Annotated in this window: 57 protein-coding genes (2 of these 57 running past the window's edge); 19 read left to right on the top strand and 38 right to left on the bottom strand. The window is 62.4% G+C overall.

What is annotated here, in order from left to right; translation table 11 throughout:
- The 3 genes in view from FDM28_RS04035 to FDM28_RS04025 are tightly spaced (at most 15 nt apart) and all read right to left on the bottom strand, a layout consistent with a single transcriptional unit that may run on beyond the window.
- Positions 1–585, bottom strand: partial view of a CHASE2 domain-containing protein gene (locus FDM28_RS04035; protein ID WP_138513258.1) — the 5' portion only. 1,122 nt of this gene lie to the left of the window's left edge; the window shows 585 of its 1,707 coding nt (coding positions 1–585); its start codon is at positions 583–585; its stop codon lies beyond the left edge, outside the window.
- A 15-nt stretch (positions 586–600) separates the two neighbouring features.
- Positions 601–1,107 (bottom strand): OmpA family protein, encoded by a 507-nt coding sequence (locus FDM28_RS04030; protein ID WP_206021908.1) that lies wholly within the window; start codon positions 1,105–1,107, stop codon positions 601–603.
- 11 nt (positions 1,108–1,118) lie between these two features.
- Positions 1,119–1,613, bottom strand: a complete 495-nt coding sequence (locus FDM28_RS04025; protein WP_138513256.1) for a hypothetical protein — start codon at positions 1,611–1,613, stop codon at positions 1,119–1,121.
- Between the two features lie 170 nt (positions 1,614–1,783).
- Between FDM28_RS04025 and FDM28_RS04020 the strand changes: the two genes are divergently transcribed.
- Entirely contained in the window at positions 1,784–4,720 is a 2,937-nt protein-coding gene (locus FDM28_RS04020) for a CHAT domain-containing protein (RefSeq protein WP_138513254.1), read from the top strand.
- 83 nt (positions 4,721–4,803) lie between these two features.
- Here the strand turns inward: FDM28_RS04020 and FDM28_RS04015 are convergent, their stop codons facing one another.
- Positions 4,804–5,721, bottom strand: a complete 918-nt coding sequence (locus FDM28_RS04015; protein WP_138513252.1) for a LysR family transcriptional regulator — start codon at positions 5,719–5,721, stop codon at positions 4,804–4,806.
- 79 nt (positions 5,722–5,800) lie between these two features.
- Here FDM28_RS04015 and FDM28_RS04010 point away from each other — a divergent pair, with 79 nt between their 5' ends.
- Positions 5,801–6,862 carry a Gfo/Idh/MocA family protein gene (locus tag FDM28_RS04010; protein ID WP_138513250.1) on the top strand — a complete coding sequence of 354 codons (1,062 nt, stop codon included), beginning with the start codon at positions 5,801–5,803 and terminating at the stop codon, positions 6,860–6,862.
- A gap of 114 nt (positions 6,863–6,976) precedes the next feature.
- Here FDM28_RS04010 and FDM28_RS04005 read toward each other — a convergent pair whose 3' ends face one another.
- From FDM28_RS04005 to FDM28_RS03980, 6 genes are all read right to left on the bottom strand, one after another.
- Complete coding sequence (locus tag FDM28_RS04005) at positions 6,977–7,981, bottom strand: transketolase family protein (RefSeq protein ID WP_138513248.1); 1,005 nt, start codon at positions 7,979–7,981, stop codon at positions 6,977–6,979.
- Complete coding sequence (locus FDM28_RS04000; protein WP_138513246.1) at positions 7,978–8,820, bottom strand: transketolase; 843 nt, start codon at positions 8,818–8,820, stop codon at positions 7,978–7,980. The genes FDM28_RS04005 and FDM28_RS04000 overlap by 4 nt, the downstream gene beginning before the upstream one ends.
- A 105-nt stretch (positions 8,821–8,925) precedes the next feature.
- On the bottom strand, positions 8,926–10,185 hold the full coding sequence (locus tag FDM28_RS03995) for a TRAP transporter large permease (RefSeq protein WP_138513244.1): 1,260 nt from the start codon (positions 10,183–10,185) through the stop codon (positions 8,926–8,928).
- Positions 10,182–10,688 carry a TRAP transporter small permease gene (locus FDM28_RS03990; RefSeq protein ID WP_138513242.1) on the bottom strand — a complete coding sequence of 169 codons (507 nt, stop codon included), beginning with the start codon at positions 10,686–10,688 and terminating at the stop codon, positions 10,182–10,184. Before FDM28_RS03990 ends, FDM28_RS03995 begins: the two co-directional genes overlap by 4 nt.
- Before the next feature lie 21 nt (positions 10,689–10,709).
- Positions 10,710–11,696: a TRAP transporter substrate-binding protein gene (locus tag FDM28_RS03985; RefSeq protein ID WP_138513240.1), complete on the bottom strand. Its 987-nt coding sequence runs from the start codon at positions 11,694–11,696 to the stop codon at positions 10,710–10,712.
- Positions 11,697–11,733: 37 nt separating this feature from the next.
- Positions 11,734–12,483 (bottom strand): SDR family NAD(P)-dependent oxidoreductase, encoded by a 750-nt coding sequence (locus FDM28_RS03980; protein ID WP_138513238.1) that lies wholly within the window; start codon positions 12,481–12,483, stop codon positions 11,734–11,736.
- 191 nt (positions 12,484–12,674) lie between these two features.
- Here FDM28_RS03980 and FDM28_RS03975 point away from each other — a divergent pair, with 191 nt between their 5' ends.
- The 4 genes from FDM28_RS03975 (at position 12,675) to FDM28_RS03960 (ending at position 15,734) form a co-directional block, all read left to right on the top strand.
- Entirely contained in the window at positions 12,675–13,559 is an 885-nt protein-coding gene (locus FDM28_RS03975; RefSeq protein WP_138513236.1) for a LysR substrate-binding domain-containing protein, read from the top strand.
- Between the two features lie 277 nt (positions 13,560–13,836).
- Positions 13,837–14,409: a hypothetical protein gene (locus tag FDM28_RS03970; protein WP_138513234.1), complete on the top strand. Its 573-nt coding sequence runs from the start codon at positions 13,837–13,839 to the stop codon at positions 14,407–14,409.
- Between the two features lie 19 nt (positions 14,410–14,428).
- A complete protein-coding gene (locus tag FDM28_RS03965) occupies positions 14,429–15,067 on the top strand; it encodes an SIMPL domain-containing protein (protein ID WP_170211581.1) in 639 nt (212 codons plus the stop codon).
- A 43-nt stretch (positions 15,068–15,110) separates the two neighbouring features.
- The gene (locus FDM28_RS03960) at positions 15,111–15,734 is read left to right on the top strand and encodes a hypothetical protein (protein WP_138513230.1); all 624 of its coding nucleotides are present in this window, start codon (positions 15,111–15,113) and stop codon (positions 15,732–15,734) included.
- 310 nt (positions 15,735–16,044) lie between these two features.
- Here the strand turns inward: FDM28_RS03960 and FDM28_RS03955 are convergent, their stop codons facing one another.
- The 8 genes from FDM28_RS03955 to FDM28_RS03920 form a co-directional block, all read right to left on the bottom strand.
- The gene (locus FDM28_RS03955) at positions 16,045–16,326 is read right to left on the bottom strand and encodes a hypothetical protein (protein ID WP_138513228.1); all 282 of its coding nucleotides are present in this window, start codon (positions 16,324–16,326) and stop codon (positions 16,045–16,047) included.
- A 200-nt stretch (positions 16,327–16,526) separates the two neighbouring features.
- Positions 16,527–17,153, bottom strand: a complete 627-nt coding sequence (locus FDM28_RS03950) for a TetR/AcrR family transcriptional regulator (protein WP_138513226.1) — start codon at positions 17,151–17,153, stop codon at positions 16,527–16,529.
- A 16-nt stretch (positions 17,154–17,169) separates the two neighbouring features.
- Positions 17,170–18,174, bottom strand: coding sequence for an ABC transporter substrate-binding protein (locus FDM28_RS03945; protein WP_138513224.1), 1,005 nt, complete (start codon positions 18,172–18,174; stop codon positions 17,170–17,172).
- A 59-nt stretch (positions 18,175–18,233) separates the two neighbouring features.
- Complete coding sequence (locus tag FDM28_RS03940) at positions 18,234–19,097, bottom strand: ABC transporter permease (protein ID WP_138513222.1); 864 nt, start codon at positions 19,095–19,097, stop codon at positions 18,234–18,236.
- Positions 19,094–19,987, bottom strand: a complete 894-nt coding sequence (locus tag FDM28_RS03935; RefSeq protein ID WP_138513220.1) for an ABC transporter permease — start codon at positions 19,985–19,987, stop codon at positions 19,094–19,096. Before FDM28_RS03935 ends, FDM28_RS03940 begins: the two co-directional genes overlap by 4 nt.
- Complete coding sequence (locus FDM28_RS03930; protein WP_138513218.1) at positions 19,974–20,789, bottom strand: ABC transporter ATP-binding protein; 816 nt, start codon at positions 20,787–20,789, stop codon at positions 19,974–19,976. The genes FDM28_RS03935 and FDM28_RS03930 overlap by 14 nt, the downstream gene beginning before the upstream one ends.
- Positions 20,790–20,939: 150 nt before the next feature.
- The gene (locus tag FDM28_RS03925; RefSeq protein WP_138513215.1) at positions 20,940–21,581 is read right to left on the bottom strand and encodes a response regulator transcription factor; all 642 of its coding nucleotides are present in this window, start codon (positions 21,579–21,581) and stop codon (positions 20,940–20,942) included.
- Positions 21,578–23,521, bottom strand: coding sequence for a two-component system sensor histidine kinase NtrB (locus FDM28_RS03920; RefSeq protein WP_138513213.1), 1,944 nt, complete (start codon positions 23,519–23,521; stop codon positions 21,578–21,580). Before FDM28_RS03920 ends, FDM28_RS03925 begins: the two co-directional genes overlap by 4 nt.
- A gap of 38 nt (positions 23,522–23,559) precedes the next feature.
- Between FDM28_RS03920 and FDM28_RS03915 the strand changes: the two genes are divergently transcribed.
- From FDM28_RS03915 to FDM28_RS03890, 6 genes are all read left to right on the top strand, one after another.
- Complete coding sequence (locus tag FDM28_RS03915) at positions 23,560–24,597, top strand: TRAP transporter substrate-binding protein (RefSeq protein WP_138513211.1); 1,038 nt, start codon at positions 23,560–23,562, stop codon at positions 24,595–24,597.
- A gap of 149 nt (positions 24,598–24,746) precedes the next feature.
- A complete protein-coding gene (locus FDM28_RS03910) occupies positions 24,747–25,235 on the top strand; it encodes a tripartite tricarboxylate transporter TctB family protein (RefSeq protein WP_138513209.1) in 489 nt (162 codons plus the stop codon).
- Positions 25,236–25,279: 44 nt separating this feature from the next.
- Positions 25,280–26,791: a tripartite tricarboxylate transporter permease gene (locus tag FDM28_RS03905; protein ID WP_138513207.1), complete on the top strand. Its 1,512-nt coding sequence runs from the start codon at positions 25,280–25,282 to the stop codon at positions 26,789–26,791.
- Between the two features lie 57 nt (positions 26,792–26,848).
- Positions 26,849–27,955: an ABC transporter substrate-binding protein gene (locus FDM28_RS03900; RefSeq protein ID WP_138513205.1), complete on the top strand. Its 1,107-nt coding sequence runs from the start codon at positions 26,849–26,851 to the stop codon at positions 27,953–27,955.
- A 124-nt stretch (positions 27,956–28,079) separates the two neighbouring features.
- Complete coding sequence (locus tag FDM28_RS03895) at positions 28,080–28,430, top strand: hypothetical protein (protein WP_138513203.1); 351 nt, start codon at positions 28,080–28,082, stop codon at positions 28,428–28,430.
- A 116-nt stretch (positions 28,431–28,546) separates the two neighbouring features.
- Positions 28,547–28,969 carry a hotdog fold thioesterase gene (locus tag FDM28_RS03890; protein WP_138513201.1) on the top strand — a complete coding sequence of 141 codons (423 nt, stop codon included), beginning with the start codon at positions 28,547–28,549 and terminating at the stop codon, positions 28,967–28,969.
- 18 nt (positions 28,970–28,987) lie between these two features.
- Here FDM28_RS03890 and FDM28_RS03885 read toward each other — a convergent pair whose 3' ends face one another.
- Positions 28,988–30,250: a GGDEF domain-containing protein gene (locus FDM28_RS03885; RefSeq protein WP_138513199.1), complete on the bottom strand. Its 1,263-nt coding sequence runs from the start codon at positions 30,248–30,250 to the stop codon at positions 28,988–28,990.
- 67 nt (positions 30,251–30,317) lie between these two features.
- On the opposite strand from FDM28_RS03885, the gene FDM28_RS03880 reads away from it, so the two are divergent.
- Together FDM28_RS03880 and FDM28_RS03875 are read left to right on the top strand one after the other, a co-directional pair.
- Positions 30,318–31,160 (top strand): hypothetical protein, encoded by an 843-nt coding sequence (locus tag FDM28_RS03880; protein WP_206021907.1) that lies wholly within the window; start codon positions 30,318–30,320, stop codon positions 31,158–31,160.
- A complete protein-coding gene (locus FDM28_RS03875; protein ID WP_138513195.1) occupies positions 31,157–31,921 on the top strand; it encodes a hypothetical protein in 765 nt (254 codons plus the stop codon). Before FDM28_RS03880 ends, FDM28_RS03875 begins: the two co-directional genes overlap by 4 nt.
- 30 nt (positions 31,922–31,951) lie before the next feature.
- Here the strand turns inward: FDM28_RS03875 and FDM28_RS03870 are convergent, their stop codons facing one another.
- Entirely contained in the window at positions 31,952–32,536 is a 585-nt protein-coding gene (locus tag FDM28_RS03870; RefSeq protein WP_138513193.1) for a cob(I)yrinic acid a,c-diamide adenosyltransferase, read from the bottom strand.
- Between the two features lie 64 nt (positions 32,537–32,600).
- Between FDM28_RS03870 and FDM28_RS03865 the strand changes: the two genes are divergently transcribed.
- From FDM28_RS03865 to FDM28_RS03855, 3 genes are all read left to right on the top strand, one after another.
- Positions 32,601–34,025, top strand: a complete 1,425-nt coding sequence (locus FDM28_RS03865) for an FAD-binding oxidoreductase (RefSeq protein ID WP_138513192.1) — start codon at positions 32,601–32,603, stop codon at positions 34,023–34,025.
- Between the two features lie 76 nt (positions 34,026–34,101).
- Positions 34,102–34,668: a LemA family protein gene (locus tag FDM28_RS03860; RefSeq protein WP_206021906.1), complete on the top strand. Its 567-nt coding sequence runs from the start codon at positions 34,102–34,104 to the stop codon at positions 34,666–34,668.
- Positions 34,669–34,674: 6 nt separating this feature from the next.
- On the top strand, positions 34,675–35,586 hold the full coding sequence (locus FDM28_RS03855; protein WP_138513190.1) for a hypothetical protein: 912 nt from the start codon (positions 34,675–34,677) through the stop codon (positions 35,584–35,586).
- Between the two features lie 39 nt (positions 35,587–35,625).
- On the opposite strand, the gene FDM28_RS03850 is transcribed toward FDM28_RS03855, so the two are convergent.
- The 10 genes from FDM28_RS03850 to FDM28_RS03805 all read right to left on the bottom strand — a co-directional run bounded on the left by FDM28_RS03850 (position 35,626) and on the right by FDM28_RS03805 (position 45,304).
- On the bottom strand, positions 35,626–36,114 hold the full coding sequence (locus tag FDM28_RS03850; protein ID WP_138513188.1) for an amino acid ABC transporter substrate-binding protein: 489 nt from the start codon (positions 36,112–36,114) through the stop codon (positions 35,626–35,628).
- Positions 36,115–36,659: 545 nt separating this feature from the next.
- Positions 36,660–37,406 carry an HD-GYP domain-containing protein gene (locus FDM28_RS03845; protein ID WP_170211579.1) on the bottom strand — a complete coding sequence of 249 codons (747 nt, stop codon included), beginning with the start codon at positions 37,404–37,406 and terminating at the stop codon, positions 36,660–36,662.
- On the bottom strand, positions 37,403–38,179 hold the full coding sequence (locus FDM28_RS03840) for a class I SAM-dependent methyltransferase (RefSeq protein WP_138513184.1): 777 nt from the start codon (positions 38,177–38,179) through the stop codon (positions 37,403–37,405). The genes FDM28_RS03845 and FDM28_RS03840 overlap by 4 nt, the downstream gene beginning before the upstream one ends.
- 88 nt (positions 38,180–38,267) lie before the next feature.
- On the bottom strand, positions 38,268–39,227 hold the full coding sequence (locus FDM28_RS03835) for a ParB/RepB/Spo0J family partition protein (protein WP_138513182.1): 960 nt from the start codon (positions 39,225–39,227) through the stop codon (positions 38,268–38,270).
- 42 nt (positions 39,228–39,269) lie between these two features.
- A complete protein-coding gene (locus tag FDM28_RS03830) occupies positions 39,270–39,815 on the bottom strand; it encodes an RBBP9/YdeN family alpha/beta hydrolase (protein WP_138513179.1) in 546 nt (181 codons plus the stop codon).
- A gap of 70 nt (positions 39,816–39,885) precedes the next feature.
- The gene (locus FDM28_RS03825) at positions 39,886–40,671 is read right to left on the bottom strand and encodes a ParA family protein (RefSeq protein ID WP_138513177.1); all 786 of its coding nucleotides are present in this window, start codon (positions 40,669–40,671) and stop codon (positions 39,886–39,888) included.
- A 45-nt stretch (positions 40,672–40,716) separates the two neighbouring features.
- Complete coding sequence (locus FDM28_RS03820) at positions 40,717–41,337, bottom strand: LysE family transporter (RefSeq protein ID WP_138513175.1); 621 nt, start codon at positions 41,335–41,337, stop codon at positions 40,717–40,719.
- Between the two features lie 423 nt (positions 41,338–41,760).
- Complete coding sequence (rsmG, locus tag FDM28_RS03815) at positions 41,761–42,435, bottom strand: 16S rRNA (guanine(527)-N(7))-methyltransferase RsmG (RefSeq protein ID WP_138513173.1); 675 nt, start codon at positions 42,433–42,435, stop codon at positions 41,761–41,763.
- Positions 42,432–44,477, bottom strand: coding sequence for a tRNA uridine-5-carboxymethylaminomethyl(34) synthesis enzyme MnmG (gene mnmG, locus FDM28_RS03810; protein ID WP_138513172.1), 2,046 nt, complete (start codon positions 44,475–44,477; stop codon positions 42,432–42,434). The genes rsmG and mnmG overlap by 4 nt, the downstream gene beginning before the upstream one ends.
- A gap of 131 nt (positions 44,478–44,608) precedes the next feature.
- Positions 44,609–45,304: a Crp/Fnr family transcriptional regulator gene (locus FDM28_RS03805; RefSeq protein WP_240791885.1), complete on the bottom strand. Its 696-nt coding sequence runs from the start codon at positions 45,302–45,304 to the stop codon at positions 44,609–44,611.
- Between the two features lie 127 nt (positions 45,305–45,431).
- Here FDM28_RS03805 and FDM28_RS03800 point away from each other — a divergent pair, with 127 nt between their 5' ends.
- Both FDM28_RS03800 and gstA read left to right on the top strand, forming a co-directional pair.
- Positions 45,432–47,054: a GMC family oxidoreductase gene (locus FDM28_RS03800; RefSeq protein ID WP_138513170.1), complete on the top strand. Its 1,623-nt coding sequence runs from the start codon at positions 45,432–45,434 to the stop codon at positions 47,052–47,054.
- A 33-nt stretch (positions 47,055–47,087) separates the two neighbouring features.
- On the top strand, positions 47,088–47,696 hold the full coding sequence (gene gstA, locus FDM28_RS03795) for a glutathione transferase GstA (protein WP_138513168.1): 609 nt from the start codon (positions 47,088–47,090) through the stop codon (positions 47,694–47,696).
- 92 nt (positions 47,697–47,788) lie between these two features.
- Here gstA and FDM28_RS03790 read toward each other — a convergent pair whose 3' ends face one another.
- From FDM28_RS03790 to FDM28_RS03755, 8 genes are all read right to left on the bottom strand, one after another.
- Entirely contained in the window at positions 47,789–48,415 is a 627-nt protein-coding gene (locus tag FDM28_RS03790; protein WP_138513166.1) for a hypothetical protein, read from the bottom strand.
- A 34-nt stretch (positions 48,416–48,449) separates the two neighbouring features.
- Positions 48,450–48,917 carry a hypothetical protein gene (locus tag FDM28_RS03785; protein WP_138513164.1) on the bottom strand — a complete coding sequence of 156 codons (468 nt, stop codon included), beginning with the start codon at positions 48,915–48,917 and terminating at the stop codon, positions 48,450–48,452.
- 70 nt (positions 48,918–48,987) lie between these two features.
- Positions 48,988–50,199: a YbfB/YjiJ family MFS transporter gene (locus FDM28_RS03780; RefSeq protein WP_240791884.1), complete on the bottom strand. Its 1,212-nt coding sequence runs from the start codon at positions 50,197–50,199 to the stop codon at positions 48,988–48,990.
- Positions 50,200–50,210: 11 nt separating this feature from the next.
- On the bottom strand, positions 50,211–51,785 hold the full coding sequence (locus tag FDM28_RS03775; protein WP_138513159.1) for a methyl-accepting chemotaxis protein: 1,575 nt from the start codon (positions 51,783–51,785) through the stop codon (positions 50,211–50,213).
- Positions 51,786–51,962: 177 nt separating this feature from the next.
- Positions 51,963–52,301, bottom strand: a complete 339-nt coding sequence (locus tag FDM28_RS03770) for a YnfA family protein (RefSeq protein WP_206021905.1) — start codon at positions 52,299–52,301, stop codon at positions 51,963–51,965.
- 87 nt (positions 52,302–52,388) lie between these two features.
- Entirely contained in the window at positions 52,389–54,746 is a 2,358-nt protein-coding gene (locus FDM28_RS03765; protein WP_138513157.1) for a heavy metal translocating P-type ATPase, read from the bottom strand.
- 33 nt (positions 54,747–54,779) lie between these two features.
- On the bottom strand, positions 54,780–55,709 hold the full coding sequence (locus tag FDM28_RS03760) for a restriction endonuclease (protein WP_138513154.1): 930 nt from the start codon (positions 55,707–55,709) through the stop codon (positions 54,780–54,782).
- A 49-nt stretch (positions 55,710–55,758) separates the two neighbouring features.
- Positions 55,759–56,357 carry the 3' portion of a Fic family protein gene (locus FDM28_RS03755; RefSeq protein WP_240791883.1) on the bottom strand. 688 nt of this gene lie beyond the right edge of the window, so 599 of the gene's 1,287 nt are visible here — the last part of the coding sequence; the start codon falls outside the window, past its right edge; the stop codon is at positions 55,759–55,761.

Genomic DNA, 56,357 nt, shown 5'->3' with positions numbered 1-56,357 from the left:
AATCGCGGGCAAGGCGGGGGGAATCAGCGCCACGGTGGCAGCGGGCCCGGCATCCGCCGGAACGTTGCGCAAAGCATTCAAGGGCTGCGGCAACCACAGGCCCGGCAGGGCGGCTTGGCCCAGCTCGCTGTGCGCGTCATTGACCTGGGGCAGGCGCACCACCGAGTAGTGGCTGTGCGTGCTGCGTGCGGCCGCTTGGTCAAACGCCGCGTCACCACCGGGGCTCAGGCGGTCTGCATCGGAAAACAGCACATCCCACACGACCGCGGCCGGTTGCTGCTGCTCAATATGCGCCAGCACCGTGGCCAGGGTGTCGCGCGGCCAGGGCCAGCGCCCGAACTCCGCGCCCATGCGTGCGAGCGAGGCCTCGTCAATATCCACCACCACCAGGCGGGGGTCGGGGGCGGGCGCCAGCACGCGGGCACGCACCATGGCGTCATAGGTGGACTGGGTCAGCCCGCCGGTGACCTGGAGCACCAACACATCCAGCAGCACCCACAGCGAAAACACCAGCACCAAACCCCACGTGACCCGCCGCGCCGGCAGAGCGCCGATACGGCGGCTGATGCGGTCCCACAAGCCCATGGCGTAGCGACAGGCTCAGTCCAGGTTCACGATGCGGACGCGGCGGTTTTCAGCCGCCAGGGGGTCTTCACGGTTGGCCAGCTCAGTGGCGCCTTTGCCGGCCGGCAACAAGCGCTCTTCCGCCACACCATGGGCCTTGAGCACCCGCACCACCGCTTGAGCGCGCTGGGCGCTGAGTTGCAGGTTGTAGTCATCGCGGCCCTTGGCATCGGTATGCCCTTCCACCGCAAACCGGCTGCGTACCAACTCGGGCGACTGCAGGGCCTGCGACAGCGTGACCAAAGCCTGCTGGCTCTGCGGGCTGACACGGGCAGAGTTGAAATCGAATTGAATCAACAAAGACAAGGAGGGGCGCACCGCCTCTGCCTCGGTGGCTTCCACATTCAAATTGCGCAGGCTGCGGGTGCGCACGGGCGCTTTGAGCTGCTGCACCATCTGGTCTGCGCTAGGCGTGGGCACCTGTGCCGGGGCAGTAGATACGAGGCCGCCAAGCACCAGGCTGAGAATCACAAAACGTCGCATACCGGCCTCGCTTATTTACGGTGGGGAACAAAAACCAGTTGGTCAATCACCGAGCCCGCTTGCTCGTCCGCCTTGAGCACGATGCTGACGTCGTAAGCCTGCGCGGGTTTGACCAAGCTGCTGGCCGATGCGGCATTGGCCAGGCGCGAGGCATTCCACACCGCGCTGATGGCGCTGAGTAGCAAAAACGGGTCCTTGGGCGTCACGCTGCCCGGCGGGGGCACCACCTTCACCTTGCCGCCACCCGCCTCCACGCTGGCCATCCAGCGCTGCAGGCGTTCGGGCATGGCACTAGGAGGCACCCGGTCGTAAAACATCACTTGCACCTTGGGCAGCTGCGATGCCAGGGCGCCGGAGAGCTCGCGGTCAAAGCTTTGCAAGTCCACAAATTGCAATTCCGGCTTGGCTACAGGCGCGGTGGCAGAGGCTGCAGGCGGAGGGGTTTGGCAGCCAGCCAACGTCAACGCCAGTAGAAGTGCCACAGCGTGGCGAATGCGATGTTTCATAGATGTGGATGGTTCAAATGCGCGGCCATCTTGCCCTGCGCGGATGGTGCCAGTTTATCGAGGCAAAAAACCAACAATTGCTAAACTTGCACGAAATTTGCCTGAAATGTTAAATCAGGTTAGCGCCACAGAGGGATATTCGTGTGAAGGCATTCTTGAAGATCGGAAGCTTGGTCCTCACCGTCCTGCTGAGCCACACGGGGGCATGGGCGCAATCCGACGATATTGCCGATGCCTTTAACAAAGCCACGCCCGAGGAAATGGCGAAACTCAGGGCCATTTTGGACAAGCCATTGCCCCCTAGTGCCAACGAAGGCACCGTGCGCAAGCTCCTCAATGAAAAGCAGGCCGCCGCCCGCCGCTTGTCCGACCAGGCGGCCGAAGAGGTAGTCATGCGCGAGGCGGTTAAAGCGCTGCCCAACAACAGCTCATACAAGCACAACCTGGCCATGCGCTTGTACGAGCGTGGTGGCGCCGAACAGGAAGCCAACGAACTGATGCGCCAGAGCATTGCCGGAGCCGATGAAGTCGCAGCGGCCTTTCGCACCGCCAACTTTGCCTGCAAGTGGCTCGACCAGAACAACCCGCAAGAAGCCGCCCGGCTGGTGGAAGATGCGAAAGCCAAAATCCAGCACGCCAACGCCACCCCGCGGGAGGCGGCGGCACAGATCGACCTGTCGCGCGCCAGCCGCCAGACCCAGGTGTGCACTTACCGGCTCGCACTGCGTGCAGGCAACACCCAGCAGGCTATCGATGCGGCCGTGCAGGCGGTGGCCGCAGCGCGCCAATCCGAGGCGGTGTTGCAGACCATGGCGTCGCCCTCGGCCACCATGTCTATCTTTGTGCGGCAAGAGATGGCGGGCACGCTGTCCACCCTGCTACAGGCCTACCGCAATGCCGGCCGGCTGAACGATGCCGAGCAAACGCTGAAGCAAGTCATCGCCTATTCCAAGGAGCAGCGCCTGCCACCGCGCATGCTGAGCACGATTTACAGCAACGCCGCCAGCCTGCGTTTTTCGCAGCGCGAGTTCACCCAGGCGGAGGCGCTGTACCGCAAAGCGGACGAGATGCTGGCCCGCATCGGCGACCCCGAAACCAGTCTGGACCGTGCCCACGCCGGCCGCTCGCTGATGACCTGCTTGCTAGCCCAATCGAAATGGAAAGAGGCGCTGACAGAGCGCCAACGCTTGGACAAACTGGCAGAGACCACGCCCAAGCTCAAGGGCCATGTGAACTACAACTTCGACAACGGCGTGCTGTACTTTGGCAACCGGCAGTACCCCAAAGCGGCTGGCTTGTTCGCCACGGCGGCCAACTTCAACCGCACCACCTTGGGCGAGAGCCATTTCAGCACGGCCGAATCCCAAGGCATGCAAGGCGCCGCGCTCTGGCGCGCCGGGGGTGCGACCAACCAAGCGGCTGCACTGCCTCTGCTCAAAGCCGCAGTGCAGGCTTACATGCTGCCCGCCAATGCAGACTACCTGGAAAACATCGGCATGCGCAAAGAGCGGCGCGAAGACATCTTTGCCGCCTACCTCGATGCGCTCGCCCTCACCCCCGGCGAAGACCCCAGCCAAGCCATGGGCGCGGCCGACTGGGTACGGGGCGGTGTAGTGCAAGACGCACTGAACGACGCAGCGGTACGGGCCGCCGTGCGCACCCCCGCCCTCGCCCAACTGGTGCGGCGCGAGCAAGACTTGAAGCTGGAAATTACAGGCCTGCGCAACGCCCTGAGCGACGATGCGGGGCAAGCCCTGTCCCAAGCCCGCGACAAAATTGCCGCCTTGGAGCGGGACCGGCTGCAACTGCAATCCGACATCAAAGCCGCCATGCCGGAGTACGACCGGCTGGTGCACCCCTCAGCCCCCTCCATCCAAGACATTGCGAGCAGGCTGGACAGCAAGCAAGCCGTGTTGCTGCTCCTGCCCACGCCTCAAGCCGTGTACGTGTGGGCGCTCAGCGCCGACCGGCCCGCAGCATTTGTGCGGGCCAATATGAGTGACAGCAGCGTCAAAGCGCTGGTCAAGCGCTTGCGCCTGCAGCTGGACTTTGCCGCGCCCGAAGGCGCCGGCACCCGCTTTGACAGCGACGCCGCCTACCAGCTCTACAGCACCTTGCTCGCACCCGTGGCCCCGGCCTGGAAGGGCAAGACGCAGCTCATCGTGGCAGCGGGCGGCGTTTTAGGACAAATCCCCTTCGGCCTGCTACACACCCAGGCCGGCGCAGGCTTTGACAGCAAAGCCCCGTGGCTGATCCGCGACGCCGCCATTGCCCACGTGCCCAGTCTGTCGGCCTGGCTGGCCATCAAATCGCTGGGCCAGGGCGCGGTGGCCAACCAGAACTTTGCGGCGTGGGGCGACCCCGCATTCCGCGCCCAAGCCGTGGCAAATGGCAATAAAAACGCCACCCGCAGCCAAACGTCCAAAACCGCGGCGGACCTGGCGCTGGACCTGGACGCACTGGCTGTGCCCTCGGCCTCCGGCCTGCGCTACGCCGACATTCCCGCCCTGCCCGAGACCCGCGACGAACTGCTGGCGATTGCCAAAACGCTGAAGTCCGACCCCAACAAGGATGTGTACCTGGGCACCCGTGCCACGCGTGACAGCGTGTTGGCGGCCAGCCGAGACGGCAGCTTGCAGAACAAGCGTGTCATCGCCTTTGCCACCCACGGACTCATGGCCGGCGACCTGCCCAACCTCACCCAACCGGCGCTGGCGCTGGCCGCCACCGACAACGCGGCGCAAAACCCGCTGGCCCCGTTGCTCACGCTGGAAGATGTGCTCTCGCTCAAGCTCAACGCCGATTGGGTGGTGCTGTCCGCCTGCAACACCGCCTCTGGCGACGGCCGGGGCGAAGAAGCCCTGAGTGGCCTCGCGCGCGGCTTCTTTTACGCGGGCAGTCGCAGCCTGTTGGTCACCCACTGGGCGGTGGAGAGTGAGTCTGCCAAGCTGCTGACCACCAACACCTTTGCCCACTACGCCGCCAACCCCCAAGCCCCCAAAGCAGAAAGCCTGCGCCAGGCCATGCTCAAGGTCATGGCCATCCCCAAATACGCCCACCCCGCGTTCTGGGCGCCGTATGCCTTGGTGGGCGACAGCGGGCGCTAAAGAGCGTTAAGCGCCACCCACCGCTTGCTATCAAAACAAGAGCTGCTAGCGCACACGCCACCTGCGCTAGCGGCTCTTTTCACTTATAAATCCAGCGCAAACTCCCCCGCCGTCAACTGCTCGCGCACATAGTTCAGGCAGACCTGCAGCTTGGTCGAGAGGTGCGAGCGCACCGGGGTGACCGCGTAGATGTCTGCGGGCTGTCGGTACTGCGGCAGCACCGGGGCCAAGGCGCCTTCGCGCAGGGACTGGGCCACATCCCAGCGCGAAAGCAGCGCAATGCCCAAGCCCTGGCGGGCCCAGTGGTGGATGGCGTCGCTCTGGTTGGAGCCCAGCGTGCCTGAGAGCTGCAGCGACTCCGGGCCCTGCAGCCCCTCCAGCCGCAGCACCGAAAACGGCTGGTCGCGGTCGCGAAACATCAGGCATTCATGGCCGGCCAGGCCTTGCAAGGTGTGCGGCACGCCCCGCGCGGCCAGGTAGGCCGGCGAAGCGCACAGCACGCGGGCGCTGCTGGCGATCTTGTGCGCTACCAGATGCGGCTCTTGCACTTCGCCCACGCGGATGTCGAGGTCAAAGTTCTCGGCAATCAGGTCGACCCGGCGGTCCACCATCTCCAGCCACACCTGCAAGCCGGGGTGCTGCTGGCGCAGCCGCGCCAGGATGGGCGCAATGTGCAGGCTGCCCAGCCGGTGGCTGGTGCTGACCTTGAGGCTGCCGGCCAGCGTGTTGCGCGACTGGGCCACCTCCTGGTCCAGCGCCTCGGCGGCTTCCAGCACCTTGCAGGCCCAGGTGTAGACCGTCTCGCCCTGCGCGGTAATGCTCACCTTGCGGGTGGTGCGCAAAAACAGTGGGCTGCCCAAGGCCTTCTCCAAATGCGCCACCCGCTTGGTGACGTAGGCCACCGAAATGCCCAAGTCCACCGCCGCTGCGCTAAAGCTGCCGCGCCGTGCCACCGCGCACAGCACGCGCAAATCAATCAGTTCCCACGCCGGTTTGGCCATGCATTGTTTTCCTTTTGGAAAAAGTGATTCCATTCAACTGCATATTGTTAATTAAAGTGCATGCTTCGATCATGCGTGGATGACTACTTCTTCTGCATCCCCCACCCGCATCGCCATTGCCGGCGCCGGCCTCATTGGTCAGGCCCATATCGCTACGCTGGCCCAGCGGCCCGAGCTGCGCCTGAGCGCTCTGGTAGACCCCTCGCCCGCCGCTGCGACAGTCGCCGAGCGCGCTGGCGTGCCCCTGTACCGCACACTGGACGAGTTGCTCGCCCACGACCGGCCCGACGGCCTGGTGCTGGCCACCCCCAACGCCCTGCACGTGCCCCAGGCCCTGCAGTGCGTGGCGGAGGGCCTGCCCATCCTGCTGGAAAAACCGATTGCCACCACGGTGGCCGAGGGCCGCACGCTGGTAGACGCGGTGGAGCGCACCGGTGCGCGCGTGCTGATCGGCCACCACCGGGCGCACAGCCCCATCATGGCCAAGGCGCGCGAGGTGGTGCAAAGCGGCCAGCTCGGCCGGCTGGTGGCGGTCATGGGCAGCGCCACCTTTTACAAGCCCGACCACTACTTTGCCGAAGCGCCCTGGCGCACCCAGCCGGGCGGCGGGCCGGTGCTGATCAACATGATCCACGAGGTGCACAACCTGCGCATGCTGTGCGGCGACATCAGCGCGGTGCAAGCCATCAGCTCCAACGCAGTGCGTGGTCATGCGGTGGAAGACACGGTAGTCATCAGCCTGCGCTTTGCCAGCGGCGCGCTGGGCACGTTTTTGCTGTCCGACACCGCGGCCTGCCCGCGCAGCTGGGAACAGACCTCGCAAGAAAACAAGGCCTACACCAGCTATGAAGACGAAGACTGCTACGTGCTCACCGGCACGCGCGGCAGCCTCTCGGTGCCCACTATGCGCCTCAAGACCTACCCGAGTGCAGCGGACAGCTCGTGGTGGAAACCGTTTGACTGCAGCGTGGTGCCCATGACGCGGCAAGACCCGCTGCTGCTGCAAATGGCCCACTTCGGCGCGGTGGTGCGCGGCGAAGTCGCACCCTTGGTGAGCGCCCGCGACGGCCTGCACAACCTGCAAGTGACCGAGGCGATTGTGGAGGCCGCACGCAGCAGGCGGCTGGTGGAGCTGGGCTGAAGCCCACAAAGCAAAGGGCGCCTCAAGCGCCCTTTTTTGCTATGAAATAAGGAGCTACTTGCGCATATTTCACGCGCGCAAGCAGCTCTTTTTATACCTAACCGCAATAGACCATCAGGCCAGCCAAGCCTTGATACGGCTGGACAACACGCTGGTGCTGATGCCGTAACGGTCGTGCAGCGTGGGCAAAGCACCGGCATCCAGGTAGGCGTCCGGCAAGCCTGCCAGGCGGAAGCGCGCGGGCTGCACGCCGTTTTGCAGCAGGCTGCTGGACACCGCTTCACCCAGGCCCCCGATGACCGAGTGGTTCTCCGCCACCACCACCAGACGTGGCTTGGCGCCCACTTCGGCGAGGATGGTGGCCTCGTCCAGCGGCTTGATGGTCGGGCAGTGCAACACGGCCACGCCAATGTTGTCAGCCTTCAGCTTCTGCGCCACTTCGAGCGCACGCATGGTCATGAAACCGCTGGAGATGATGAGCACCTCGTTGCCATCCACCAGGCGCTTGGCCTTGCCGAGTTCAAACTGGTAGTCGTACTCGTCCAGCACCAGAGGCACGTTGCCGCGCAGCAGGCGCATGTACACCGGGCCGTTGTGCGCGGCCATTTGCGGCACGGCCTGCTCGATGTCCAGCGCGTCGCAGGGGTCGAGGATGGTGAGGCCGGGGATGCCACGCATCATGGCCAGGTCTTCGGTGGCCTGGTGGCTGGGGCCATAGCCGGTGGTCAGGCCGGGCAGCGCGCAGCACATCTTGACGTTGAGGTTTTCCTCGGCGATGACCTGGTGGATGAAGTCATAGGCGCGGCGGGTGCCGAACACCGCGTAAGTGGTGGCAAACGGGATCAGGCCTTCCTTGGCCATGCCGCCCGCAGCACCCATGAGCAGCTGCTCGGCCATGCCCATCTGAAAGTAACGCTCGGGGTAGGCCTGGGCAAAGAGGTGCAGGTCGGTGTATTTGCCCAGGTCGGCCGTCATGCCCACGATCTCGGGGCGGTTCGCGGCCAGCTCCACCAGGGCCTTGCCAAAGGGCGCGGCCTTCACGCGCTGGCCTTCGCCTGCGATGGAGGCGATCATGGCCGAGGTGGTAAGGCGGGGTTTCTTTTCAACGACGGTGTTCATGCGGCAGCTCCTTCGGGTGCAGATTGGTCCAGGATGGCGAGGGCCTGCTGCCACTCGGGCGGGTCCACGCGGATGAAGTGGTTCTTGTCGCGCGTCTCCAGAAAAGGCACGCCCTTGCCCATCAGGGTGTTGAACAGGATCACGCGGGGCTTGGCTTCTTTCAGCGAGCGCGCCATGTCAAAGGCGGCGAGCACGGCGGCCATGTCATTGCCGTCCACGCGCTGCACATGCCAGCCAAAGGCCAGCCACTTGTCGGCCAGCGGCTCAAAGCCCAGCACCTTGCTGCTGGGGCCGTCGGCTTGCTGGTTGTTGATGTCGACCAGGCAGATCAGGTTGTCGAGCTGGTGGTGGGCGGCAGACATGGCCGCCTCCCAGGTGGAGCCTTCGTCCAGCTCGCCGTCGCTCATGGAGTTGTAGACAAAGGCGGGGTTGCGTTTGTGCTTGAGGCCCAGCGCCATGCCCACGCCAATCACCAGGCCCTGGCCCAGCGAGCCCCCCGAGATTTCCATGCCCGGGGTGTAGGCGGCCATGCCGCTCATGGGCAGGCGGCTGTCGTCGCTGCCGTAGGTTTCCAGCTCTTCCTCTGGCACCACACCCGCTTCAATCAGCGCCGCATAGTGGGCAATGGCGTAATGGCCGTGCGAGAGCAGAAAGCGGTCGCGGCCTTCCCAGGTGGGGTCTTCGGGCTTGAGCTTGAGCGCGTGGCCATAGGCCACGGCCAGCACGTCGGCCCAACCCAGGGCCTGGCCAATGTAGCCCTGGCCCTGGACTTCGCCCATGCGCAGGGCGTAGCGGCGGATGCGGTGCGCGCAAGCGCGCAATGAACTGAGATCAGACATGGGGGTTCTCCAATAAATGGGGCAAGCGCACGCCGCGGAACCGGCTCTGCCGGGCCGCTGGCAGCGCTCCCCTGGAAGGAGAGCGCCGCGGGCGCGCAAGGGTGGTCAATGAATCGTGAGCCAGGGCAGGTAAGCAAAGCCCAGCAGCAGACCAATGGCAACGATGTAGAAGGGGATCAGCTCCATCACCACATCACCGATACGCACTTTGGCAATGGTGCTGGTGATGAACAGCGTGGTGCCGATGGGCGGGTGGTAGAGCCCGATCGAGAGGTTCACGATCATCATGATGCCGAGCTGGATGGTGTCCATGCCCACAGCCGAGGCCAATGGCACAAACATGGGGGTCAGCAGCAGCACCGCAGCGGGCAGGTCAATAAACATGCCGGTGGCCAGCATGATCAGGTTCATCGCCAGAATGATCAGCCAGGGTTGCTGCAGGGTCTCGGTGGCAAAGCGGGTGAACGCGGCAGGCAGTTGCTCGTAGGTGACGATCCAGCCCACGATGCTGGACGCCATGATGATCAACAGCACCACCCCGGTGGAGATGCCGGCTTCCACCGCAGCATGCTTGAGCTTGGCTACGGTGAGATCGCGGTACACCAGACCCGAAACCACCAGGGCGTACAGCGTGGACATGACACTGACCTCGGTGGGCGTGGCGATGCCGAAGCGCAAGAAGATGATGATCAGCACCGGCATCAACAAGGCCGGCCCGGCTTGCAGAAACTGCTGCCCGAAAGCGCTCCACTCGAAGGGCGTGGTGTCGCGCGGAAAGTTGCGGCGGCGGCCCTGGATGTAGCAGACCAGCATGAAGCCACCACACATGAGCAGGCCCGGCAGGATGCCGGCCACGAACAGCGCACCGATGGAGGCGCCCGAGACCAAGGCGTACACGATCATCGGAATCGAGGGCGGAATCAGGATGTCGATGGTGGCCGCAGCCGCCAGCGTGCCCGCCGCAAACGGCGCCGGGTAGCCCAGCTTTTTGAGCCAGGGGATCAGCATGGAGCCGATGGCCGAGGCGTCGGCGACCGCCGAGCCCGACACGCCACCGAAGATAGTGGACGACAGCACCCCCACCTGAGCCGGCCCGCCGTGCACACGGCCAATCATCATGGAGAGCAGGTTGACCAGGCTCTGACCCAGCTTGCCGCTCACCATGAGGGCGCCGGTCAGCATGAAAAACGGAATCGCAATCAGCGGAAAGCTCTGCACCTGCGAAATCATCTGCTGCACCGCCAGATCCACCGGAATGCGACCGAGCATGAGCAGCGCCCCCACGGAGGACAACACCAAGGCGTGCGCGATCGGGATAGACGCCAGCGCGGCGATGATGAACAAGCCAATGATGAGCATGGTCATGACGAAGCTCCTTCCGACTCGGCGTCTGCGCCGGTGCTGTGCCACAAGGCAGGTATCTGGGTGAGAGTGACCACCGCCAGCAACACGAAGCCCGCCATCAGGCAGCCCACGGTGACGGAGCCCGGCACGTTGAGGATGGGGGTGTACTCGTCCGCGGATATTTCCATCAGCGGCAGCGTGGCCCAGGTCAGCCCCAGGTAAAGCACAGCCACCAGGGCCGCACCGCCTGCGAGCACCCAGCGGCGGGCGCTACCCAGGCGCTGGGTGAGCAACACCACGGCAATGTGCGAGCCGTGCTGGGCCGCCAACACCACGCCGGACATGATGATCCAGGGGAACATCAGCTCCGGCAGTTCGGACGCCCAGGCCAGGCTGGTGCCCGAGACATAGCGCAGAGCCACGTTGGCGCTCAGGATAAGAAACGTCAAGGTCAGCGTGACGTACAGCACGAAGCGACAAGCACCTCCAATGCTGCGGTTGACCCAATCAAGACAGGTGTTCATGGTGTTCCCCGATCAGCCTGCTCAGCGAGCCGCTGCAATCACCTTCTTGAGGTAAGGCCCGATGGGCGTGGCCAGCCACTTGTCGTCCACGGCAGATGTGGCCTTGGCAAACGCGGCCTTGTCCACGGTGGTCACCTGCACGCCCTTGGCTTTGAGCTCTGCCAACAGCTTGTCGTCCGCGTCTTGGGACATCTTACGTTGCAGTGCGGTGGCCTCGGTCGCGGCTTCCTGCACCGCCTTGCGGTCAGCGTCAGACAGGCGGTCCCAAGTGCGCTTGCTCATCAAAAAGGGCGTCATCTGGAACATGTGGCTGGTCAATGCCAGATGCTTCTGGACCTCATACAACTTGCTGGCGTGGATATTGACGAGGGGGTTTTCCTGCCCGTCCACCACGCCCTGTTGCAAGGCCACATACAACTCCGCAAACTTGATCTGCTGTGCATCTGCACCCAGCGCCTGCATGATGTCCACCAACACCGCGTCGGGCGGGGTGCGCATCTTCAGGCCCTTCATGTCCTCGACCTTGGTGATGGGGCGCTTGCTGTTGCTCATGTGGCGGATGCCGTTGTCCCAGTAGCCGAGCACCACCATGCCCTTGTCGGCCGTTTTCTGCGCCAGTTCCTGACCCAATGGCCCATCCAGCAACTTGAACGCTTGCGCGGGTGTGGAGAACAGGAAAGGCATGCCATACGCCGCGTACTCGGGCACTGCTGCAGACAGTGCGCCCTGGGAGTTGGCCGACATATCCAGCGCACCGGTACGCAACGCAGTCACCATGGCGGCGTCATCGCCCAGTTGGGCGGAGGGTGCCACCTGCACCTCGATGCGGCCTGCGCTCTTGGCCTTGAGTACCTCTGCGAATTTGACCGCCGCCTCATGCCGGGGGTTGCCGGGTGCAGCACCGTGGCCCAAGGTGAGTTTGAGTGCCTGGGCTTGCGCAGCCAAAGGCAGTGCGGCCGCCAGGGCGGCAACAGCGAAGAGAGTGCGCGTGAAGGTTTTGCGTTGCATGGTTGTGTCTCCTTGTATGTTTGTCAGTCAGAAAAAATCAGTGAATGAGCATGCCGCCGTTCACGTCCAGCGTGATACCAGTGCAGTACGCCGAGAGCGGGCTGGCCAGAAAAACGCATGCCCCTGCGATGTCGTCGGCACGGCCCAAGCGGGCCAGCGGCACCGTCTCTGCAATCTCGGCTTTCTTTTCTTCGGTGAGCTTGCCCTTAATGATGTCGGTACCAATGAGGCCAGGGGTGATGCAGTTCACGCGGATGCTCTCAGGGCCGAACTCACGTGCCATGGCACGGGCCAGACCCAGCACACCGGCCTTGGCAGCCGAGTAATGCGGCCCGCCCAGAATGCCGCCACCGCGCTGGGCCGACACCGACGAAATACAGATGATGGAACCACTTTGCTGCGCACGCATGGCGGGCAGCACCGCTTGCGACATGTAGAGCGTGCCGCGCAGGCTTACGTCGAGGATGCGGTCGTAATCCGCGCCGGTGATTTCCAGGGTTTTCACCGGTTGGGTAATGCCGGCGTTATTGACCAGCGCATCAATCCGGCCGAAGGCCTTGAGAACCTCTGCGGCAGCGGCATCGCACGAGGCCTTGTTGGTCACATCCGCCACCAGGCCGATATGACCCGCGCCCAGCTGGGCGGCAGCGGCAGCGGGGTCCGCGCGCTCCAGATCGAGAATGGCAACCCGTGCGCCGTGTGCGGCCATCAGGCGGGCCGTGGCAAAACCCAAGCCATTGACGCCGGCTCCGCCGGTAATGATGGCAACTTGATCTTTGAGCAACATAGCTTTATCTCCTTGGTAGTGAACAGCACCAGGAGCTCCCTTTTCCACCGCGTCCCGCCCTTCTCGGCAGGCAAGGTCAGCAGCAGGTCTCCTGTTCTGGATGCGGATTCTGGAAGCCACTCAGGTTGATGACAAGCGATTAAATGTCAGCGTAAGATGAACGTTTGTCATTTGACGTCAGGGTTGTCCCCATGTCTGCACTGCCCCCGATTGCCAATCTGCAAGCCTTTGAAGCCGTGGCCCGCCGCAAGAGTTTTGCGCTGGCCGCCGCCGAGCTGCACCTCACCGCATCCGCCATCAGCCACCAGATTTCGCGCCTGGAAGCGCATCTGGATATCCGCTTGTTTGAGCGCAGTGCGCACGGGGTGCGCCTCAGCCCGGCGGGTGAGCACTACCTTATGCACGTGGGTGCAGCGCTGTCGGCCATTACCGCAGCCACCGAGGACTTGCGCCAGGGCATTCGCAACAGCCTGTATGTGCACTCTGCCCCCAGCATTGCGAGCTTGTGGCTCATGCCGCGCCTGCACCGCTTTGCACAGGCCTACCCGGATATTGCGCTGAACCTCTCGGCTGCCCACACGCCCAGTGACTTTGCGCTGGGCCAGGCGGACATCGACATCCGCTATGGCATCCCGCAATGGGGAGACCTGGTGGTGGAGCCTTTGTTCGAGGAGTCCATCATTCCCTTGGCGAGCCCTGCTTTCATCAAGCAGCACAAGCTCAAACGCGTCGCCCAGTTGCTGGAGGTGCCTCTGATCCAAAGCAATGTGAGTGTGGTGCAGTGGTCAGACTGGTTTGCACGCTACACCGACCTGCGGGCGCCGGACCGTTTTCCCGTGCGCTTTGACCGCGCCCAGATGTCACTCGACGCGGCCACCCAAGGCCTGGGAGTGGCATTGGAGAGCGCCGTCAATGCAGGCGGGCATTTGGCCGAAGGCAAGTTGCTTGCGCTGTTCGGCATGGACAAGGCCATCCGTGTGAAGGCCCACTTTGCGGTGTACCCGCAGCGCCACGCCAAACGACCGGCGGTTGAAGCATTCTTGTCCTGGCTCCACGGCGAAGCCGCCATGACCTGAATGCGCAAGTTGCTATGAAATCAGGAGCTGCTTGCGCCTTGTATATAAGGGCTAGAAGCCGATTTGATCAAAAATCATGGCTAAAGAGTGACGCTTAGCACGACCATGAAATTTTGACAAGACCTTCCGTTGTGCCCCGCAGACGCCACCCGTTGACCTGACACGCTGTGTCTGCGAACCTCAGTCCCTAGATAGATCGCACCCGCCGTACTGAACCATCACAGGTTTCATTACGTGGTGCGATCTTCTTTTTGGGCAATTAACTTAGGGAGGACTCGTGATCAAAGACCTGCAACAACAAGCACGCTTGGATTTATTGGCGTCAAAAGCAGCAAGGCCAAGTGGCCACGCCGCCAGATTGCACAACGGCATAACGGTTGAAGTGCGCGTCAAGACACTTCGCAATGGCAAAGAGTTGTTTGGGTACAGCTACGACGGTGTACGACTGGAACACTCTGTACTCCTTCAATTGCTTTGTACTGAGACCGCGTGCCCGCAATGTCAGCAAACCCAAGCCAATTGGAAAGCATTTCGAGCTACACCCGTTGCAGCACAAAAAACTGCGTTGCCAAGCTACCAGTTCAAACATTTGGTTGAAGAAAAAGTGATTGAAGCGGCTGGCCGCAAATGCATCGCACGACCAGCAGTTTTCCAATGCAGGACGCGCTGCCCCGCCAAAGCACATCCAACCGCAGTCGTCCGAAAAACAGGGTGGGATTTGTTTGAAGATGGCCAATGTGTGGTTGGCGGCTTGATCATTGACCCCGAAACAAAAGACCAAGTCCCAGCACTCCCAAGCCTAGAAGCGGTAACGGCATGGTTGACATCAACAACTCCTGAAATTCATTGATACCAACATGGAAAAAAATATGCAACAAACAGCAGAAATTAACGTCACTGGTCGGGGTACTGTCAGTGCGTCGCCCGATGGAATTCAAATCGACTTGTCTGTCATTTCCGAAAATATCGATTATTCAGAGTGTTTATCTGTCCTGAATACGTGCGTCGCAAAAATTATTGATGGTGTTGAGCGCGCGGGCACAAATGAATCTGTATTCACTAAGTCTTACGCCATCACGGAAGTATGGACTGACCAATACGATCGTCAAAAACGCAAGTTTCAAGGATACAGTGCAACCCAAAAACTAATCGTTACCATTCCGTTGAACACAAAACTCTTGGGGTCGATTGTTCAAGAGTTAGCTAAAAGCGATAGCAATGCAGACATGGAAATATCGTTCGTTATTCGTGATATGGAGCCTTTAAAACGGGAGGCTCGAATTGCTGCAGCCGCAAAAGCGAAAGAATCTGCCACTGACTTCGCTGTAGCAACAGGACTACAACTTTCATCAGTAAAAACCATCACCTACTCAGCGGGGAAAAATGCATCGAACTCCACGCTACATATTGACTCATTATCACAATACTCAGTTAGCAGCTTTGATACGGTTACACCAGACGAAATCAGTCACGATGAGATTGTGAACATAGTGTGGCTAGCCACTTGAGACCAAATGGCACATACCTCGATATTAAACCCCGTTAATTAATATGGATAACTACAACTGCACGTGCAATGGTCTCAACACAAACTGTTTTCACTGCTATGGAACTGGACTAGTTGAAAATGCCACTCCGATGGTTGGTCGTCCTCAAAGAAATCTTGCAAATGCAGTTAACTCATCGAAAAAACAAAATTTAAAAAAACGTCCGCCAGCTCCAGCCAAAACTCGTGAATACACGAACTGTAAACAATGCGGTACGTTAGTTCGAGCAAGTCGGCTTCAGCAGCACCTTCAAAAGGCTCACCCAGTCAAGCACGCTCCAAATGAAGAAAATCCTACAAAACAGAACTCAAGTCGTCCTTTTTCAGATTCAATTATTCCGCCGTGCCCTATTTGCAGGAAACAAAAAACATCTTATGCAGAATTAAGAGTTCACTTAACAACAGAGCATGGCCGCAATTTAACCGACCCGAATAAATCAAAAAAACATTCGACAAAAACAAGCTCACGTCATTCCCAAAAGAAAACTCAAGATCTTCTTATAAAAACAAAAACTCCCGCACCAAATATCTACAGGAAACACGATCAAAGACAAGGTAAAGACGACGTCGATGCTCTAGATCATCCGTCACGGCTTCCTGGCAGCTATGGATCAGGCAAAAGACGCTGATGAGCAGTATGTTTTACAAAAAAATCTGAAGAAAAGTTTGCAAAAGCTCATCCACAGCGTGGCCTAATGTGCAAAACGCGTTTTCATTCCTTGATTTAGGGCAACTTGATCACCCGAGACGAGTGCGCCATCTTTAAGCGAACACTAACTTTGAGCTTCTTCAACTTCTCGGCAAATCGCTCGCTCTCGCGGTTTGTATCCAACATGCAGCTTTGTCAAGCAACATAGCGATATTCCCACTCATTACCGGCCCTTAACCTTTTAGCTCTTGGCTATGGCTTTGTAGTCCGCGTCGATATAGAACAAACTCTTACCTAAAACTCGATTCAAACGATCCTGGCAATATGGGTGACCACTTGCGCTTAGATTTAGGCATTTTTTTCTCTTTTATCGAAATAGCTTCTTTTAGACGAACTCTATCTTCCTCTATCGTTGTTAGTTGAAGTTGTTTTTTTAGTTTATGTAACTCGTCACGAATGATCTTCGCTGTCTTGTTTTCCCGTTCTTGTGTTTTTATAGAAATCCGTTTCAACTCATTTCTATACGCAGCGGCTTGAAACTCCGACGAGAAAGTAGAAATTCTTTCGGCCATTTTTTTACTCGATCTCATACATACGCCTCTAGACTATTTATTAACAAACAATCAACCAACCAACCATCTTGAAACGCTCTTACTTGTCGATAAACAACCTATCAATATCGTACCCATCTAAGTGCAAGCTCACTTTTCAATAAATTGGCCGTCAATGATAAAAATAAATCTCATCAACACGGCGGCCTTTTTAGTCATACCTACAAACCACATCCCCGCAAAATAAACGACACCAGATGCTGGGTGGCCCGTTCAAAATCGGGCTCGCCCAGCGCCTCCTGATTCATCACCGCGCAGATTTGCACATCAAAGTCGGCATAGGTTTGGGTGGCGGCCCAGATGGTGAAAAACAGGTGCATACCGTCTACCGGGGCGATGCGCTTGGCATCCACCCAGGCTTGCACCACGGCGGCTTTCTCCAGGGTGAGCTGGCGCAGATCGGTGGCCAGCAGCTCCCGCACCACGGGGGCACCATGCAGCAGCTCGTTGGCCCACACTTTGGAGCCGTCAGGCCGCTGTGCAGATAGCTCCATCTTGGCGCGGATGTACTGCTCCAGTGCGGTGCGCGGGTCGGCGTCCACGGTGATGCCGTGGGTAGGCACCAGCCAGTCGCTCAGAATTTGGGCCAGCACGGCACGGTACAGCACCTCTTTGCTGCCGAAGTAGTAGTGCAAGTTGGCCTTGGGCAGGCCGCTGGCCTCGGCAATGGCCGCCATGGTGGCGCCACCGAAACCGGCGCGGGCAAACACCTTCTCGGCGGCAGAAAGTATCAGGGCCTCATTCGCCTGGCGAATGAGGCCCTTGGGAGCATCGGCAACGTGTGTCATGCCGCCGATTGTCCAATTACTTTTGCGCGGCTTCCCAAATGGCATGGGAATACGCGGTCTTGCCCGGGTCTTTCTTGATCACCGGGTCGCTGCCACCGGCCAGCAACACCTTCACGGTGCGCTCGTAGGCGGCGGGCTCCAGGTAACCAATCTTCTTGGTGCCGGCGTTGGTGATCAGCTTGGCCACGTTTTCCATCTGGCGCTTTTGCACCTTCAGGCTGGCGCTGCCGGACGTGTCGGCAGCCACCACGGCTTTGGCGGCACCTTCGGGGTCTTTCACGGCTGCGTCCCAGCCCTTGAGCGTGGCTTTCAGGAACTTGCCCATGCGCTCCACGAAGGCTGCGTCTTTCAGGTTGGACTCCAGCACGTACAGACCGTCTTCGAGGGTGGCAACGCCTTCTTTTTCATAGAAGAAGGTGACCAGGTCTTTTTCCTTCACGCCCGCGTCCACCACTTGCCAGTACTCGTTGTAAATCATGGTGGAGATACACGCGGCCTGGTTTTGCAGCAGCGGGTCGACGTTGAAGCCTTGCTTCAAGATCTTGATGTCGGAGTCGGTCTTCAGGCCGAGCTTGCCCATCCAGTTGAGGAAGGGGTATTCGTTGCCGCCGTACCAAACGCCCAGGGTCTTGCCCTTGAAGTCTTTCGGGCTGGCCACGCCGCTGGCCTTCTTGCAAGTCAGCATCAGGCCGGACTGGTTGAATACCTGGGCCACGTTCACCAAAGGAACACCTGCTTCACGGGCCGCCAGAGCGGAGGGCATCCAGTCCACCACGATGTCGGCTTGCTTGCCGGCAATCACCTGGGTGGGCGCAATGTCGGGGCCACCGGGCTTGATGGTCACATCCAGGCCGGCGTCTTTGTAGAAGCCTTTGGCCGCAGCCATGTAGTAGCCGGCAAACTGGGCTTGCGGCACCCACTTGAGCTGCACGGTCACCTTGTCAGCCGCTTGGGCAGCAAGACCTGCAGCAGCCAACGCCAAGGCCAGCAGGCTCTTGGCGCAACGGGAAGAACGAATCATGGAAGGCTCCTTCTAGGGGGTTAATGAAAAACGCAACTCACACCAAACGCAGCGCGGGCTCACCCTTCGCGCACTGAGGGATGCCAGAACGCCGCGCGGCGCTCCAATGCAACTAGCAAGGCGTAGGCCACCGACCCGGTCACCGCCGCCACCACAATCGCGCCCCAGACCAGCGGCATGTTCATGCGCGCAGCTTCGGTGCTGATGCGAAAACCCAGGCCCGACGTGGGCGAACCAAAAAACTCGGCCACGATAGCGCCAATGAGCGCCAGCGTGGCGTTGACCTTGAGCGCACCAAAGATGAACGGCATCGCGGCAGGCAAGCGCAGCGCCAACAAGGTGCGCGGGTAGCTGGCGGCATAGCTGTACATCAACTCACGCTCCAGCTTGCCCGCCGCCTGCAGGCCCGCCAAGGTGGACACCAGCATGGGGAAGAAAGTCATCAGCACCACCACGGCCGCCTTGGACGGCCACTCGAAGCCGAACCACATGACCGCAATGGGTGCGACCCCCACCAAGGGGATGGCGCTGGTGAGCGAGGCCACGGGAAGGAGCCCGCGCTGCAAAAACGGCATGCGGTCAATGGCCACGGCCACACAAAAGCCCGCACCGCAACCCAGCGCCCAACCGATCAACACGGCCTTGCCCACGGTTTGCACAAAGTCGCCCCACAGCTTGGGTGCATGGTCCCCCAGCGACCCCACGATGAGACTGGGCGCCGGCAGCAGCACACGCGGCACATCGAGCGCACGCACCAGAATCTCCCAAAACAGCACCACCCACGCGCCAAACAAGGCCGCCGTGGCCATACCCACCCAGCGCGCACCATTGAGGGCGGCCATGCGGTACACGCTGTACCCGGCCACCACCGCCAAGGCCACCATGGCCGGCCAGAACCACAGAGGCGTCATTCCTTCGGTCATACGCCCCCCCGGCTACGCAACACTAGGCGCTCCACCCCGGCCACGATGCCGGTGAGTGCCAGACCCAACAGGGCCGACATGACCAGCGCCGACCAGATTTGCGTGGTCTGCCCGTAGTAGGAGCCCGTGAGCAGGCGCGCGCCTAGGCCCGCCTGCGCCCCGGTAGGCAACTCGGCAACCATGGCACCCACCAGGCCTGCAGCCACGCCCACCCGCAAGGCAGGGAACAAAAACGGTAGTGCTGCAGGCAAGCGCAGCAACCACAGCGTGTGCCAGCGGCTGGCGGCGTAGGTGTGCATCATTTCCATCTCGATTTTTTGCGGCGAACGCAGCCCCTGCACCATGGCCACGGTGACCGGAAAGAAACAGAGGTACATGGCAATAAAGGCTTTGGGGGCGGTCCCAGCAAAACCCAGGCTGCCTAGCACCACCAGCACGATGGGCGCAATCGCCAACACCGGCACGGTTTGCGAAGCCACGATCCAGGGCAAGAGCGCCTTGTCCAGCGTGCGGCTATGCACGATGAGCACCGACAGCACCAAACCCAGCAAGGTCCCGAGTGCAAAGCCCAGCAGGGTGGACTGGCCGGTCACGACCACGTGGTACATCAGATTGCGGGGCGAGTCCACCGGCCACTCGGTCAAACTCTCGTAGAAATCCATGGCCACTTGATGAGGCGCAGGCATGAGCGGACGCTCCATGGCCATGGTGGCCTCGAACAGCTCCATTTGCGTGTAGCCGGCTTCTTCATCGAGCACGCGCTCAATCGCGCCGGGCGCATTCAAGCGCCATGCGGCACCGTACCAAGCGAGCACCACCGCCAGTAGCACCACAGCCACTGGCAGCCAGTCGTGCACGATGCGTGGGGGTAGCGTTTTAGTGGTGGCCATCGGCTAGCGCCTCGCGCACTTCGTGGGCCAAGGCCATGAACTCCGGCGTGTCACGCAGGCCCAAATGGCGCGCATCCGGCAAGGGCGAGTCAATCACCTTGACGATGCGCCCCGGGCGCGGCGACATCACCACAATTTTGGTGGACAGATAGACCGCTTCAGCGATGCTGTGGGTCACAAACACCACGGTACGGCGCTCGCGCTGCCACAGCTGCTGCAGCTGCTCGTTGAGCCGGTCGCGGGTGATCTCGTCGAGCGCACCGAAGGGCTCGTCCATCATCAAAATCTTGGGCTCAAACGACAGCGCCCGCGCAATCGATACCCGCTGCTGCATGCCGCCGGAGAGCTGCCAAGGGTACTTGCCCTCAAAGCCCTTGAGGCCCACGCGCTCCAGGTGCTCCAGCGCAATGGCTTTGGCCTCGGCCTTGCCTTTGCCCTGAATTTGCAGCGGCAGGGTGACGTTGGCCAGCACATTGCGCCAGGGGAACAAGGCCGGCGCCTGAAACACATAGCCGTAGGCCCGGGCCAGCCGCGCATCGTGCGGGCTCACCCCGTTGACCAGCACCTCGCCGGCGCTGATGTGCTCCAGGTCGGCAATCACCCGCATCAGCGTGGTTTTGCCGCAGCCCGAAGGGCCGATGAGCGAGACAAACTCGCCCTCGCGGATGTCCAGATCAATATCAGACAGCGCATGCACCGGCGTATCGGCGGTCTGGTAGACCACGCTGGCATTGCGCACAGCCACCGCAGTGCGGGCAGCAGAGGAGGTGGCCTGAAGGCCGGATGCTTCGGAATGGTTCATTGACACACAGTAGCAGGAGTCATGGTTGCACCACATCTGGGCGCAACCGCCGATTCAACCCATACAAGTTAACCAAACGGTCAACTTATGGATGCATCCTAGCGAGTTCCGTGCCAATCAGGCCATGGGGGTTTGTACGGGGACCGCCGCTCAACCCTTATCAGCCGGCGTGCCCATGGGCTGCAAACGGCCTAGCTTGTGGGCGAGCTCAATGGCCGAACTCACGCCCATTTTTTCGAAAATATTGGCGCGGTGGAACTCCACCGTGCGTGGGGTGATGCCGAGGTGGTCGGCAATGTTCTTGTTGTAGTGCCCCAGGATGAGCTGGTCCAGCACCTCGCGCTCGCGCGGGCTGAGTGACGCCAGCGCGTAGCGCAGGCGGTGGGCTTCCTGATTGGCATCGCCATCGGCCGCCGCAGCGGCCAAGGCTTGCTCCACGCGGTCCACCAGCAGGTTGTCTTGGAACGGTTTTTCCAGAAAATCCCAAGCACCGTTTTTCACGGCCGCCACGGCCATACCCACGTCGCCATTGCCGGTCAAAAACAACACCGGCCAGGGGCAGGCCAAGGCCTTGAGTTGCTCAAACACCTGCAGGCCGGTCATGGGCACCATGCGGATGTCCAGCACCACCACCGCCTGCTCCCACACCCCTGCACGGGCTTTGACGGCGTCCAGAAAGGGCGGGCCACTGTCCCAGGTGGTGGCTTTGTGGCCGCGCGAGTCGAACAACCATGCCAAGCCTTCGCGCATGTCGGCATCGTCATCAACAATGTGAATGGCTGCAGTGCTCACGGGGCGTCTTCCATAGGGTGCTTATTGTGCGGCAGGCTCACCGTAAAGCGGGCACCGCCCAGTTCCGGCGAGCGGTCGACCTGGATGCGGCCATGGTGGGCGTCCACAATCGAGCGGCAGATGGCCAGGCCCATGCCCATGCCGCCCTCTTTGCTGCTGAAGAAAGCATCGAAGATGTGCGCCTGGTTCTCCTCGGGCACACCGGGGCCGTTGTCGGAAATGCTGATTTGCGCCCAGTCCTGCTCCAGGCGCAGCCCCAGATGCAGCTGCGGAGTCGCCGAGTGGGCTTGGGCCGCCTCCTGGGCATTGGTCAACAGGTTGTTGAGCAAGTGCTCGATCAGCAGCTCATCGGCATTCACCCACACCGGAGCGGCGTCCGGCACCGCATGGGGTGCCATGCGTTGCAGCACCGGAATCAGGTCCAGCCGTTGCAGCGAAATTTCGCGGCGTCGTGCGATGGCATTCACCCGTTGAATGATGCGGCCGGCCCGCTCGGCCAAACCGGCAATGCGCTGCACCACGGGGGCGGTTTCTCCCGGGCTGATGCGGCCTGCGTTCAAGCGGTTGAGCAGGCCGGTGGCAAAGCTGCTGAGGGCGCCCAAAGGCTGGTTGAGCTCGTGGGCCAGTGTGGAGGCCACCTCCCCCACCGCCACCAGCCGGCCGGTAGCCTCCAACCGCTCCTGCTGTTGCGCGGCCACCGCCTGTGCGCGCTTGCGCTCGCTGATATCGAGCACCGAACTCATCCACCCAATGTGCTCACCCGTGGCTGTATGCAGAGGGGCCTCGTGAATCAACACATCCAGCAGACGACCATCGCGGTGCTGGAACTGCACCTCTACGCCGTCCAGGCCGGTACCGTGGGCCAAAACATCACGGTGTACTTGCTCGATATGGCTGTCATCGCCTTGCGGCCAATACGGCATGGGAGCAGACACGCCCACCAGCTGCTCCGCGGGGTACCCCACGAGCCGGCAGAACGCCTCGTTCACATAAAGCACACGCCCCGTCATGTCCCAAGCGCGCAGGCCAATGGTCACCGAGTTCTCCATGGCCGTGCGCAGCGCAACTTCGGCCTGCAGCCGGGCTTGCACTTGCTGGCGTTTTTGAATGTCGCGGCGCAAGGCCCAGAGACTCACCAGCATGCCCCCGAGAAACACCATGGCGACAAGCAAAAACAGGCGCGGCACCATGGCGGCCTGATCCTGAATGGGGGTCACCTCCAGGTACACATCGGTACCCGCCAGATTCATGGCTGCACGAAAGGGTTTGCGGCCACCGGGTGCGGGCGGCGCGGCGCCTTCATCCAGCACCAGACGAACGGCGTGGTTGCGGGTAAACCATTCGGGTACCAGCGCCTGCACCGCCACATCGAGCGACAAGCCGGCCACGTAGTTGCCGACAAAATAGCCGCGCTCAAAATAAGGCACCGCCAGCCACACCAGCGGCATCAGCGAGCCGGCGCTATCCCGCATGGGGCCGGCGTAGGCAGACCGGCGCAAGCCGCGTGCCGTAGCGTCCATGGTGGCGAGAGCCTGGGCGTTCAGGGGGTGGCGGCTCTCATCGGTGTGCCACTGGGCCGGTGCCGCACTGGCGGGCGCCCCGACCCACCCCTGAGCCAGCAAAACCCCCGGCTCACGCCACAGCAGCCCGCCCCGCACGTCCGCAGACTGGCGGGCTGCAACACGCAAGTCCTCCTCCAGGCGACGAAAGTGAAACTGCACACTTTGCTCCAGCCACTGCGCATCGGCAGCCTGGCGGCGCGTATCCTCCTCCGCCTCAAAGTGCTGCAAATAGAGCACCAACGCAATCACCGAGGCCACTACCAGCGTCAAAAAACCCAGTAGCCACAGGCCCGGCCACCCGCTGCGCACGCCCGTACCTGCCGCCGTATTGCGCAGGGCGGCAAAGTCAAATGCGGGAGAGGTGGTGCGCTCGGGCATGGAGGGGTCTGAAAAAGGGCCCTCGCATAATAGCGACCATGCCCACCGCCCCTACCGCACCCACGGCCCTTTTGCCCCGCCGCCGCTGGCTGCAGGCGGCCGCGGCCAGCGTGGCCAGCGGTCTGGGCACACCCGCCCACAGCGTGCCGACCGGCACGATACGTTTGTCGCATGTGGTAGCCCGCGACACCCCCAAAGGCATGGCACTGGAGCGCTTCCGGGCACTCGTGGAAGAGCACAGCAAAGGCCGCCTGCGCGTGCAGATTTATCCCCAAGGCCAACTCTATGGCGACCACGATGAAATGCAGGCCCTGCAACTGGGCGCCATCGACATGGTGGCCCCCTCGCTCTCCAAGTTCGGGCCCATCGGCTTTCCGGAGTTTGAGCTGTTTGACCTTCCGTTTGTGTTTGACAGTGTGGACGCCGTGCGCCGGCTGACACGGGGCGCCGTCGGCCAGAAACTGCTGCGGGGACTGAACCGCCAGCGCCTTTTGGGACTGGGTTTCTTTGACAACGGCTTCAAGCACATGAGCGCCAACCGGCCGCTGCTGGAACCCCGCGATTTTGTGGGGCTGCGGATGCGGATACAGGGGTCCCGGGTGATCGCACAACAGATGCGCGCTTGGGGGGCCATACCGGTAACGCTGCCCTTCAGTGAAACACGCAGGGCACTGGAAACCGGCGTGGTGGATGGCACCGAAAACCCGGTCTCCAACTTCTGGACGCAGGGCATGCAGGCCGTGCAAAGCGACTTGAGCCTGACGGCGCACGGCTACCTGGGGTATGCCGTGGTGACCCATCAGCGCTTCTGGGACAACCTGGCCTACAGTGACCGCCGCCTCGTCCAAGGCGCCCTGGACGAGGCCCTGGTCTTCGGGGATGAAATCGCCGATGCACAAAACGACAAAGCCCTTGCCGCCCTCCACCTGACCGGGGCAGCCAACATCCACAACCCATCCCCTGCCCAACTGCGCCTGCTCAAGCGCGCTGCGCAGCCGGTGCACGCAGAACTCGCAGCACGCATAGGGCAGGACTGGCTCGACACGGTGCAAAAAGCCCTTCAAAAAACAGCCTAGGGTTTTTACCGAAGGGTTTTCCCGAGCTGTTGAACGCCACAGTTCCCTTGGCCTTGCCCCCTCGATAACCTTCGCCCCGCGGAGTCCGGATACGGCTTGCAGCAAGCTGCGGACACCAGATCGTCGCCATAACAATGAGGGGCATTCACTTGAAAATCCAAAGTCAAAAAGACTTCTACTCCGGCCTGATGTTCAGCGTGGTCGGCGGCAGCTTTGCCATGGGCGCCAGCGGCTACCAGATCGGCACCGGCGCGCGCATGGGCCCGGGCTACTTCCCGCTCATCCTGGGGCTGATGCTCACCGTACTGGGCTGTGCCATTGCAGCCAAGAGCATGCTCACCCCCACGCCGGACGGCGACAAGATAGGCAAGTTTGCCTGGAAGCCCCTGTTCTTCATCATTGCCGCCAACCTCGTGTTCGGCGCCTGCATCGGTGGCCTGCCTGTGCTGGGCTTGAAACCTCTGGGCCTGATCGTGGGCATCTATTTGCTCACCTACATCGCCAGCCACGCCGGTACCGAGCACAACTTCAAGGAAGTGGCAGTACTTGCCACCATCCTGGCCGCCCTGAGTTTTGTTGCCTTCATCCTCCTCCTCAAGCTGCAGTTCCCCGTCTGGCCTGCGTACTTCACCGCCTAAGTCACGAATTACGTCACGACTGACACATCGACTGGAACTCAAGCATGGAACTCTTTAACAACCTCGCCCTGGGCTTTGGCGTGGCCTTCACCGGCCAGAACCTGATCTACGCCTTCATCGGCTGTTTGCTGGGTACTTTGATCGGGGTACTTCCCGGCATCGGCCCCTTGGCCACCATCGCCATGCTCTTGCCGGCTACCTATGCGCTCCCGCCGGTAGCTGCCTTGATCATGCTGGCCGGCATCTACTACGGTGCCCAGTACGGGGGATCCACCACTGCGATTCTGGTGAACCTGCCCGGCGAGTCTTCGTCGGTGGTGACCGTCATTGACGGCTACCAGATGGCCCGTAACGGGCGAGCCGGTCCTGCGCTGGCCGCAGCGGGTCTGGGTTCCTTCTTTGCCGGTTGCGTGGGTACCTTGATCCTGGCGGCCTTTGCAGGCCCCTTGACCGAGCTGGCCTTCAAGTTCGGCCCTGCCGAATACTTCAGCCTGATGATTCTGGGCCTGATCGGTGCGGTGGTGCTGGCTTCGGGCTCCCTGCTCAAAGCCATTGCCATGATCGTGCTGGGTCTCTTGCTGGGCATGGTGGGCACCGATGTGAACTCCGGGGTGGCCCGTTTCAGCTTTGACATCCCGGAGCTCACCGACGGTATCGGCTTCATCGTGATCGCCATGGGCGTGTTCGGCTACGGAGAAATCATCAGCAACCTGGCCAAGAGCGAGAGCGAGCGGGAAGTGTTTACCGCTTCTGTATCCGGTCTGATGCCTACCAAGGAAGACTTCAAGAATATGTTTCCTGCCGTGCTGCGTGGAACCGCTTTGGGCTCCTTGCTGGGTATCTTGCCCGGTGGCGGTGCAGTGATGGCCGCCTTTGCGGCCTACACCCTGGAGAAGAAGACCAAGCTCAACCCCGGGGAAGTCCCCTTCGGCAAGGGCAACATCCGTGGGGTAGCAGCCCCTGAAGCGGCCAACAACGCAGGAAGCCAGACGTCTTTCATTCCTCTCCTGACCCTGGGTATCCCACCCAATGCGGTGATGGCCTTGATGGTGGGTGCGATGACCATCCACAACATCCAGCCCGGCCCGCAGGTGATGACATCCAATCCCGAACTGTTCTGGGGTCTGATTGCCTCCATGTGGATCGGCAACCTGATGCTGGTGATCCTGAACCTGCCGTTGATCGGTATCTGGATCAAACTGCTCACAGTGCCTTACCGCTGGCTCTTTCCGTCTATCGTGCTGTTCTGTGCGATCGGGGTGTATTCGACCAACAACAACACCTTTGATATCTGGATGGTGGGCTTGTTCGGGGTGATCGGCTATCTCTTCATCAAGCTGGGGACGGAGCCTGCTCCGCTGCTCTTGGGCTTTATTCTGGGGCCGATGATGGAGGAGTATCTGCGCCGGGCATTGCTGCTCTCCCGTGGCGACTGGAGTGTGTTTGTGACACGGCCTTTGTCTGCTAGCCTGTTGGTGGCGGCTCTGGCGCTCCTGGTGATTGTGTTGCTGCCTTCGGTCAAGGCTAAGCGGGAAGAGGCGTTTGTGGAGGATTGAGGCGGCGGCGAAAGCACGGATGTAATACGCTCCCCTTTTTTTCGAAGGCTCTCTTCTATGACTACCCTGCGTGCTGCCCTGATCGGACTCTGGTTTGCAAGTGCCTGTGTTTCAGCCAGTGCCCAACTGAAAATCGGGCAAACCACCGGAGTCACAGGGGCGGTTGCCGCCACCGTCAAGGAGAGCAGCCTGGGGGCGCAGCTGTATCTGGATGCCGTCAACGCCAAAGGAGGCGTGGGAGGCGAAAAAATTGAGCTGATCACGCTGGATGACAAGTTCGACACCCAGCAGGCCCTGGCAAACGCCAAGGAGCTGATTGAGCAACGCGGCGTGCTGGCCCTGTTCATGACCCGGGGCACCCCGCACACAGAAGGCATCATCCCGCTACTGGACCAGCATGGCGTGTCGCTCATCGGCCCCTCCACCGGTGCCATGGTGTTGCACCAGCCGCTGAAGAAAAATGTGTTCAACGTGCGCGCTACCTACCAGCGCGAAGCGGAGCGCGCCGTTACCCATCTGGCGGCCACCGGCATGACCCGCTTGGCGGTGATCCACGTGGATGACAGCTTTGGCGCAGACGGGCTGGAAGGCACCCAAAAAGGCCTGGCAGCCGCCAAGCTGACGGCGGTGTCGATTGCCAAGTTCGATCGCAGCAAGCCGGACTTCTCCCAGATCGCCCCGGCCATGGCCAAGCTGGCACCGCAAGCCATCACCATCATCGGCTCGGGCACCGCTGTGGTGGATGCCATCAAGGCCCTGCGCGAAGCGGGTTGCAGTGCCCAGTTCATCACCTTGTCCAACAACGCTTCCGGCGGCTTCATCAAATTGCTGGGGAACCACGCACGGGGCGTCATCGTGACGCAGGTGCTGCCCCAGTCCCCCAACTATGCGCTCGTGCAAGAAGCCTCCGCCCTCGCCAAAGCCCAGAATGTGCTGGAAGTAAGCCCGGCCATGCTCGAAGGCTTTGTGTCGGCCAAAGTGCTGGTTGAAGCACTGCGCCGTGCCGGCCCCAAACCGACCCGGGACAAGCTGCACGCCGCCCTCGAGGGACTGCGCAATTTCGACATCGGGGGCTTGACCCTGAACTTCAGCACCACCGACCACACCGGTCTGGATTTTGTGGATCTCTCCATCATCACGGCGTCCGGCAAATTCCGGCGCTAGCGGTGCCGGCCCGTTGAGAGACGCATCAGCTGCTTTACAAACGTTTACGCAACGCCGGTAAACGGTGTAGTGCCGGGGACTGTTAAGTACACATGGCAACATCGCCATGCACTGAAGAAGTTCTATGTTGAAACAATCTCTGATCGCTACAGCTCTGGTTATCTCTACCTTTGGCGCCTTTGCCCAAGCCCCTGCGGCCACCCCCGCAACACCCGCCGTCGCCGCAGCCCCTGCTGCCGCCAAGGCCACCGAAGCAGCGAAAGAGAAACACGCCGAACACAAGGCGGACGCAGAAGCCATGAAGGCCAAGCATGAAGAGATGAAGGGCCAGCACGAGGCCATGAAAGAAAAGCACGCTGCCAAACGTGCCGCCCACAAAGAAAAGCGGGAACACCCCAAGGCCGACAAGGCGGCTACACCCGCCGTGCCAGCGACCCCTGCCGTGCCTGCTGCACCGGCAACACCTGCCAAGTAAACCCCGCACTGGCAGCGACCGCTGCCCCTGCACCAAGGCCATCCACGTGATGGCCTTTTTTACGCCGGTATCTTGGCTATATTGAGGTCTCCGTTTCACCGATTCAGGACACTCCCATGCGCATCTGGCAACAACCGGTTTCTCTCGACATCTTGCAGCACATCAGCAAAAACACCGCCGTCGAACACTTGGGCATCGAGTTTTTAGAGGTGGGAGAGGACTACCTGGTGGGCCGGGTGCCGGTAGACCACCGCACCCACCAACCCTTTGGCCTGTTGCACGGTGGCGTGTCGGTAGTGCTGGCAGAAACGCTCGGGTCCTGTGGCGCCGGTTTTTGCATCCCGCAAGGCTATAGCGCGGTGGGTCTGGACATCAATGCCAACCACCTCAAAGGCGTGAAAAGCGGCTGGGTCACAGGCACGGCCCGCCCGGTACACCGGGGCCGCAGCACCCAGGTCTGGCAGATCGACATGCGCAACGACGCGGGTGAGCCGACCTGCGTATCACGCATCACCATGGCGATTCTGGAGCCCCGTTAAAGCCCTCAACCCGCAGGCTCAGGCGCTCTCCACCCGGTTGCGGCCATTTTGCTTGGCGCGGTAAAGAGCTTGGTCTGCACTGCTGATCAGGGTGTCCAGATCTGCTGTGCCCAACCACTCGGGCACCACGGTGTGAAACCCCACACTGATCGTGAGCGGAATGGCACGGCCATCGCGGGCTGTGAACGGGGTGTTTTCCACCTCCAAGCGCAACTTTTCCGCCAGCACCCAGGCTCCAGCGGCATCGGTATCGGGCAGCACCACCAAAAACTCCTCCCCACCCCAGCGCCCTGCCAAATCCTGCCCGCGCAGGCGGGTCTTGAGGCAAGCAGCCAGCTCACGCAGCGCCCGGTCGCCACTCAGATGGCCGTAGCTGTCGTTGATGGTCTTGAAGTAATCCACATCCAGCATCAGCACCGTCAGGGGCTTGCCATTGCGAATGGCTTGCGCCAGGTGCAGGGACAGGGCTTCCAGAATAAAACGGCGGTTGCTCAGGCCGGTGAGTTCGTCCTGCATGGCCAGGGTACGGTTGCGCTCGTCGGCCCGCTCGTTGGTCATCAGCACCAGGCCTTGGCACACCATCATCAAGGACACCGCGACAAACAAAAACGTGGCACTCAGCAAGGGGTTAGGGGTGGTGATGGAGCCGATGCCCACCGCCCCCGACAGCGCACCCACCGTACGCAGCAAAAAGGCCACACCAATGGCGAGAAAGCTGCCCATCACAATGTAGGCCCCGCGCCCGGTGATGCGGTGCCGCTGGGACGCCAACTGCCAGACGATGAAAGAGCACTGCCAGGCAATCACCAAGCCGGCAATCACAATACGGATTTGCGGATGCCCCAGCAGCGCCAGGTAAACCACCGCCACAAACGGCACCGGCGCCCACACCAGCCAGCGGGGCCACCGGACCTGCAAGAACTGCTGCACGCCCTCGGACATCAGCGCAAAACTGGCCGCCAACAAGGCATTGGCCAGCACCACCGAAATCAAGTCGCTGACATGGCCACGCAGCATAAACAGCACGTAAGTGAGCGTGTGCAGGCCCAGGCCCCACGCCCAGTAGCGCATGCCATCGCGCTGGAAGCGCCGTGCCCCGGAGGCCAAGGTCGCACTCACGGCGGCACTCAACACCAGAATAACCAGCAATAACGTGGGCGTGTGGAGCTCAACCATACCCACAAGATAACGCAGTTTGCCCCCGCTGCGCCTCGGGATGACTACCAAGCCGCGTACCGGCTTGTCACCATGCAGGCGACCCGCCATACTGGCTGCACCCATGCACCAGCCGCTCGTCCCAGGTCTCCCATGTCTGCTGCGCTCCCTGCCTGTACAGCGCAGGCAGCTGTTGACGGTTGCCGCCGCGGCCAGCGCAGGCCGGTGGGCGCGCGCTGCTGCGCCGGATCTGTGGATTGCAGCCCCCTCGGACGTGCTGCGCGATTACGCCCTGTTTCTGGCGAGCCGCGATGTCGCCGACCTGCGCAGCTTCGACGGCCCCCATGCCCGCCGCGATGTGATGGAACTGGCCGTGCTGCTGCGGGAAATCCACCACCAATTGCCCGAGGCCCGCCCCGAGCTCACGGCCATCGACAGCTACCAGCGCGCCTTGGTAGAGCTGCGTGCCGGCCGCATCAGTGCCTTGGGCACCACCGTGTGGCAGGTAGACCTCCAGAGCCTGGGCAAGACCGTGTTGCCATCGCCAGCCCTGTTGCCCAAGGGCGGGTTCGTGGTGGGCCTTTACACCGCCGCCTTCAACCGCAAAGCCCTGGACGCCAAACGGCTGCGCGACTTGCAGACGCTGAGCGTGGTCTCCAACAGCGACTGGACCGCCGACTGGAGCACCCTCAAAGCCCTGGGCTTCCAGCAGATGGTCGACATGAAAACCTGGCGGCAAATGGTGCTCTCGGTGGCGCGCGGCCGGGCCGATGTGATGCTGGCGCCGTTTCCGGCTAGCGACGACCTCTTGCTTTTAGCCGAAGGTGTCACCCTGCTCCCCATCCGGGATGTGAGCCTGGCCGTGCAGGGCTCGCGGCACCTGGCGGCGTCCAGCACGCCTGGCGGGCAAGCGATTGCAGAGAGTGTGTTCCCTGCCCTAGGGACACTGGTTGCCAATGGCAGCCTCAAGCGCGCCTACCGGGAGTGCGGCTTCATCAATGCACGCACCAGCCAATGGCAGGTGTTGAACCTGTGAGCCTGCGCCCTCGCCCCCCTGGTGCCGTGTGGGCCGTGGCAGCAGCGCTGCTGCTCAGCAACCCGAGCCTGCGCGCCCAGCCGGGCGGTGAAGACCCCGGCAACCAGTACTACCGCTACAACAATACCGAGCTGGAGGCGGTGTGCCAAGCCATGTCGCCCAGCCGCTATGTGAGTGGCCTGACCGATGGCGCCTGGTTCAGCCTGCCCGGCGGCGGGCGCACCTACTTTTACCGCTCCGCCTGCTACCTGGAGCTGGTGCGCCGCACCGGCCGCGCCGAGCTGTGCCCGCAGGTGGTGGAGCGCCGCACGCTCCTGGGCGACGGCTCCAGCCACACCCCGCAGCGCTGCGCGCAAGAGGCCGCCGCCTTTCTTGCGCGCCAGCAACAAAGCGCGAAGGACCAGGCCGCGTTTGCCGCCTCCGTGGAAGGAGCCTTTCACATCAGCGCGTTGCGGGCAACACCCTTGCCCAAGCAGAACTGGCAACTGGAAGTGCAGCTGGAGGGGGCGCGTGCCGGCAACTACCAGCTCCAAGTGGTGTCGGTGCGCGACGGCCGGGTGCTACGCCAGGAAACGCTCACACTGAACCAGTCCCAGGCCCTACGCTGGGAGCTGAGCCGGGCCGAGGTAATCGGCACCACCGCGCTGCCCAACATCTTCCCGATGGCGGTGCGCATGACCTACTCACTGCCCGCGACAGCTACCACCCCTGCCATAGAGCACAGCACCGGTATCCAGAACTTTGTGCTCTCGGCGGAATAGCAGCCTGGCGCTGCAAGCGCAGACCTAGGCTTAGGGAGCCTCGCCGCCACGGCGCGCCATGCGCTCGCTCTTCCAGTACACGTCGTCACCCAGCGTGCCATCAGTGCGGTAGCGGTTGAGCACGCGGGAGAGCACAAACATCAGGTCCGAGAGGCGGTTGAGGTACTGGCGAGGCGTGTCTTTGAGCGCCTCTTCGTTGCCCAGCGCCACCACCGCGCGCTCGGCGCGGCGGGCCACCGTGCGACACACATGGGCCAGCGAAGCCGCGCGGGTGCCGGCCGGCAGAATGAACTCTTCCAGCCGCGGCAAGGCCGCGTTGTGTTCGGCCAGGGCCTCGTCCAGCGCCAACACGGCCTCATTTTTGAGCAGCTCAAAGCCGGGAATCGACAACTCGCCCCCCAGGTTGAACAGCTGGTGCTGGATCTCGACCAGCAAGCTGCGCACGGCAGGTGGCATGTCTTCGCACAACAGCACCCCGAGGTGGCTGTTGAGCTCGTCCACATCGCCCATGGCGTGCACGCGCAAGCTGTTTTTGGAAACGCGGGTGTTGTCGCCCAGCCCCGTGGTGCCGTTGTCCCCCGTGCGGGTGGCGATTTGTGTGAGTCGGTTGGCCATGCGCACATTGTGGCAGGCAGGTGCTTACGGGCTTCCTACAATGGTGACAACAAGGAGACCCGCCATGAACGCCCCTACCGCCCTGACCCACCTGTTGCCCCAAGTGAACCTGCGCGAGGTGCCTGCCGCGCTCCTGGAAGCGCTGAAAGCCCGCTTCGGCGATCAGTTCTCCACCGCGCTGGTGGTGCGCGAGCAGCACGGACGGGACGAATCGGCATTTGACGTGCCGCCGCCCTCGGCGGTGGTGTTTGCCCAGAGCACCCAGGATGTGAGCGACGCCGTGCAACTGGCCGCGCAGCACCGGGTACCGGTGATTCCGTTTGGCGTGGGCTCCTCACTGGAGGGCCACCTGCTGGCCGTGCAGGGTGGCATCAGCCTGGATGTGAGCCGCATGAACCAGGTGCTCGCCATCAACGCCGAAGACCTGACCGTGACCGTGCAGCCCGGCGTCACCCGCAAGACGCTCAACGAAGCAGTAAAGAGCACCGGCCTCTTCTTCCCCATCGACCCCGGTGCGGACGCCACCATTGGCGGCATGAGCGCCACCCGCGCCAGCGGGACCAATGCCGTGCGCTACGGCACCATGCGCGAGAACGTGCTGGCCCTCGAAGTGGTGACGGCCAGCGGCGAAGTGATTCGCACCGGCACCCGCGCCAAAAAAAGCAGCGCCGGCTACGACCTCACCCGCCTGATGGTGGGCAGCGAGGGCACGCTGGGCGTGATCACCGAAGTCACCGTCAAGCTCTACCCGCTGCCCGAGGCGGTGATGGCCGCCACCTGCTCCTTCAACAGCCTGGCCGACGCGGTGAACACCACCATCCAGCTCATCCAGCTGGGGGTGCCGATTGCGCGCTGCGAGCTGCTGGACGACAACACCATCCGCATGGTGAATGCGCACTCCAAGCTCACGCTGCGCGAGGGCGCCATGCTGCTGTTCGAGTTCCACGGCTCGCCCGACGGGGTGAAAGAGCAGGTGCAAACCGTGCAGGACATTGCAGCGGAATTCGGCGGCTCGGCTTTTGAGTGGGCCGAAACGCCCGAAGAGCGCACCCGCCTGTGGACCGCGCGGCACAACGCTTACTTTGCCGGTATCCAGTCGCGCCCGGGCTGCAAAGCGATTACCACTGACACCTGCGTGCCCATCTCCAGCCTGGCCGATGCCCTTCTGGACAGCGTGACCGAAGCACGACAAGCCGGCCTGCCCTACTTTTTGGTCGGCCACGTGGGCGATGGCAACTTCCACATGGGCTACCTGATTGACCCCGCCAAGCCCGAAGAGCGCGAGCTGGCCGAGCAGCTCAACCACCAGCTGGTGGCGCGCGCGCTCCAACTGGGCGGCACCTGCACCGGCGAACACGGCGTGGGCCTGCATAAGCAGGGCTTTCTGGTGGAAGAAACCGGCGCGGGTGCGGTGGACATGATGCGCACCATCAAGCGCGCGCTGGACCCGCACAACATCTTGAACCCCGGAAAAATCTTTTCGCTATAAATTCAGGAGCTGCTGGCGCACATTCCATGGGCGCTAGACGGCGATTTGGCTTGTAAACCAACGCAAGGAGTAAGGCATGGGAATGGTGTTCTGGATCGTGCTGGCCGTGGCCGTGTTCTACCTGATCAGTGTCTACAACGGGCTGGTGGAGGTAAAAAACGCCGTCTCCAAAGCCTGGGCCAACATCGATGTGCTGCTCAAGCAGCGCCACGACGAGCTGCCCAAGTTGATCGACACCTGCAAGCAGTACATGCAATACGAGCAGGCCACCCTGGAAAAAGTGATGGCGGCGCGCGCCCAGGTGTCCAGTGCCCGTGAGTCGCAGAACGTGGCGGCGGTCGGCCGGGCGGAGTCCGGGCTGCGCAGCGGCCTGGGCCAGCTGTTTGCCCTGGCCGAAAGCTACCCCGACCTCAAAGCCAACGAGCAGTTCGTGCAACTGCAGGCCCGCATCAGCAGCCTGGAAAACAGCATTGCCGACCGCCGCGAGTTTTACAACGAGTCCGTCAACATCAACAACGTGCGGATCGAGCAGTTCCCCGGCGTGCTGGTGGCGCGTTTCTTCAACTTCAAGAGTGCGGAGTTGCTGAAGTTCAGTTCTGAGGAACTGCAAGACGTGGACATCGCCGCCCGCTTCAAGGCCTGACGCCCGGTGAGCCTGGAACTGGCTGGCCTGCGCTGGCTGCGCAGCGAAAGCAATGCCCGGGGCCTCTTGGTCGCGGTGTACGCCACCCTGGTGGGCGCCGCCGTGCACGCAGGGCCGGGCAGCGTGCAACGCTGGTGCGTAGTCGCACTGGGCGGTGTGGCGCTCTTGGCCTGGGCCGCGGCGCTGCGACGCGCCCGGGCGATTGCGAATATCGCCACCTCCCGCATCGCCTCGGCGGCGCAGGGGTATGTGGAGCTGCAGGGCCGTGCCAGCATCGGCGAGCTGATCCTCAGCCCCCTGAGCAACACGCCCTGCATCTGGTACCGCTACCGGGTCTATGAGCGCGACCGTGAGAATGACTGGAAAGAAATCGAGAGTGGCACCAGCAGCGCCACTTTTGACTTGGCAGATGGCAGCGGTAGCTGCACCGTGGACCCTGACCATGCCGAAGTGGTGGGTGCCCACAGCACCACCCGCCAGAACGGCGACACCAAGGAGGTCGAAGAACTGCTACACGCCGGCCGCAGCCTGTATGTGCTGGGCGAATTCAGCACCGTGGGCGGCGCCAACTCCGATTTAAGCCTGCGCGAGGATGTGAACGCCCTGCTTGCGAGCTGGAAGCAAGACCAGACCGCGCTGCACCGCCGCTTCGACCTCAACCGCGATGGCGAGATCGACCTGCAGGAGTGGGAGCTGGCCCGCCGCCTCGCCACCCGCACGGTGGAGCAAGAGCACCGCAGCATCCGCGCCCAGCCCGGCGTGCACGTGATGCGGGCGCCGCAGGACGGCCGGGTGTTTTTGCTCTCCCCCTTGCCGCCGCAGCGCCTGCGCCGGCGCTACCTGCTGTGGAGCGTGCTGCACCTCGCGGTGTGCCTGGCTGCCGGGTTTGCAGCAGGCAAATTGCTCCTGATTTCATAGCTGCCAGCGCACATTCCACCAGCGGTGGAGGCACTTTCGTTACTGAACCCAGGCGGAGCCGTATTTTTTGAGGGCAGCTTCCTCGTCAGGCCGCAGGTAGGGGTTGGGGATGTCGATGCGCTGGCGCTCTTTGAGCTTCAAGGCTTTCATTTCTGCCGGGGTGCCCACGGCAGTGTGCAGGCGCTGCATCAGCTTGCCGCTGGCGTACAGCTTTTCCATCCCCTGGGTGATGGCTTTTTGAATGTCCGGCTCGCGGGGCGACACGTAAAAGAACAAATCGTTGGGGTAGTGCAGCAGCAGGTGCTGGTCCACCTCCACATTGCTCAGCCCCTCCACCATGTTTTTTTCGTTGTTGATTTCCAGAATGGAGCGCGAGTAGGCATCAAACCGGCCGCGCTGCAGCATTTGGAAGAGCCGGTCGTATTCCGAGGTTTCCACCTTGAGCTGGGCGGCTCGCATGATGTCGGTGTCCACCCAGGCGGTGCCGCTGCCGATCGAGATCGTGCGCAAATCGTCCAGCGTGCGCACCGCTTCGAGCTTGCTGCGGGCCGTTTGTGCACAAACATGACGCGGTAGCCCCCCGCCCCCAGGTACATGGGCACGGGCACCAGCAGCAAGTCCTTGGTCCCCGATGCACCGGCCGAGGTCGCAGTGACGTTGCACCCCTTGTTGTCCCGCACCAGCAGCAGGTAGCGCATGTCCGAGAATTGGTCCTCCGGCAGCACACACGGGGTCAGGGTAAAGCTGCGGCCCGAGGCTTGCAGGGCTTGCAGCAGCAGGTCGTAGCGCAGGGCCACGGTTTTGTTGCCCAGCTGGGAGGCACGCTCCGCGCGCACCTCCAGAACCGGGTTGTCGTTTGCGTGGGCGCAGAAGATTGTGCCGGCCAGCAGCCCCGCAACCAGGGCGGCAATGGTGTGTTTCAAATCTTGTCTCCAGTGGCGGCCTCTTGGCGGGCACTCCCTGCATGGAAGCTGCATTGTTGCTCCACATCCGGTCATCACCATGCGCTCCATAACCCGCGCTTGCAATGCCCCATGACCTGCAAGCCCCGGGAGACGCCCGGGCCGGAGTGGCTACAAGACCGCGACCTCGGCAATCGCGTTGGCCATGTACTCGATCTTTTGCTGCATGTCGGCATCGGTATCGGCAAACCGGGTGGCGATGGAGCGGAATGCTTCATGCACCGCCAAAAACGCATCGACCACGGCCGGGTCAAAGTGCGCGCCACGGCCTTCGGTGAGGATCTGCACGGCCCGCTCATGCGGCACGCCGTCTTTGTAGACCTTGTTGCTGATCAGGGCGTCATACACATCGGCCAGCGCCACGATGCGGGCAGAGAGCGGAATCTGCTCGCCCCACAGGCCCTTGGGGTAGCCGGTGCCGTCCCACTTTTCCTGGTGGCACAGCGTCAGCTCTTTGGCCACGGTCAACAGGGGCGAGACGCGGCCCAGCGTTTTTTCTGCGCGCACCAGGGCGTCGTGGCCCAGCGTGGTGTGGGTGCGCATGATGGCAATTTCGTCGGCACTGAGGCGGCCGGGCTTGAGCAGAATGCGGTCGGGAATGCCCACGGTGCCCATGTCGTACATCGGCACGCTGCCCACCAGCAACTCCACAAAAGCGGGGGTCAAGGCCTCAGCGTACGCCGGGTTCTGGTGCAACTCGCCACACAGGGCGCGCACATAGTGCTGCACGCGCAGCAGGTGGCTCTCGGTATCCGACTCGCGCAACTCTGCGAGGGTGGCCAGGGCAAACACCACCACCTGCGCAGCGTGCAGGGCTTCGTCAGCGTCAACGGGGGGGACGGGGCTCGCGTGTGTCATGCAGTTTCTCCTGGGGGCACCGGCAGAGGCGCCTGGTACAGCCATACCATTTTGCCACCGGGTGCGCGCCAGTGGGCACGCGGTGTGGCGCTCGTGGCCTCAAATTCCAGACTCACCAGCCAAGCCCCAGGGCGCAGCTCGGCGCGGGCCTTGGCCACCGCGCGGGCCATGCTCTCCGGCCGTTGGAAGAGGTAAACCATGTCGTAACGGCCCCAGTGGGCTTTCCAGATGTCGCCGCGCGTCACCAGCGCCCAAGGGCAGCGCAGCCCGCACAGCAGACGCAGCGGCCAGCTCCATTCAATGCCGTGCAACTCCGCCTGCGGGTAAGCCAGGCGCAGCGCCTGCAGGCCGTGGCCGAGGCCGCAACCGGCATCCAGCAAATGGGCACCCACCGGCAAGGGGGCGTGCGCAGGCAGCTCGGCCAGGGCGTTGCGGGGGGTGGGAAACAACGGCGCATCCCGCCAGGCATTCACCGGGTAGACCAGCAGCAACAAGCCCAGCGGCAGCAGCCAGGCCCAGGCGGGCAGCGAGTCGGCCCCCAGCGCCGAGAGGCTCGCTGCCAGCGACAAGGGAAAGCCCCCGGCAATCAGCAAGCGGCGCCACCAGGTCGCGCCCCAGAGGCTGCAAGCCACCCCCACCGCACTGCTCAGGCCCAGCGCCCACTGCAGCGCTAGGCCCTGCCCCAGCAGTGCGCGAAACACCGTCCAGCACAGCGCCCACGCCAGCACCGCAGGCAGGGGCCAGGGCCAATGGGTGGGGTGGATGCGGCGCATGGTTCTACAAGCCAAAAGTGCCTCTAGCGCTTATGGAATATGCGCAAGCAGCTCCTGTTTTCATAGCAAACAATGCGCTGAGCGAGGGTTAGCGGTTGCCACCCGGCGCCAAGCGATCGATCAGGCCATTGAGCTCGTCCAGCGAGCCGAACTGGATCACGACTTCGCCCATTTCCTCGAAGCGGCCGTTGCGCTTGACGCGCTTTTTGATGTGCACATCCACCTGCGCCATCAACAGGTCGGAGAGTTCTTCCTCCACCCGCTTGATATCGCGCGACTTTTCTTTGGCCGGCTTTTGCGGCGTGAGGGAGAACTCGGCACTCAGCTTCTTGACCAGGCTCTCGGCCTCCCGCACCGACATTTTTTTGGTGGCAATCTGGTTGGCGGCGGTGATCTGGGTGGCGCGGTCCAAGGCCAAGAGGGCACGGGCGTGGCCCATGTCGATGTCGCCCGCCATGAGCATGGTCTGCACCGGGTCGGCCAGGTTCAAGAGGCGCAACAAGTTGCTGGCGGCGCTGCGCGAGCGGCCCACGGCCTGGGCGGCGGTTTCGTGAGTGAGGCCGAATTCTTTGATCAGGCGCTGCAGGCCCTGGGCCTCTTCCAGCGGGTTCAGGTCTTCGCGCTGGATATTTTCAATCAGCGCCATGGCGGCGGCGGCCTCGTTGGGCACGTCGCGCACCAGCACCGGCACTTCGCTCAGGCCGGCCAGTTTGGCGGCACGGAAGCGGCGTTCGCCGGCAATGATTTCGTAAATAGCACGCTTGCGGCCCTCGCCCAGATGTTGGGCGGCATCGGCTTCATCGAGCTTGCGCACGAGGATAGGCTGCATGATGCCCTGGGCCTTGATGCTTTCGGCCAGCTCGTACAGGGCACCTTCGTCCATGTGGGTACGCGGCTGGTACACGCCGGCCACCATGTCAGCCAGCAGCAGGGTGCTGGGTGTCGTTGATGTGGCAGAGGTGGCATCCGCCGCCGGGGCGTCCACCACTTTGGGGCCCAGCAAGGCTTCCAGGCCCATGCCCAAGCCTTTGGGTTTTTTCGTAACCATATTCTGTCCTTGTCGATGTCGTGTCAGTGAGAGGCCTGGGCGTCAGCCGGCGCGGGCCACCAGCGCTTGCAGCCTGGCCAGGCCCTCGGGCCAATCCCCCAGGCCGCTATCAGCATTCAAGTGCCCGGCGTTGCCGCAGTCCACCAAGTCGGCGCCCCACGCGGTGGCGAACTGTTGGGCTCGGGCATAGGTGCAATAGGGGTCGTTGCGGCTGCCCAGCAGCTCGACGGCGAAAGGCAACTTGTCCATCACCACCGGCCACCAGCTCTTGAGCGGGGCCTGCAGCTCTTCGCGCTCCGGGTCGCCGGGGCCGACCAAAAAGGCGGCCTTCACGCGGTGGGTGTTTTGCGAATGCTGGGCCCAGGCGGCGGTGAGGATGCACCCCAGGCTGTGCGCCACCAGCACCACCGGGGTGGGCGCGGCCAGCACGGCTTCTTCGAGCTGCATCATCCAGTCGCCGCGCAGGGGCTGCATCCAGTCGTGCTGCTGCACGCGGGTGAAGCCGTGCAAGGCTTCCCAGCGGCTTTGCCAGTGGGCGGGGCCGGAGTTTTGCCAGCCGGGCAACAGGAGGACGGTAGGAGTGGACATCATTGCTATGAATTCAGGAGCTACTTACGCAAGGGAGACACGCGCTAAAGGTCTATTTGGCTCGGAAAGCCTACATAGCCTGAATGCGGTCCACCATCTCTTGCGCGAAGGTCACAAAAGCCTGCGCGCCTTTGGAGTGGGGGTCAAACACCACGCCCGGCACGCCATAGCTGGGTGCCTCGGCCAAGCGCACGTTGCGAGGAATGACGGTGTCGAACACCTTGTCGCCGAAGTGGGCCTTGAGCTGGTCGCTCACCTGGTTTTGCAAGGTGATGCGGGGGTCGAACATCACGCGCAGCAGGCCGATGATTTGCAGGTCATCGTTGAGGTTAGCCTTGACCTGCTTGATAGTGTTGACCAGATCGGTCAGGCCTTCGAGGGCGAAGTACTCGCACTGCATGGGCACGATCACGCCATGGGCGCAACACAGGCCGTTGAGGGTAAGCATGCTCAAAGACGGCGGGCAGTCGATGAGCACAAAGTCGTATTCACCATCCACCGCCGCCAAGGCCTGCTTGAGGCGGCGCTCCCGCCGCTCCAGCTCCACCATTTCTACCTCGGCACCCGCCAGCTCGCGGTTGGCGCCGAGGATGTCGTAGCTGCAGCCGCCTTCGATCAGCTTCTCGCTTTTGGCACGGGCTTCCGCTACCGAAGCGGATTCCAGCAGCACGTCGTACACCGTGAGTTCGAGCTTGCGCTTGTCCACGCCCGAGCCCATGGTGGCATTGCCTTGGGGATCGAGGTCAATCATCAACACCCGCTGCCCGACCTTGGCCAGACCCGCAGCCAGATTGACGGTGGTGGTGGTTTTGCCGACGCCACCTTTTTGGTTGGCAACGCAGAAGATTTTGGCCATAGAGCGCTCAGGGTGTGAAAACGGAAAACAGATGCAACGGGAAATTTACTTGGCAGACTGCAAGGCCAGCTTGATGCCAAAGCCCACCAGAAACAGGCCCGCCACTTTCTCCAGCACCCGGCCGATGCGGGGGTTGGCGCGCATGCGCTCCGCCAAAAAGTGCGTCAGCAGCGTGGCACCCAGGCCGTAGAGAAAGGTGAGAAAAGCAATGGTGGCCGCCATAAAGGCATACGTCACAACCCCTTGCTGGTTGGCACGGTCCACGAACAAGGGGAAGAAAGCCATGTAAAACAAGATGGCCTTGGGGTTGAGCAGCGTGATGAGCAAGGCCTGGCGCAGGTAGTGGCCTGCCTTGATGTTGAGTACCGGTGCGGCGCCGGGTTTGGCGGTCAACATCTTAAAGCCCAGCCAAGCAAGATAAGCAGCGCCGGCCCACTGCACAGCGTGGAAGGCTTCGGGGTAAGCGGCCAGCAATGCGGCCACGCCGGCAACGGCAGACCACATGAGCACCTGGTCGCCCAAGATCACCCCAAGGGTCGCGGCCAGTCCGCCACTGATGCCGCCTTTGCTGGTCGAGGTCACCAAGGCCAGATTCCCCGGGCCGGGGATGGCCAGGAACACGATGATGGTGATGACAAAAGTGCCGTAATCGGTGACGCCGAGCATGGGGTTTCTTTCTTGGGGGGAGTGGGTGAGTTTACGTTGGAAACTTTATGGCGCTGTATGGGTTTGCTGATCATTACCTCCCGGGCAATCTCCACCGTGTGTTTCACGTGAAACTCTGCTTGAACACCCCTTTGCTCGCAGCCTTGGTGCTGGACTCGCTGCGTGGCAGGGGCACACCCCGCCGTTCGTGTCCCCCGCCTGCTACGCAGGCTCCTCCTTGACCTCACTTTGGGGTGCACCCCTGCCACGCCGCTGCGAAGAACGCGCCTGTATTTACGACTTTAAGAACGCTCATTACATTGGCAGGTTGGGTGGGGTTGTGCGTTTTGCGCAGGTCAAGGAGGAGCCCGCAAAGCGGGCGGAGGACACGGAGCAAAACGCGCAACCCCACCCAACCCTCACACCAACCCGGAAAACAAGGGCTTAAACCACCACCCTCTTCCGCATCCACACAATGCACCGCTCCGCATCCAACCCAGGCACCGAAAGCTGTTCCACGTGAAACACCTCCACGGACACAGGCAACGCAGCCATCTCGTCCGCAGGATGCTTGCCCTTCATTCCCATCCACACACCCTGCCCTGCCAAGGCTTTTTCGGACCAAGTGGTGAAGTCCACCAAAGAAGCAAAGGCACGCGAGCTCACCACGTCGTAGGGCTCGGTCAAGCTTTCCACCCGCGCATGGATGCCACGCAGGTTAGGCAGCTTCAAAGTCACGGCCACCTGCTGGATGAATGCAGCCTTCTTGGCTACCGTATCGACACAGTGCACCGTGATGTGCGGGCAGCAAATAGCAATGACGATACCGGGCAGGCCAGCACCCGAACCCACATCCAGCAAGCGCGGCTTGTCACCAACAACGCCCTGCTCTTTCAAAGCGGCAAGCTGCTTTTGCAATGGTGCGATCACCGCCAAGCTGTCGAGCAGGTGGTGCGTGAGCATCTCATCCGGATTGCGCACCGCCGTCAGGTTGTAGACCTTGGTCCATTTCTGTATCAGGGCGAGGTACTCCAGCAAGGCGGCTTGCTGGGCCGCGTCCAGATTCAAACCCAATGAGGTGGCCGCTTTGCCCAGTTGCTTCAAATGGCTGGCGCTCATACAGCCTCGGCCTTTTCGGCGAAGCCGCGGAAGTTGCCCTTCTTCAGATGGATCATCAACAGCGAAATCGTGGCGGGCGTGATGCCGGACAAGCGCGATGCCTGCCCCAAGGTTTCGGGCTTGTACTTACTCAGGCGCTGGCGGGCTTCGATGCTCAGGGCCGTGACTTGCATGTAGTCGAGGTCATCCGGCAAGCGCAGGTTTTCGTAATGGGCGGCGCGCTCCACTTCGTCCTTCTGACGGTTGATGTAGCCGGAATACTTGGCAGCGATTTCCACCTGCTCCACCACCGCAGCCACAAAGGCCACCTCTGCTGCATCCACGGTTGGCAGGCCAGCTGTTTCACGTGAAACAACATCCAGCAAATCACGGTTGGCGTACTTGCCATGATCCAGCGACATCAACCCGCCGTAGCTCACATTGGGGCGCCGCAGCAGGTCCGCGAGGTTGTACTCATGCTCGATGGACTTGCCCAGCACCCGCTCGGATTCGTCGGCGGCCAGGTTGCGCGGGTTCACCCAGATGCTGCGCAGACGTTCTGTTTCACGTGAAACAGCATCGCGCTTGCGGCAGAAGGCATCCCATCGCGCGTTGTCCACCAAGCCCAGTTCGCGCCCCACTTCGGTCAAGCGGGCATCGGCATTGTCTTCACGCAGCTGCAAGCGGAACTCAGCCCGGCTGGTGAACATGCGGTAAGGCTCCGTCACACCCTTGGTAATCAGGTCATCCACCAGCACGCCCAGGTAAGCTTGGTCGCGACCGGGCAACCAGGTGTCGCCCGTGTAGCTGGCGCCACCCGCCGCACTCAATGACACATCGCCACCGCCCATGGCTCGCACTTGCAGTGCGGCATTGATGCCGGCAAACATCCCTTGCGCCGCCGCCTCTTCATAGCCGGTGGTGCCGTTGATCTGGCCGGCAAAGAACAGTCCGCCAATCTGGCGTGTCTCAAAACTACCCTTCAGGCTGCGCGGGTCAAAGTAGTCGTATTCGATGGCGTAACCGGGGCGCAGGATGTGCGCATTCTCCAAGCCAGCCATGCTGCGCACCAACTCGTACTGAATATCGAAGGGCAAGCTGGTGCTGATGCCGTTGGGGTAGTACTCGTGGGTAGTCAGGCCTTCGGGCTCCAAAAAGATCTGGTGGCTGTCCTTGTCGGCAAAGCGGTTGATCTTGTCTTCCACGCTCGGGCAGTAGCGCGGGCCCACGCCCTCGATCTTGCCGGTGAACATGGGGCTGCGATCGAACCCGCTGCGGATGATGTCGTGCGTACGCTCGTTGGTGTGGGTAATCCAGCACGGCACTTGCTGCGGGTGCATGGCCACATTGCCCATGAAGCTCACCACCGGCATCACATCGCTCATGCCACCGGGCACGCCGTCACCGGGCTGGATGATGCATTTGCTGAAGTCGATGCTGCGGCCATCAATGCGCGGCGGAGTGCCCGTCTTCAAGCGCCCTTGGGGCAGCTTCAGTTCTTTGAGTCGGGCAGACAGCGACACGGCGGGCGGGTCGCCTGCCCGGCCGGCGGCATAGTTGTTCAGGCCCACGTGGATCTTGCCGTCGAGGAAGGTACCGGCCGTCAGCACCACCGCCTTGCCCCTGAAGCGGATGCCTACCTGCGTGACCGCACCCACCACCCGGTCGCCTTCGACCATCAGGTCATCGACGGCTTGCTGGAACAGCGAGAGGTTGGGCTGGTTTTCCAGCATGCGGCGGATGGCGGCTTTGTAGAGCACGCGATCGGCCTGCGCACGGGTGGCCCGCACAGCTGGGCCTTTGCTACTGTTGAGAATACGGAACTGGATGCCGGCCTCGTCCGTGGCCAGCGCCATCGCACCGCCCATGGCATCCACCTCTTTGACCAGGTGGCCCTTGCCGATGCCGCCGATGGAGGGGTTGCAGCTCATCTGCCCCAGGGTCTCGATGTTGTGGGAGAGCAGCAGGGTCTTGCAGCCCATGCGGGCGGCTGCGAGTGCAGCTTCGGTTCCGGCATGGCCGCCGCCGACAACGATGACGTCGAATTCTTGTGGGTACAACATGGCAAGGGGGCGCGGGGGCGGACCACAGTGCGTGTCCGGCCGGCGCAATCAGAGAAGGGAGGCGCCGATTTTACCGGCCCTCCCCTGTTTTGCCGAATGCCAAGGTCATCCCCTTGGCACGCACCCGCTACTCAGGCCAGCGCCGCCTCGCGCTGCAGCAAGGCCATGTCCAAAAAATCGATGTGCCCGTAGCCCAGCACCAGCGCCCCTTCGCTCACAAAATGCTTCAACTCCTTGGCCAGGGTCTGGCGGGTCACGCCCAGCATCATGGCAAGCTCCTCATGCGACACATGCACCCCCGTGCGCACTTGCGCAGCCATGGTCATGTCGCCCTTAGCCAGCGAGATCAAGCGACGGGCCACCCGCATGCGGGTGGAGCGCAGCATGGTGTCTTCCACCAGGCCCGACAGGCCCCGCACCCGGGCCGACAGCAGCGTCGTCATGCCGTGGGCAAAGCCGATGCGCCCCATCAGCCGCCAGAAATCCTGCGGGGTGATCACGAGCAGTACCCCATCGCGCAACACCGTCACGTCGTGCGGGCGGCGCTCGCCATCCAGCAGGGACATTTCGCCAAACCAGTTGCCCGCCTCCAGCACCGACAAGATGCCTTCGCGCCCGTCCTCCCCGGTGATGGATACGCGCAGCACCCCGTCAAGCACGCCGTAAAAGCTGCCCCCTTCGTCGCCCTTGCGGTAGACCACCTCGCCCGCCGTCACCGGCACCCAGGTCGCCACGGCCAGCATGGCTTTGCGCTCTGCCAGAGGCAGCCCGGCAAACCACGGGTTAATGGCCATCATCTTCAGCACCTCGGTTTTGGAGTGCGTCATCCATTCCTCCACGGTGAATACCCTCGATTGTTAAATTTTTAACAGTCCATCGTATCTGCAAAGAGTACGCTGGGGCATGGAGTCTCACCAAAGTCGTGTGGCACCGCAATAAGCTGAATGACTCAACATGACAACTGAATTCGATTACATCGTGGTCGGCGGCGGCTCCGCCGGCTGCGTGCTGGCCGGCCGCCTGAGCGAAGACCCCAGCGTATCGGTATGCCTGCTCGAAGCCGGCGGGCCAGATACCAGCGCCTTCATCCACGCCCCCCTCGGCTTTGCCGCTACCGCGCCGCTGGGCATCTTCAACTGGAACTACGAGAGCGTGCCCCAAGCCGGCCTGGGCGGGCGGCGCGGCTTTGCCCCCCGTGGCAAGGTGCTGGGCGGCAGCAGCTCGCTCAACGCCATGGTCTACACCCGCGGCAACCCGGCCGATTACGACCGCTGGGCCGCCCAGGGCAACCCCGGCTGGAGCTACCAGGAGGTATTGCCGCTCTTCAAGCAGTCCGAGAACAACCAGTGCTTTGGCAACAACGCCTACCGCAGCACCGGCGGCCCCTTGAACGTGTGCTACCTGCGCAGCCCCAGTCCGCTCAACGAGGCCTTTTTGGACGCCTGCGAAAGCCAGGGCCTGCCCCGCACCCCCGACTACAACGGCGCGCAACAGTGGGGCTGCGCACCCGCCCAGGTGACGCAAAAAGATGGCGAGCGCTGGAGTGCGGCCAAAGCCTACGTCACCCCCCACCGCAACCGGCCCAACCTCACCGTGATCACCCAGGCCCACACCAGCAAGGTGCTGCTGGACGGGGCCCACGGCGCACTGCGGGCCACCGGCGTGCAGTACCTGCGCCAGGGCCAAACCCAGGAGGTGCGGGCGCGCCGCGAAGTGCTGCTAAGTAGCGGCGCCTTCGGCTCGCCACAGCTCCTCATGCTCTCGGGCGTAGGCCCAGCGGAGCACTTGCGCGAACACGGCATCCCGGTGCGCCACGCCCTGCCCGGTGTGGGCCAGAACCTGCAAGACCACGTGACCGCCGTGCTCATCTACCGCACACCGCACCAGCGGGAAACGCTGGGCTTTTCGTTCCGGGGTGCGTGGGCCATGGTGCGCTCCATCTTTGAGTGGCGCCGCCAACGCACCGGCTGGATCACCACCAACGTGGCCGAGTCGCAAGGCTTTATGAAAACCCGGCCCGACGTGGAGGCCCCCGACATCCAGCTGGCCTTTTGCACCGGCATCGTGGACGACCACACCCGCAAAGCCCACCTGGGCCACGGCTATACCTTGCACGTGACACTGATGCGCCCCCAGAGCCGTGGCAGCCTCACCCTGCAAAGTGCCAAGCCCACCGATGCGCCGCGCATCGACCCCGCCTACTACCAGCACCCGGACGATCTGGAGACCATGGTGCGCGCCACGCAAATGGGCTTCGACATCATGGAAGCCCCCACGCTGGCCCCCTACCGAGGAAAGATGCTCTACCCGCTGGAGCGCAACAACCGCGCGCAGATTGAGCAGTTTTTGCGCGACCACTCCGACACCGAGTACCACCCCATCGGCACCTGCAAGATGGGCCCGGCCAGCGACCCGATGGCGGTGGTGGACGCCGAACTGCGGGTGCACGGCATTGCCGGGCTGCGGGTGGTGGATGCCTCCATCATGCCGGACCTGGTCACTGGCAACACCAACGCCCCCACCATCATGATTGCCGAGAAGGCGGTGCACCACATCCGCGCCGCGCAAGTCCGGTAGCATGCGGGGCTCACCCCCCACCAGAGGACGTTTATGAAGCTGTACTACTCCCAAGGCGCCTGCTCGCTGTCCCCGCACATCGTGCTGCACGAGGCCGGCCTGGCGTTTGAAGCCATCCCCGCGCCTACCAAAACCCACCAGCTGCCCGACGGCACCGACTTCTACACCATCAACCCGCTAGGCTACGTGCCCTACCTCACGCTGGACGATGGCCGCAGCCTGCACGAAGGCCCTGCCATCGTGCAGTACCTGGCCGACCTGGTGCCCGAGAAACAGCTGGCCCCGGCCAACGGCACGTTTGAGCGCTACAAGCTGCAAGAGTGGCTGACCTTCATCGGCACCGAGCTACACAAAAACTTCAGCCCCCTGTTCACCCCCACCGCCCCCGCAGAAACCAAAGAAGCCGCCAAGCAAACCCTGGCCAAACGCTTGGCGTGGGTGGATGGCGAGCTGGCCGGCAAAGACTACCTACTGGGTGCGCAATTCACCGTGGCCGATGCCTACCTGTTCACCGTGACCAACTGGGCACGCCTTGTGCACGTGGACCTGAGCACCTTTGCGAATCTGCTGGCCTACCGCGCCCGTGTGGCTGAGCGCCCCGGCGTGCAGGCCGCTATGCGGGCTGAAGGTTTGTTGAAATAAAACACCAAGCTACCAAAACCAAGGGCCGTCACGGGCCCTTTTCTATTGGCTTGCTATTTTTTTGATAGCTGCTTGCGCTTATCCGACGAGCGCTAGAGGCAACTAGGATAGGGTGCTGCCTCGCCCGGAACCCGGGGGCACAACTTCATCGGCATCAGCCGCTGCAGGCGCTCTGACCACTTGGCGGCATCCAGGGCGACGGGGCTGCTAACTGGCTCTGCACGCTCCGCCCACTGCAGGGTGTAGTAGTCGCGCTCACCTTTCACCACTAGCACCAAGGCCACTTCGCTGCGAGTTCCACCCGGCGCGATGCCGCATCCGATCAAGGCGGCAAAGGCATCGTGATTGCCCACGCGCATTTCACCCAAACCTTGAGCGGCATAGCTTTGGGGGCAGGCATTTTTGAAGCCAGCAGCCATACTGCCGGCAAAGCGCGAGGGCGTCATCTGGGCATGGGCTGCCAGGTCACGGACACCACTGAGCGTGAGCATCTGGGTCCACCGCTCCAGCGTCTCACCCCGCAACACCGACTCCTGGATATAACCACCCGGTTTACTGTCTTCAAAGGCGGGGACAAAACCTGATGGATAGCTAAAGCTCACCAACTGGCTGAACACCGGAGTCACTGCACGTGCCGCCGGTATGGGGCCAGACGTTTGTGCGAACGCCGTGACGACACCGCTGCACCAAAGTGCAACCCAAGTGAAAGACTTGATCATCGGTTTTCTTTCATGGTCTAACGCTGATCCTGTACTACCGGTTGATGGCTCGCTCCATCATCTTGTCACGGATGTTGTCGTTGCCATTGAGGTCCAACGCATCGTGCAAGGTCGTGCGTCCGGTGGGTGCCTGTGTTGCCCCTTGGGATGGAGTGGCAGGTTTGGGAGCCATGGAGGGCACCACCGTGACGTGGCCACCGGTGACCGCCTCCACCTTGGCGCCGGCTTCGCAGGCTTGGTCGGTGTAAATCACCTGCTTGCCGCGTATGCACTTCTTCATCTGGCCGGGCAGGTTGTCCGGGGCCTTGGCTGTGGCACTGGCTGAGGGCAGCACTGGCTGTGCCTTGCCCCGCACCGAACCGTTGTCAAACACCACCGGCTTACGCGGCGGCTCAGGGCGCCACAACGCCTGCACCCAGGCATCGTCATGGTGGCGCCAAACAGAAATGCCCACCACGCCCACCAACAAGACGACTCCCACACGTCGGTACCAACTCAACACGCCCACGCTCCCTTGTTCATCGAATCATTCACTATGAAATCAATAGCTACTTGCGCTTGCTGTACGAGCGCTAGAGTGCTTTTTGACGTGTAGCCAGCGCCGCACCCAGCCACAGGGCGCATGCCGAAAACACCAAACCGCGGGCCAAACCGCCGGGGCCATCGGCAATCCAGCCCACCACCGTGGGCCCGACGATCTGGCCGGCGGCAAACACGGTGGTGAAGGCGCTGATGCCCGCCGCCCAGGCAACCGGCGGCAGGTTGTGCCGCACCAGCGCCGTGGTGGACGCCACCACCGACAAAAACACCGCCCCGAACAACAGCCCCGAAGCCAGCACCACCGGCCACCACTGGGTGAGGGCCGGCAGGATGGTGGCTACGCCCAGCAAGGCATTCAGCGTGGCCAGCGGTCGGCCGTTGCGGTGACGGTCCAGCAGGCCCGCCCAGATGCGGCTGGAGGCGCACACCGCCACGCCCAGCAGGGCGTAAAACAGCGTCACCGCCGCCGCCGACGTGCCTTGCGAGCGCAAGAGCGCCACCACAAAGGTCATGTAGCCGATGTAACCCACCCCGAACAGCGTGTACCCCGCCAAGCCATAGCGGAAGTCCGTCCAATGAAACTGCTGCGGCCCGGCGGTGGCGGCACCCGCAGCCGGCAAAGCCCAGCGCGCCATCACCCGCGCCGGCCACACCAGCACGGCCGTGCCCAACCCGCAGGCCAGTGCCAGCGCCCACCAGGACCATTGCCAGCCATGGAGCTGTGCCGCAAAGCGCTCCAGCAACCACGGCACCAGCACCGCACTGGCCACAATGCCCAAGCCGGTGCCGCCGTAGTACATGCCCAGCAACAAACCGCTGTGCCGCGGGTAGCGTGCGCCCAGGCGGGCCGCCAGCAGCCCGCCGGCCACAAACACCAGCGCACTGGCCACACCAGCCAGCAAACGCTGTACCAGCAAGGCTGTGGCATCGGTAAAAAAGCCGCTCAAGGCCATGAACGCGGTGGCCAGCAACGCGCCGCCCCACAACAACTCACCGGGCCCCCGGCTGCGCAGCAAGCGGGGAGTGAGCAAAGCGCCGATGAAGTAACCCAGCGCATTGGCCGTGTTCATGGCACCCGCCAGGGTGTAGCTCCAGCCCAGGTCGGTACGCATGGCCGGCAAAAGCAAGCCGTAGGCGAACCGGGTAATGCCCAGCGACACGGCCGCCCCCAGCGAGAGGGCCAAAGCCAGGCCCCAGGCCTGCGCATCGATGGCCAGTTGGGGCGTAGACGCTTGCGGCGCCACGGGGCGCGGGCTCAGGCCGCGCTGCCCTGCAGGCGGAACTGGCGCACCACCTGGGCCAGCGCATCGGCCTGCTCGCGCAAGCCTTGGGCAGCCGCTGCGCTCTGTTCCACCAGCGCCGCGTTTTGCTGGGTGGCCTGGTCAATGAGGCCCACCGACTGGTTCACCTGCGCAATGCCGCTGGATTGTTCGGTGGCAGAAGACGAAATCTCGCCAATGATCTGGCCCACGCGCTGCACGCCGTCGACCATTTCTTTCATGGCGGCACCGGCCTCTTCCACCAGTTTCACGCCACCGTCCACCGCATGCACGCTGCTGGTGACCAGGCCCTTGATTTCCTGGGCCGCCGCCGCCGAGCGCTTGGCCAGCATGCGCACCTCGGAGGCCACCACCGCAAAGCCCCGCCCCTGCTCACCGGCGCGGGCGGCTTCCACCGCCGCATTGAGCGCCAGAATGTTGGTCTGGAAGGCGATGGAGTCGATCAGGCCGATGATGTCGTTGATCTTGCTGCTGCTGGCTGCAATCTCGTGCATGCTGCCCACCGCCTGCGTCACCACCTGGCCGCCGCGGGCGGCGAGGGTGAAGGCGGAGTCCGAGAGCTGGCGTGCGGTTTGGGCAGCGTGGGCGGTTTGTTGCACGTTTTCGGTCAGGTCGGCGAGCGAGCCCACGGTGTCTTGCACGCTGCTGGCCGATTTCTCGGTGCGCAAGGACAAATCCTGGTTGCCGGAGGCAATTTCCTGGCTGGCAGTGGCCACGCTTTCGCTGGCATTGCGCACTTGCGACACCAGCGCGCTCAAGCCTTCTTGCATGGCTTTTTGGGCCTGCTGCAAGTCGGCCACCTCGTCTTTGCCATGCACCTCAATGTGCTGCGACAAATCGCCCCCCGCAATCGCCTGCGCCAGCAGCCGCGCACGCTCCAGCGGCTGGCAGATGGAGTTCATGTTCAGGATGGTGAGCGGCACCACCACCAGCGTGGCCACGGCCAGCGCCGCAATAAACAACCACTTGATGACGCCGCTGACCTTGTGCTGGTCGTTCACCGCGTTGTTGGCTTCGTCCTGCAGCACGCCTTCGAGGGACTTCATGCCCTTCATCACCTTTTCCACCTGGGCCAAAGCCTTCTGGCTCATGCGGTTGGCAATGGTGGCTGACTCGTAGCCGCTGGATTTGAGCTGGTTCGCCACCGGCTCAAAGAGTTTCACGTACTCCTTCAAGTCGGCTTGCATCTGGCGCACCACCGGGTTGTCGGTGTCTTCCTCGCCTTCCAGAAAATGGCCGGCAATCACGTCCACCTCGGCCAGGTGCGATTTCCAGCGGGTGTAAGCCTTTTCCACCTCTTCAGGCCGCTCGTACTGGATGATCATGTCCTTCTCGGCCTCGCGTACCGTGCTCATGGCCTCTTGCAGGCGGCCCAGGTACTGCATCTCGGCAAACGAGTTGTCCAGAAAGGCATCGCTCTGGTCCTGGATTTTGGCCATGCCCCACAAGCCGCCTATGCCCAGCATGCCCAACAGGGTCAGCACCATCGCAATGGCGCCCAACATACGCAGGCGAATGGTGAATTGCCGCATCAAAGACATTGTGTTCATTCTTGTATTCCTCGGGGTGGGCCCAGTTCAGGATGGGCCATTCTTTCAGAGTCTAAAGGGCTGTACAAGCAACAATGCAAGGCAAAACCGCCGTAGTGCCCCCTCTATTCCCACGACTTCCAACGACGCAGGGGGCCCGAGAATCCCACAGACCCGCCCGCCGCGCCTTGACTTGCGTCATGTCCCGGTGCGTGGCGCCAGCACCATCACCGCCATGCCGGCCAGCGCCAAAGCGGCACCGGCGCAGTCCCACGCCGTGGGGCGAATGCCGTCCACCACCCACAACCAGACCAGCGCGGTGCTGATGTAAACGCCCCCATACGCCGCATACACCCGGCCGCTGGCGGCGGGGTGCAGGGTAAGCAGCCACACGAACAGAACCAATGACGCTGCCGCCGGCAACAGCACCCACACCGGTGCGCGTTGCTGCAACCAGAGCCAGGGCAGGTAGCACCCCACGATTTCCGCTACGGCGGTAAGTACGTAAAGGCCGGTGGTGAGCAACAGGTGGTTCATGGGTGCCTTGGGGTTTGCTCCCATTTTAGGAGCTACTCGTGCACACGCCACCTGCGCTAGAGGCACTTTTGACGGCTAATCACCCGCTTACTTGCCACCCTGCTCTGGCGTCCAGCGCTTGAGCAACAGGGCGTTGGTCATCACGCTCACCGAACTCAGTGCCATGGCCGCACCGGCCACCACCGGGCTCAGGTAACCCAGCGCCGCCAGCGGAATGCCGGCCGCGTTGTAGGCAAAGGCCCAGAACAGGTTTTGCCGGATCTTGGACACCGTGCGACGGCTGATGTCCAACGCAGCCGCCACCAGCAGCGGGTCGCCCCGCATGAGGGTGATGCCGGCGGCATGCATGGCCACATCAGTGCCGCCGCCGTTGGGGTTGGCCATGGCCATGCCCACATCGGCCGCCGCCAGCGCAGGCGCATCGTTCACGCCGTCGCCCACGAATGCGACGCCCCCACGCTCCGCCGCTGCCCCAAACCGGGGAAGGGACCATGGTTTTGCATGGCCGTGGGGCTGTTTTGCCTTGGGGCGGCCCGGCGGCAAAACGCCTCGACCTGCCTTCAGCTCCAACACCTTCGCGGCCTTGTCGGCAGGCAACACCTCGGCCAGCACATCTTTGGCATCCAGACCCAGGCGCTTGGCCATGGCTTGCGCCGCGCCACGGTTGTCGCCGGAGATCATCACGGTCTGGATGCCACGCGCCTTCAGGGTGGCCAACGCTTCCTTGGCGCCGAGCTTGGGCTCGTCGGCAAATGCGAGCAGGGCCAGCAGTTTTAAGCCACCGGCTTGTTGCTCTGCCATGGCCGACACCGTGGCGCCGCTCATCTGCAAATCCGCCGCCTGCGCCGCGACTGGCGCCATGTCTACGCCCAGCTCCGCCATCCAGCGCAAGCTGCCCAGCAACAAGGTCTGCCCCCCCACTTTGCCTTGGGTGCCCCGGCCGGCCACTGCTTGCACATCGGTGGGTGCGGTTACGGTGAGTGCTTTGTCTTTGGCCGCCTGCAACACGGCGCGGGCCAGCGGGTGCTCGCTACCGCTTTGCAACCCAGCAGCCAAGGCCAGTGCTTCGTCATCGGTCTGGCCCACGGGCACCAAAGCGGTCAGGCGGGGTTGGCCTACGGTGAGGGTGCCGGTTTTATCGAAGGCCACCACATTGACGGTGTGCGCCACCTCCAGCGCCTGCGCGTCTTTGATCAGGATGCCAAACTTGGCCGCTACCCCGGTGCCCGCCATGATGGCAGCCGGCGTGGCCAAACCCAGCGCGCAGGGGCAGGCAATCACCAGCACCGCCACCGCATGGATCAGCGCCACCTCAAAGCTGTGGCCGGTGAAATACCAGCCCAGCAGCGTGACCAGCGCAATCACCAGCACCACCGGCACAAACACCGCGCTCACCTGGTCCACCAGCCGCTGGATGGGCGCTTTGGCGGCCTGCGCGTCTTCCACCAGGCGGATGATGCTGGAGAGCACCGTGTCCACCCCCACCGCGCGCACCTGCAGCACCACGCGGCCTTCGCCATTGATGCTGCCGCCCGTGAGCTTGGCGCCCACGTCTTTGGTCACGGGCAGCGGTTCGCCGGTCAGCATGGATTCGTCCACCTGCGTGCGGCCCTCCAGCAGCGTGCCGTCTACGGGAAAGCGCTCGCCGGGTTTGACCACAATTTTGTCGCCCACCAATACCTCGGCCACGGGCACATCCACTTCGCCATCGCGGCCCATCAGGTGCGCCGTGTCCGGCCGCAGGCTGTGCAGGGCGCGAATGGCAGCCGTCGTCTGCCGCTTGGCGCGGGCCTCCAGCCACTTGCCCAACAGCACCAGCGTCACCACCACGGCGCTGCCCTCAAAGTAGAGGTGTGGCTCCATGGCAGGCATGCCATGCGCGCTGTGGTCAGAGGCAGTCAGCCACAACCACATGGACAAAGCCCATCCCGCGGTGGTGCCCAGCGCCACGAGCAAATCCATATTGCCGGTGCGCGCCAGCAGCGCGTGCCAACCAGCTTTGTAAAAACGCGCACCCAGGATGAACTGCACCGGCGTGGCCAGCAAAAACTGCCACAGCGCAGGCAGCATCCAGTCTTTGCCAAAAAGGTCACCGACCATGGGCAGTACCAGAGGCGCACAGAGCGCCAAGCCCATGCCCACCGGCCCGAAACCCGCCCATGGCGAGGCATCCACTGCATCAATCGCCGCGCTAGGCGCCAAGGGTTCGTAGCCCGCGTCCCGCACCGCGCGGCGTAAACGGGCTTCCATGCCAGCGTCGTGCACCGCGATGCGGGCAGACTCAGTGGCCAGGTTCACCGTGGCGCTGTCCACGCCGGGCACCTTCTTGAGAGCTTTTTCCACACGCATCACACACGATGCGCAGGTCATGCCGCCAATGCCGATATCGATGGTGCTGGTGGTGTTGATCGAGGTGGTGTTTTCAGTGAGGTTTTCAGCGGTCATGGCGCAAGCTTAGGCCTTGCCATGGTGGGAAGGTCAAGCAGTGTCTTCGTCGAAATAGTCGATATCCAATTTAGGAATCTTTACCGTTCTGGAAGTAACACCAAGCTCACACTCAATCAGCAAGCTCGCCAATCTAATGCCGTCAATCAGCACAATGCCTTCTACAGACTTCGCGAACTGCTCGGCTTGGGCGGTATATGCAGATGTCGTGATGAAAACACCCTTTTTCGCTTTTTGTCCTGCTAGTGCACCAAAAAACGCCTGCAATTCTGGTCGCCCAACATTGCTCTGCCAACGCTTCGCTTGAACATAGACCTTTTCCAAACCCAGCCGATCCAGAGAGATAACCCCGTCGATACCACCATCACCCGAACCGCCAACTCGCTGTAAGTCAGACCGACTGGCACCGTATCCCATTCGGTGCAGCAAGTCCAAAACAATCGTCTCAAAATAGGATGGTGAAACACCCGCTAACGACTCTAAAAGCTCTGCTTCCGCCGATTGCCGCAACTCCTCAATTGCATGCTCTAACCTATCGTCAGGGCTTGCAATCACTGGCGTCACAACTGGCGGCGTTGTATTTGCCACTCCAAGCGACATGTTGACCGTGCTCTGTTTTAACTTAACAGCAATAAAACCCATCGCAAGCTCTTCCGCCAACTGAGGGGCAAATGGCTCAGGATGTTGCTCAACAAACTTCAAGCCCTCTGCTGTAATTTTCCAAACACCTCTTTTGGGACTTGCTGAAAGTCCTGCCCGCTTAAGCCGGTCATGCGCCCAAGCCGCGCGATTTTTATAAATAAGCTGGGCACCGCTCGGCAACATTTCTTGCCGCTCTTCATCACTTAGACCCAAAGCGAATGCTGCTTGGTCATGGGCTAATTTCGCGGTGACACCCTCCGGGTTCAGGGCCAGGTACCTCAGTAAAGGCTCTATAAATTTGTCATAAGTTGGCACCGTCATCGCTAGCTCCCGGGTTCTGAAATTTGAGAATGTTGTGCCGTGATCTTACTTATCGAGCACTAGCGTCATAGTGCAAAGTCAGCCACCCCTCCACCTCCAACAGCCTCAGCCCAAAGCGCACCGCCTTACCGGCGTGTAGCGCCTTCAGTTCGGCCAGCACCAGCGCAATAAAACCCGCCCGATCTGCTTGTGCTACCTCCACTGGCACGCGCTTTTGCACAAACACCTCGGCCGCAGGCTCCATGGCGCGCACCATCTGCGCGACCACCTCGCCCAATGGGCGCCGGTAGCGCAAACGGAACATATCCGGCTGCCCAATGTTTTGCTGGACGGACACATACTGCTGGCAGGAGCGCCCATACGCCCACACAAACACGTCCCGCAACAGCTCCACCTGGTTGAGTTCGTACACGCCCAGCATGGCGTCCACATAGGCTTGTTGGGGCACGTCGATGAAGGACAACGGACACAGGTTGTGGCGGATGAACGGGATATTCGCCGCCAACCGCGAGACGCGTTTGTTCACATCCTCAAACGGCTGCAAATACGGCAGGTGCACCATCAAAAAGAAGGCTTGCTCGAAAGGGTCTTCAATCTCGGTGGCCATTTCCAGCACGAAGCCGAAAATGTCTTGCACACCTTGCGGCG

Source organism: Rhodoferax bucti (assembly GCF_005876985.1).
GTDB classification, from domain to species: Bacteria; Pseudomonadota; Gammaproteobacteria; order Burkholderiales; family Burkholderiaceae_C; genus Allorhodoferax; species Allorhodoferax bucti.
Note: the sequence above shows the minus strand (reverse complement) of the source record. Positions and strands in the feature narration are given on the sequence as shown.

Bases quoted from the DNA above. Each gene is read 5' to 3' on its own strand.
- FDM28_RS04030 (WP_206021908.1), bottom strand. From the start codon at position 1,107: ATGCGACGTTTTGTGATTCTCAGCCTGGTGCTTGGCGGCCTCGTATCT.
- FDM28_RS04025 (WP_138513256.1), bottom strand. From the start codon at position 1,613: ATGAAACATCGCATTCGCCACGCTGTGGCACTTCTACTGGCGTTGACG.
- FDM28_RS04015 (WP_138513252.1), bottom strand. From the start codon at position 5,721: ATGGCCAAACCGGCGTGGGAACTGATTGATTTGCGCGTGCTGTGCGCG.
- FDM28_RS04010 (WP_138513250.1), top strand. From the start codon at position 5,801: ATGACTACTTCTTCTGCATCCCCCACCCGCATCGCCATTGCCGGCGCC.
- FDM28_RS04005 (WP_138513248.1), bottom strand. From the start codon at position 7,981: ATGAACACCGTCGTTGAAAAGAAACCCCGCCTTACCACCTCGGCCATG.
- FDM28_RS04000 (WP_138513246.1), bottom strand. From the start codon at position 8,820: ATGTCTGATCTCAGTTCATTGCGCGCTTGCGCGCACCGCATCCGCCGC.
- FDM28_RS03995 (WP_138513244.1), bottom strand. From the start codon at position 10,185: ATGACCATGCTCATCATTGGCTTGTTCATCATCGCCGCGCTGGCGTCT.
- FDM28_RS03990 (WP_138513242.1), bottom strand. From the start codon at position 10,688: ATGAACACCTGTCTTGATTGGGTCAACCGCAGCATTGGAGGTGCTTGT.
- FDM28_RS03985 (WP_138513240.1), bottom strand. From the start codon at position 11,696: ATGCAACGCAAAACCTTCACGCGCACTCTCTTCGCTGTTGCCGCCCTG.
- FDM28_RS03980 (WP_138513238.1), bottom strand. From the start codon at position 12,483: ATGTTGCTCAAAGATCAAGTTGCCATCATTACCGGCGGAGCCGGCGTC.
- FDM28_RS03975 (WP_138513236.1), top strand. From the start codon at position 12,675: ATGTCTGCACTGCCCCCGATTGCCAATCTGCAAGCCTTTGAAGCCGTG.
- FDM28_RS03965 (WP_170211581.1), top strand. From the start codon at position 14,429: ATGCAACAAACAGCAGAAATTAACGTCACTGGTCGGGGTACTGTCAGT.
- FDM28_RS03960 (WP_138513230.1), top strand. From the start codon at position 15,111: ATGGATAACTACAACTGCACGTGCAATGGTCTCAACACAAACTGTTTT.
- FDM28_RS03955 (WP_138513228.1), bottom strand. From the start codon at position 16,326: ATGGCCGAAAGAATTTCTACTTTCTCGTCGGAGTTTCAAGCCGCTGCG.
- FDM28_RS03950 (WP_138513226.1), bottom strand. From the start codon at position 17,153: ATGACACACGTTGCCGATGCTCCCAAGGGCCTCATTCGCCAGGCGAAT.
- FDM28_RS03945 (WP_138513224.1), bottom strand. From the start codon at position 18,174: ATGATTCGTTCTTCCCGTTGCGCCAAGAGCCTGCTGGCCTTGGCGTTG.
- FDM28_RS03940 (WP_138513222.1), bottom strand. From the start codon at position 19,097: ATGACCGAAGGAATGACGCCTCTGTGGTTCTGGCCGGCCATGGTGGCC.
- FDM28_RS03935 (WP_138513220.1), bottom strand. From the start codon at position 19,987: ATGGCCACCACTAAAACGCTACCCCCACGCATCGTGCACGACTGGCTG.
- FDM28_RS03930 (WP_138513218.1), bottom strand. From the start codon at position 20,789: ATGAACCATTCCGAAGCATCCGGCCTTCAGGCCACCTCCTCTGCTGCC.
- FDM28_RS03920 (WP_138513213.1), bottom strand. From the start codon at position 23,521: ATGCCCGAGCGCACCACCTCTCCCGCATTTGACTTTGCCGCCCTGCGC.
- FDM28_RS03915 (WP_138513211.1), top strand. From the start codon at position 23,560: ATGCCCACCGCCCCTACCGCACCCACGGCCCTTTTGCCCCGCCGCCGC.
- FDM28_RS03905 (WP_138513207.1), top strand. From the start codon at position 25,280: ATGGAACTCTTTAACAACCTCGCCCTGGGCTTTGGCGTGGCCTTCACC.
- FDM28_RS03900 (WP_138513205.1), top strand. From the start codon at position 26,849: ATGACTACCCTGCGTGCTGCCCTGATCGGACTCTGGTTTGCAAGTGCC.
- FDM28_RS03895 (WP_138513203.1), top strand. From the start codon at position 28,080: ATGTTGAAACAATCTCTGATCGCTACAGCTCTGGTTATCTCTACCTTT.
- FDM28_RS03890 (WP_138513201.1), top strand. From the start codon at position 28,547: ATGCGCATCTGGCAACAACCGGTTTCTCTCGACATCTTGCAGCACATC.
- FDM28_RS03885 (WP_138513199.1), bottom strand. From the start codon at position 30,250: ATGGGTGCAGCCAGTATGGCGGGTCGCCTGCATGGTGACAAGCCGGTA.
- FDM28_RS03870 (WP_138513193.1), bottom strand. From the start codon at position 32,536: ATGGCCAACCGACTCACACAAATCGCCACCCGCACGGGGGACAACGGC.
- FDM28_RS03865 (WP_138513192.1), top strand. From the start codon at position 32,601: ATGAACGCCCCTACCGCCCTGACCCACCTGTTGCCCCAAGTGAACCTG.
- FDM28_RS03860 (WP_206021906.1), top strand. From the start codon at position 34,102: ATGGGAATGGTGTTCTGGATCGTGCTGGCCGTGGCCGTGTTCTACCTG.
- FDM28_RS03845 (WP_170211579.1), bottom strand. From the start codon at position 37,406: ATGACACACGCGAGCCCCGTCCCCCCCGTTGACGCTGACGAAGCCCTG.
- FDM28_RS03840 (WP_138513184.1), bottom strand. From the start codon at position 38,179: ATGCGCCGCATCCACCCCACCCATTGGCCCTGGCCCCTGCCTGCGGTG.
- FDM28_RS03835 (WP_138513182.1), bottom strand. From the start codon at position 39,227: ATGGTTACGAAAAAACCCAAAGGCTTGGGCATGGGCCTGGAAGCCTTG.
- FDM28_RS03830 (WP_138513179.1), bottom strand. From the start codon at position 39,815: ATGTCCACTCCTACCGTCCTCCTGTTGCCCGGCTGGCAAAACTCCGGC.
- FDM28_RS03825 (WP_138513177.1), bottom strand. From the start codon at position 40,671: ATGGCCAAAATCTTCTGCGTTGCCAACCAAAAAGGTGGCGTCGGCAAA.
- FDM28_RS03820 (WP_138513175.1), bottom strand. From the start codon at position 41,337: ATGCTCGGCGTCACCGATTACGGCACTTTTGTCATCACCATCATCGTG.
- rsmG (WP_138513173.1), bottom strand. From the start codon at position 42,435: ATGAGCGCCAGCCATTTGAAGCAACTGGGCAAAGCGGCCACCTCATTG.
- mnmG (WP_138513172.1), bottom strand. From the start codon at position 44,477: ATGTTGTACCCACAAGAATTCGACGTCATCGTTGTCGGCGGCGGCCAT.
- FDM28_RS03805 (WP_240791885.1), bottom strand. From the start codon at position 45,304: ATGACGCACTCCAAAACCGAGGTGCTGAAGATGATGGCCATTAACCCG.
- FDM28_RS03800 (WP_138513170.1), top strand. From the start codon at position 45,432: ATGACAACTGAATTCGATTACATCGTGGTCGGCGGCGGCTCCGCCGGC.
- gstA (WP_138513168.1), top strand. From the start codon at position 47,088: ATGAAGCTGTACTACTCCCAAGGCGCCTGCTCGCTGTCCCCGCACATC.
- FDM28_RS03790 (WP_138513166.1), bottom strand. From the start codon at position 48,415: ATGATCAAGTCTTTCACTTGGGTTGCACTTTGGTGCAGCGGTGTCGTC.
- FDM28_RS03775 (WP_138513159.1), bottom strand. From the start codon at position 51,785: ATGAACACAATGTCTTTGATGCGGCAATTCACCATTCGCCTGCGTATG.
- FDM28_RS03770 (WP_206021905.1), bottom strand. From the start codon at position 52,301: ATGAACCACCTGTTGCTCACCACCGGCCTTTACGTACTTACCGCCGTA.
- FDM28_RS03765 (WP_138513157.1), bottom strand. From the start codon at position 54,746: ATGACCGCTGAAAACCTCACTGAAAACACCACCTCGATCAACACCACC.
- FDM28_RS03760 (WP_138513154.1), bottom strand. From the start codon at position 55,709: ATGACGGTGCCAACTTATGACAAATTTATAGAGCCTTTACTGAGGTAC.